This is a genomic window from Micromonospora sp. bgisy143 (assembly GCF_057708145.1).
Window position 1 is genome coordinate 453,344 of record NZ_JBYIRN010000001.1, and the last position, 56,011, is coordinate 509,354.

Annotated in this window: 55 protein-coding genes and 1 tRNA gene (1 of these 56 only partly in view); 22 read left to right on the top strand and 34 right to left on the bottom strand. The window is 71.7% G+C overall.

The window, feature by feature from the left end; all coding sequences use genetic code 11:
• Positions 1-42: 42 nt before the first annotated feature.
• The 4 genes from AC3EN4_RS02150 (at position 43) to AC3EN4_RS02165 (ending at position 3,553) form a co-directional block, all read left to right on the top strand.
• A complete protein-coding gene (locus tag AC3EN4_RS02150; protein WP_435204387.1) occupies positions 43-768 on the top strand; it encodes an FKBP-type peptidyl-prolyl cis-trans isomerase in 726 nt (241 codons plus the stop codon).
• Between the two features lie 190 nt (positions 769-958).
• Entirely contained in the window at positions 959-1,783 is an 825-nt protein-coding gene (locus AC3EN4_RS02155) for an SCO6745 family protein (RefSeq protein WP_435204388.1), read from the top strand.
• A gap of 32 nt (positions 1,784-1,815) precedes the next feature.
• Entirely contained in the window at positions 1,816-2,469 is a 654-nt protein-coding gene (locus AC3EN4_RS02160; RefSeq protein WP_435204268.1) for an HAD family hydrolase, read from the top strand.
• A 73-nt stretch (positions 2,470-2,542) separates the two neighbouring features.
• Positions 2,543-3,553, top strand: coding sequence for an NADPH:quinone reductase (locus tag AC3EN4_RS02165; protein WP_422737927.1), 1,011 nt, complete (start codon positions 2,543-2,545; stop codon positions 3,551-3,553).
• A 186-nt stretch (positions 3,554-3,739) separates the two neighbouring features.
• Here AC3EN4_RS02165 and AC3EN4_RS02170 read toward each other — a convergent pair whose 3' ends face one another.
• Positions 3,740-5,374 (bottom strand): fatty acid--CoA ligase, encoded by a 1,635-nt coding sequence (locus AC3EN4_RS02170; RefSeq protein WP_435204389.1) that lies wholly within the window; start codon positions 5,372-5,374, stop codon positions 3,740-3,742.
• A gap of 71 nt (positions 5,375-5,445) precedes the next feature.
• Here AC3EN4_RS02170 and AC3EN4_RS02175 point away from each other — a divergent pair, with 71 nt between their 5' ends.
• Entirely contained in the window at positions 5,446-5,937 is a 492-nt protein-coding gene (locus AC3EN4_RS02175; RefSeq protein WP_435204269.1) for an NUDIX domain-containing protein, read from the top strand.
• A gap of 3 nt (positions 5,938-5,940) precedes the next feature.
• On the opposite strand, the gene AC3EN4_RS02180 is transcribed toward AC3EN4_RS02175, so the two are convergent.
• The 3 genes from AC3EN4_RS02180 to AC3EN4_RS02190 all read right to left on the bottom strand — a co-directional run bounded on the left by AC3EN4_RS02180 (position 5,941) and on the right by AC3EN4_RS02190 (position 8,972).
• Positions 5,941-6,336 (bottom strand): aldo/keto reductase, encoded by a 396-nt coding sequence (locus AC3EN4_RS02180; protein WP_435204270.1) that lies wholly within the window; start codon positions 6,334-6,336, stop codon positions 5,941-5,943.
• Between the two features lie 279 nt (positions 6,337-6,615).
• Positions 6,616-8,292, bottom strand: a complete 1,677-nt coding sequence (locus AC3EN4_RS02185; RefSeq protein ID WP_435204271.1) for an MDR family MFS transporter — start codon at positions 8,290-8,292, stop codon at positions 6,616-6,618.
• A 137-nt stretch (positions 8,293-8,429) separates the two neighbouring features.
• The gene (locus AC3EN4_RS02190) at positions 8,430-8,972 is read right to left on the bottom strand and encodes a type 1 glutamine amidotransferase domain-containing protein (protein ID WP_435204272.1); all 543 of its coding nucleotides are present in this window, start codon (positions 8,970-8,972) and stop codon (positions 8,430-8,432) included.
• 126 nt (positions 8,973-9,098) lie between these two features.
• On the opposite strand from AC3EN4_RS02190, the gene rfaE2 reads away from it, so the two are divergent.
• Positions 9,099-10,895: a D-glycero-beta-D-manno-heptose 1-phosphate adenylyltransferase gene (rfaE2, locus tag AC3EN4_RS02195; protein ID WP_435204273.1), complete on the top strand. Its 1,797-nt coding sequence runs from the start codon at positions 9,099-9,101 to the stop codon at positions 10,893-10,895.
• Positions 10,892-11,767, top strand: a complete 876-nt coding sequence (locus tag AC3EN4_RS02200) for a glycosyltransferase family 2 protein (protein WP_435204274.1) — start codon at positions 10,892-10,894, stop codon at positions 11,765-11,767. Before rfaE2 ends, AC3EN4_RS02200 begins: the two co-directional genes overlap by 4 nt.
• Here AC3EN4_RS02200 and AC3EN4_RS02205 read toward each other — a convergent pair.
• The 3 genes from AC3EN4_RS02205 to AC3EN4_RS02215 are packed head-to-tail and all read right to left on the bottom strand — an operon-like array spanning position 11,757 to position 13,914.
• Complete coding sequence (locus tag AC3EN4_RS02205) at positions 11,757-12,863, bottom strand: glycosyltransferase family 9 protein (protein ID WP_435204275.1); 1,107 nt, start codon at positions 12,861-12,863, stop codon at positions 11,757-11,759. The genes AC3EN4_RS02200 and AC3EN4_RS02205 overlap by 11 nt on opposite strands.
• A gap of 8 nt (positions 12,864-12,871) precedes the next feature.
• A complete protein-coding gene (locus AC3EN4_RS02210; protein WP_435204276.1) occupies positions 12,872-13,417 on the bottom strand; it encodes an Hsp20/alpha crystallin family protein in 546 nt (181 codons plus the stop codon).
• Positions 13,414-13,914: a DUF2231 domain-containing protein gene (locus tag AC3EN4_RS02215; protein ID WP_435204277.1), complete on the bottom strand. Its 501-nt coding sequence runs from the start codon at positions 13,912-13,914 to the stop codon at positions 13,414-13,416. Before AC3EN4_RS02215 ends, AC3EN4_RS02210 begins: the two co-directional genes overlap by 4 nt.
• A 153-nt stretch (positions 13,915-14,067) precedes the next feature.
• Between AC3EN4_RS02215 and AC3EN4_RS02220 the strand changes: the two genes are divergently transcribed.
• The gene (locus tag AC3EN4_RS02220; protein WP_435204278.1) at positions 14,068-14,685 is read left to right on the top strand and encodes a pyridoxamine 5'-phosphate oxidase family protein; all 618 of its coding nucleotides are present in this window, start codon (positions 14,068-14,070) and stop codon (positions 14,683-14,685) included.
• A gap of 25 nt (positions 14,686-14,710) precedes the next feature.
• Here AC3EN4_RS02220 and AC3EN4_RS02225 read toward each other — a convergent pair whose 3' ends face one another.
• A complete protein-coding gene (locus AC3EN4_RS02225; RefSeq protein WP_435204279.1) occupies positions 14,711-15,424 on the bottom strand; it encodes an SGNH/GDSL hydrolase family protein in 714 nt (237 codons plus the stop codon).
• A gap of 317 nt (positions 15,425-15,741) precedes the next feature.
• Positions 15,742-16,149: a VOC family protein gene (locus tag AC3EN4_RS02230; protein ID WP_435204280.1), complete on the bottom strand. Its 408-nt coding sequence runs from the start codon at positions 16,147-16,149 to the stop codon at positions 15,742-15,744.
• 57 nt (positions 16,150-16,206) lie between these two features.
• Here AC3EN4_RS02230 and AC3EN4_RS02235 point away from each other — a divergent pair, with 57 nt between their 5' ends.
• The 8 genes from AC3EN4_RS02235 to AC3EN4_RS02270 all read left to right on the top strand — a co-directional run bounded on the left by AC3EN4_RS02235 (position 16,207) and on the right by AC3EN4_RS02270 (position 25,713).
• On the top strand, positions 16,207-16,851 hold the full coding sequence (locus AC3EN4_RS02235; RefSeq protein WP_422737913.1) for a class I SAM-dependent methyltransferase: 645 nt from the start codon (positions 16,207-16,209) through the stop codon (positions 16,849-16,851).
• A gap of 79 nt (positions 16,852-16,930) precedes the next feature.
• The gene (locus tag AC3EN4_RS02240; protein ID WP_435204281.1) at positions 16,931-17,788 is read left to right on the top strand and encodes a patatin-like phospholipase family protein; all 858 of its coding nucleotides are present in this window, start codon (positions 16,931-16,933) and stop codon (positions 17,786-17,788) included.
• A 115-nt stretch (positions 17,789-17,903) separates the two neighbouring features.
• Entirely contained in the window at positions 17,904-18,158 is a 255-nt protein-coding gene (locus tag AC3EN4_RS02245) for a hypothetical protein (RefSeq protein WP_435204282.1), read from the top strand.
• Complete coding sequence (gene eccD, locus AC3EN4_RS02250) at positions 18,155-19,483, top strand: type VII secretion integral membrane protein EccD (RefSeq protein ID WP_435204283.1); 1,329 nt, start codon at positions 18,155-18,157, stop codon at positions 19,481-19,483. Before AC3EN4_RS02245 ends, eccD begins: the two co-directional genes overlap by 4 nt.
• Before the next feature lie 13 nt (positions 19,484-19,496).
• Positions 19,497-20,435, top strand: coding sequence for a MinD/ParA family ATP-binding protein (locus AC3EN4_RS02255; RefSeq protein WP_435204284.1), 939 nt, complete (start codon positions 19,497-19,499; stop codon positions 20,433-20,435).
• A gap of 12 nt (positions 20,436-20,447) precedes the next feature.
• The gene (gene eccCa / locus AC3EN4_RS02260) at positions 20,448-24,404 is read left to right on the top strand and encodes a type VII secretion protein EccCa (RefSeq protein WP_435204285.1); all 3,957 of its coding nucleotides are present in this window, start codon (positions 20,448-20,450) and stop codon (positions 24,402-24,404) included.
• Positions 24,404-24,763, top strand: a complete 360-nt coding sequence (locus tag AC3EN4_RS02265; RefSeq protein ID WP_435204286.1) for a hypothetical protein — start codon at positions 24,404-24,406, stop codon at positions 24,761-24,763. The genes eccCa and AC3EN4_RS02265 overlap by 1 nt, the downstream gene beginning before the upstream one ends.
• Entirely contained in the window at positions 24,748-25,713 is a 966-nt protein-coding gene (locus tag AC3EN4_RS02270; protein ID WP_435204287.1) for a DUF6177 family protein, read from the top strand. The genes AC3EN4_RS02265 and AC3EN4_RS02270 overlap by 16 nt, the downstream gene beginning before the upstream one ends.
• Before the next feature lie 8 nt (positions 25,714-25,721).
• Here the strand turns inward: AC3EN4_RS02270 and AC3EN4_RS02275 are convergent, their stop codons facing one another.
• The 9 genes from AC3EN4_RS02275 to AC3EN4_RS02315 form a co-directional block, all read right to left on the bottom strand.
• A complete protein-coding gene (locus AC3EN4_RS02275) occupies positions 25,722-26,072 on the bottom strand; it encodes a hypothetical protein (RefSeq protein WP_435204288.1) in 351 nt (116 codons plus the stop codon).
• A gap of 47 nt (positions 26,073-26,119) precedes the next feature.
• Positions 26,120-26,416 carry a hypothetical protein gene (locus AC3EN4_RS02280; RefSeq protein WP_435204289.1) on the bottom strand — a complete coding sequence of 99 codons (297 nt, stop codon included), beginning with the start codon at positions 26,414-26,416 and terminating at the stop codon, positions 26,120-26,122.
• A 16-nt stretch (positions 26,417-26,432) separates the two neighbouring features.
• A complete protein-coding gene (locus AC3EN4_RS02285) occupies positions 26,433-27,128 on the bottom strand; it encodes a hypothetical protein (RefSeq protein ID WP_435204290.1) in 696 nt (231 codons plus the stop codon).
• 222 nt (positions 27,129-27,350) lie between these two features.
• Positions 27,351-27,959, bottom strand: coding sequence for a hypothetical protein (locus AC3EN4_RS02290; protein ID WP_435204291.1), 609 nt, complete (start codon positions 27,957-27,959; stop codon positions 27,351-27,353).
• 80 nt (positions 27,960-28,039) lie between these two features.
• Complete coding sequence (locus tag AC3EN4_RS02295; RefSeq protein ID WP_435204292.1) at positions 28,040-30,403, bottom strand: hypothetical protein; 2,364 nt, start codon at positions 30,401-30,403, stop codon at positions 28,040-28,042.
• A gap of 35 nt (positions 30,404-30,438) precedes the next feature.
• The gene (locus AC3EN4_RS02300) at positions 30,439-30,798 is read right to left on the bottom strand and encodes a DUF6507 family protein (RefSeq protein ID WP_435204293.1); all 360 of its coding nucleotides are present in this window, start codon (positions 30,796-30,798) and stop codon (positions 30,439-30,441) included.
• 38 nt (positions 30,799-30,836) lie between these two features.
• Positions 30,837-31,139: a pore-forming ESAT-6 family protein gene (locus tag AC3EN4_RS02305; protein ID WP_422737902.1), complete on the bottom strand. Its 303-nt coding sequence runs from the start codon at positions 31,137-31,139 to the stop codon at positions 30,837-30,839.
• 17 nt (positions 31,140-31,156) lie between these two features.
• Entirely contained in the window at positions 31,157-31,492 is a 336-nt protein-coding gene (locus AC3EN4_RS02310; RefSeq protein WP_422737901.1) for a hypothetical protein, read from the bottom strand.
• A gap of 129 nt (positions 31,493-31,621) precedes the next feature.
• Complete coding sequence (locus AC3EN4_RS02315; protein ID WP_435204294.1) at positions 31,622-32,770, bottom strand: MFS transporter; 1,149 nt, start codon at positions 32,768-32,770, stop codon at positions 31,622-31,624.
• A gap of 695 nt (positions 32,771-33,465) precedes the next feature.
• On the opposite strand from AC3EN4_RS02315, the gene AC3EN4_RS02320 reads away from it, so the two are divergent.
• The 3 genes from AC3EN4_RS02320 to AC3EN4_RS02330 all read left to right on the top strand — a co-directional run bounded on the left by AC3EN4_RS02320 (position 33,466) and on the right by AC3EN4_RS02330 (position 34,630).
• Positions 33,466-33,696: a helix-turn-helix domain-containing protein gene (locus AC3EN4_RS02320; RefSeq protein ID WP_435204295.1), complete on the top strand. Its 231-nt coding sequence runs from the start codon at positions 33,466-33,468 to the stop codon at positions 33,694-33,696.
• 164 nt (positions 33,697-33,860) lie between these two features.
• Positions 33,861-34,412, top strand: coding sequence for an HAD domain-containing protein (locus AC3EN4_RS02325; protein WP_435204296.1), 552 nt, complete (start codon positions 33,861-33,863; stop codon positions 34,410-34,412).
• 56 nt (positions 34,413-34,468) lie between these two features.
• A complete protein-coding gene (locus AC3EN4_RS02330; protein ID WP_488179800.1) occupies positions 34,469-34,630 on the top strand; it encodes a hypothetical protein in 162 nt (53 codons plus the stop codon).
• 20 nt (positions 34,631-34,650) lie between these two features.
• Here the strand turns inward: AC3EN4_RS02330 and AC3EN4_RS02335 are convergent.
• Positions 34,651-34,724 (bottom strand) — tRNA-Thr (locus AC3EN4_RS02335).
• 144 nt (positions 34,725-34,868) lie between these two features.
• Between AC3EN4_RS02335 and AC3EN4_RS02340 the strand changes: the two genes are divergently transcribed.
• Positions 34,869-36,605 (top strand): metallophosphoesterase family protein, encoded by a 1,737-nt coding sequence (locus tag AC3EN4_RS02340; protein WP_435204298.1) that lies wholly within the window; start codon positions 34,869-34,871, stop codon positions 36,603-36,605.
• A 129-nt stretch (positions 36,606-36,734) separates the two neighbouring features.
• Here AC3EN4_RS02340 and AC3EN4_RS02345 read toward each other — a convergent pair whose 3' ends face one another.
• From AC3EN4_RS02345 to tmk, 6 genes are all read right to left on the bottom strand, one after another.
• Positions 36,735-37,574 (bottom strand): PSP1 domain-containing protein, encoded by an 840-nt coding sequence (locus tag AC3EN4_RS02345; RefSeq protein WP_422737898.1) that lies wholly within the window; start codon positions 37,572-37,574, stop codon positions 36,735-36,737.
• Positions 37,575-37,927: 353 nt separating this feature from the next.
• Positions 37,928-38,608, bottom strand: a complete 681-nt coding sequence (locus AC3EN4_RS02350) for a hypothetical protein (RefSeq protein ID WP_422737897.1) — start codon at positions 38,606-38,608, stop codon at positions 37,928-37,930.
• Positions 38,608-38,913 carry a hypothetical protein gene (locus AC3EN4_RS02355; RefSeq protein ID WP_355049258.1) on the bottom strand — a complete coding sequence of 102 codons (306 nt, stop codon included), beginning with the start codon at positions 38,911-38,913 and terminating at the stop codon, positions 38,608-38,610. The genes AC3EN4_RS02350 and AC3EN4_RS02355 overlap by 1 nt, the downstream gene beginning before the upstream one ends.
• A 1-nt stretch (position 38,914) precedes the next feature.
• A complete protein-coding gene (locus tag AC3EN4_RS02360) occupies positions 38,915-39,244 on the bottom strand; it encodes a YbaB/EbfC family nucleoid-associated protein (RefSeq protein WP_355049259.1) in 330 nt (109 codons plus the stop codon).
• A gap of 122 nt (positions 39,245-39,366) precedes the next feature.
• Positions 39,367-40,608 carry a DNA polymerase III subunit delta' gene (locus AC3EN4_RS02365; protein ID WP_435204299.1) on the bottom strand — a complete coding sequence of 414 codons (1,242 nt, stop codon included), beginning with the start codon at positions 40,606-40,608 and terminating at the stop codon, positions 39,367-39,369.
• Positions 40,608-42,698: a dTMP kinase gene (tmk, locus tag AC3EN4_RS02370; protein ID WP_435204390.1), complete on the bottom strand. Its 2,091-nt coding sequence runs from the start codon at positions 42,696-42,698 to the stop codon at positions 40,608-40,610. Before tmk ends, AC3EN4_RS02365 begins: the two co-directional genes overlap by 1 nt.
• Before the next feature lie 317 nt (positions 42,699-43,015).
• Between tmk and AC3EN4_RS02375 the strand changes: the two genes are divergently transcribed.
• The gene (locus tag AC3EN4_RS02375; RefSeq protein WP_435204300.1) at positions 43,016-44,221 is read left to right on the top strand and encodes an amino acid deaminase/aldolase; all 1,206 of its coding nucleotides are present in this window, start codon (positions 43,016-43,018) and stop codon (positions 44,219-44,221) included.
• 18 nt (positions 44,222-44,239) lie between these two features.
• On the opposite strand, the gene AC3EN4_RS02380 is transcribed toward AC3EN4_RS02375, so the two are convergent.
• On the bottom strand, positions 44,240-44,830 hold the full coding sequence (locus AC3EN4_RS02380; protein ID WP_422740896.1) for a TetR/AcrR family transcriptional regulator: 591 nt from the start codon (positions 44,828-44,830) through the stop codon (positions 44,240-44,242).
• 226 nt (positions 44,831-45,056) lie between these two features.
• Between AC3EN4_RS02380 and AC3EN4_RS02385 the strand changes: the two genes are divergently transcribed.
• Positions 45,057-46,373 (top strand): D-arabinono-1,4-lactone oxidase, encoded by a 1,317-nt coding sequence (locus tag AC3EN4_RS02385; protein ID WP_435204301.1) that lies wholly within the window; start codon positions 45,057-45,059, stop codon positions 46,371-46,373.
• 4 nt (positions 46,374-46,377) lie between these two features.
• Here the strand turns inward: AC3EN4_RS02385 and AC3EN4_RS02390 are convergent, their stop codons facing one another.
• From AC3EN4_RS02390 to AC3EN4_RS02425, 8 genes are all read right to left on the bottom strand, one after another.
• A complete protein-coding gene (locus AC3EN4_RS02390) occupies positions 46,378-47,355 on the bottom strand; it encodes an NADPH:quinone reductase (protein WP_435204302.1) in 978 nt (325 codons plus the stop codon).
• Entirely contained in the window at positions 47,355-47,654 is a 300-nt protein-coding gene (locus AC3EN4_RS02395) for an antibiotic biosynthesis monooxygenase family protein (RefSeq protein WP_435204303.1), read from the bottom strand. The genes AC3EN4_RS02390 and AC3EN4_RS02395 overlap by 1 nt, the downstream gene beginning before the upstream one ends.
• A 5-nt stretch (positions 47,655-47,659) precedes the next feature.
• Complete coding sequence (locus tag AC3EN4_RS02400; RefSeq protein ID WP_435204304.1) at positions 47,660-48,286, bottom strand: TetR/AcrR family transcriptional regulator; 627 nt, start codon at positions 48,284-48,286, stop codon at positions 47,660-47,662.
• 102 nt (positions 48,287-48,388) lie between these two features.
• Positions 48,389-49,615: a CapA family protein gene (locus AC3EN4_RS02405; RefSeq protein WP_435204305.1), complete on the bottom strand. Its 1,227-nt coding sequence runs from the start codon at positions 49,613-49,615 to the stop codon at positions 48,389-48,391.
• A gap of 75 nt (positions 49,616-49,690) precedes the next feature.
• A complete protein-coding gene (topA, locus tag AC3EN4_RS02410) occupies positions 49,691-52,546 on the bottom strand; it encodes a type I DNA topoisomerase (protein WP_435204306.1) in 2,856 nt (951 codons plus the stop codon).
• 404 nt (positions 52,547-52,950) lie between these two features.
• Positions 52,951-53,724: a hypothetical protein gene (locus tag AC3EN4_RS02415; protein WP_435204307.1), complete on the bottom strand. Its 774-nt coding sequence runs from the start codon at positions 53,722-53,724 to the stop codon at positions 52,951-52,953.
• Positions 53,715-54,254 carry a hypothetical protein gene (locus AC3EN4_RS02420; protein WP_435204308.1) on the bottom strand — a complete coding sequence of 180 codons (540 nt, stop codon included), beginning with the start codon at positions 54,252-54,254 and terminating at the stop codon, positions 53,715-53,717. The genes AC3EN4_RS02415 and AC3EN4_RS02420 overlap by 10 nt, the downstream gene beginning before the upstream one ends.
• 101 nt (positions 54,255-54,355) lie before the next feature.
• Positions 54,356-56,011 carry the 3' portion of a sodium-translocating pyrophosphatase gene (locus tag AC3EN4_RS02425; RefSeq protein WP_421474154.1) on the bottom strand. Its footprint extends 693 nt past the window's final position, so the window shows 1,656 of its 2,349 coding nt (coding positions 694-2,349); the start codon falls outside the window, past its right edge — the gene reads right to left on this strand; it ends in the stop codon at positions 54,356-54,358.

Below are 56,011 nucleotides of genomic sequence, written 5' to 3' on the forward strand. Positions count from 1 at the left end.
CTGGGCGGGTACCGTGTGCGTCGGCTTTCCCCCCGGCACCGGGTGCCGGCCACACCTTCGCAGCAGGGAGTCGACGACGTGAGCGAGCGCACGCAGGAGAACCGGTCGGAGGGCCAGAGCCCCGCGACGAAGGCGGGGCGGCGGCTGGCCGCCCAGTTGGCGGCGCAGAAGGCGGCCGAGGCGAAGCGCCGCCGCCAGGCGTGGGCCGGCGGGCTTGCCGGTGTCGCCGTGATGGCGCTGCTGATCGGCGGTTTCGTCTGGATCGACAGCAACCGGGACGACAAGCCCAGCAACGCCTCCGGCGCCAACCCGTCCGCGTCCGCCCCGGCGGACGCCCCGGCTCAGGACGCCCCCACCGCCCCGCCCGCGCCGCAGCTTCCCGAGGGCGCCGACCCGGCGTTGGGCACCAAGCCGACGGTGAAGGCGGGCACCGGTGAGCTGAAGAAGCTCACGGTCACCCCGATGATCAAGGGCACCGGCCCGGCGGTCAAGAAGGGGCAGAACATCACCACCAACTACGTGGGCGTCTTCTACAAGGACGGCAAGGAGTTCGACTCGTCCTGGAACGCCGGCCAGCCGGCCACCTTCCCGATCGGCGTGGGCCAGGTCATCCCCGGCTGGGACCAGGGCCTGGTGGGCGTGACCGTGGGCAGCCGGGTGCAGCTCGACATCCCGGGCGAGCTGGCGTACGGCAACGACGAGGCCAAGGCCGGCGGCCGGCCGACCGGTCCGCTGCGCTTCGTGGTGGACGTGCTCGCCGCCCAGTGACCCGTCCGGATCGTCCCGGTTGTCGCCTTCGTGCGATGGCCTTGTTCACATGGGGCTTCCTGACCGTCACCCTCCGGCAGTAGGTTCGGCGTCACCCCGGGCGGCCCGCCGTCCGGGGTGACGACGTGAACGCGGGACGGTGGAGGTGCGTGTGACGGCGCTGGACGTGGCCGGGCGGACCGCTCGGGTGATGTGGACGTACTTCGAGCCGGTGCACGCGGTCACCTACTTCCACCCTCGGGCCCGCGCAGCGTACGAGGCGGTCGGGCTGCGCGGCTACTGGCGCGGCTACTTCGCCGGTCGGGCCGCGCCGCTGGGCGCCGCCGACGCCCCACCGGTGGTCGCGGCCTTCTTCAGCTTCGCGCCGCCGATGGTGAGCCGGGCCCTGCCGGCGGTGTGGCGGCTGGCCACCCCGCCGGAGGCGCTGCGCGCCCGGCTGACCGGGGCGGTGCAGGCACTGGCCGAGCTGACCTACGAGCTGCCCGAGGGGCATCTGGCCGAGGCCGCCGACCTGTTGGAGCGGGCCGCCTCGACGGCACAGACCGCCGGTCGGGTGCTCGGCGCCGCCAACGCGGCGCTACCGGTCGGCGAGTACCCCCTCGCCCGGCTCTGGCAGGCCGCCACCACGCTGCGCGAGCTACGCGGCGACGGACACATCGCCGCCCTGGTGGCCGCCGGCTTGGAGCCGGTGGAGGCGCTGGCCTGGCGCGTCGCGGTGGACATGTCGGCACAGAGCCTGCTCGGCCGGGGCTGGTCCGAGGAGCAGTGGCAGGCCGCCCGCGAGCGGCTCACCCGGCGCGGCTGGCTGGCCGACGACGGCACCCCCACCGACGCCGGTCACGCCGATTTCCAGGCGATCGAGGACGCCACCGACCGGGCCGCCGGGCATCCGTGGCAGGCGCTCGGCCCGGGCGACACCGACCGCCTTCGTGAGCTGCTGGAACCGATGGCCCGGTCCTGCCACACGGTGATCCCGCCGGACAGCCCGATCGGGCTGCCCGCGCTGCCCGCCTGACCGTGGGTCCCTCCGTCGGGCAGGATGGGCCCGTGGTGGATGCGGTGGTCTTCGACCTGGACGGCGTGATCGTGGATTCCGAACCGGTGTGGGAGGAGGTCCGGCGGGCGTACGTGGCGGCACACGGTGGCGTCTGGCAGCCGGACACCCAGCGCCGGCTGATGGGCATGAGCACCGGCGAGTGGGCCCACTACCTCAGCGGCGAGCTGGGCGTGCGGCGCACCGCCGCGCAGGTCGCCGACGAGGTGGTCGGGGAGATGGCGCAGCGCTACCGGGAGCACGTTCCGTTGATCGACGGCGCGGACGACGTGGTGCGCCGGTTGGCCGCGCGGTGGCCGCTCGGGCTGGCGAGTTCGTCGCCGACCCGGCTGATCGCGGCGGCGCTGGCCGCCACCGGCCTGACCGACGCGTTCGGCGCGACCCTGTCCACCGAGGAGACCGAACGGGGCAAGCCGGCCCCGGACGTGTACCTGAGCGTCGCGCAGCGCCTGGGCGTCGACCCGGCCCGCTGCGCGGCCGTGGAGGATTCGTCGAACGGCGTACGGTCGGCCGCGGCGGCGGGGATGCGGGTGGTGGCGGTGCCGCACGGGTCGTACCCCCTCGATCCGGACGCCGCCGGGCTCGCGGCCGTGACGCTCGGGTCGATCGGTGAGTTGACTCCCGAGCTGGTGGACGGCTTGGCATGACGGGATCGGTGCGGGGTACCGCAGCGGGCGGCACGCCGCCCGCGTGCCCCGCCGGGCAGCGAGGAGACCACGGATGAAGGCCATCGTGTACGAGCGCACCGGCGACCCGTCGGTGCTGGAGTTGGTGGACCGGCCGGTGCCCGAGCCGGGCCGGGGCGAGGTGCTGGTCCGGATGGCGGTCTCCGGGGTGAACCCGACGGACTGGAAGTCGCGGCGGGCGTTCGCACCGGACGGCTGGCAGATCCCCGGGCAGGACGGCGCGGGCGTCGTCGAGGCGGTCGGCGAGGGCGTCGACCGGGAGCTGATCGGCGAGCGGGTCTGGATCTGGGAGGCGGCCTGGCAGCGGCCGTGGGGCACCAGCGCGGAGTACACGCTGGTGCCGGTCCGGCAGGCGGTGCCGCTGGGCGACGCGTCGTTCGAGCTGGGGGCGAGCCTCGGCATTCCGTTTCTCACCGCGCACCGGTGTCTGACGGCCGGCGAGTTCATGCCGGACGCGCTGCGCGCCGGCGCGCTGGCCGACCACGTCGTGCTGGTGCAGGGCGGTGCGGGAGCGGTGGGCAACGCGGCCATCCAGCTCGCCCGCTGGGCCGACGCCACGGTGATCGCCACGGTGAGCAGTGCGGAGAAGGCGCAGCTCGCGGCGGCGGCCGGCGCCTCCTACGTGATCAACTATCGCGAGGAGGACGTGGTCAAGGAGGTCGCCCGGATCGCCCCCGACGGGGTCCACACGATCGTCGAGGTCGCGCCCGCCCAGAACGCGGCGATGGACGCGCAGATGATCCACAACGGCGGTGCGGTCTGCGTGTACGCCGACAACGGCGGGACCGAGGTGACGCTCCCGATCCGACCGCTCTACGTGGTGAACGCCCGCTGGCAGTTCGTGCTGGTCTACACGGAGCCGAAGGCGGCGAAGGCGCAGGGTGTCGTCGACGTGGCGGCGGCCGCCAACCAGGGCGGTATCCGGGTGGGCGCGGACGCCGGTCTGCCGCTGCACCACTACCCGCTCGCCGACACCGCCGCCGCGCACCAGGCGGTCGAGGACTCGACGATCGGCAAGGTGCTGATCACCACCAGCGACGCCTGAACAGGTCGTCGGGCGACCGATTTCCCCGTCACCGGGACAGAGGCGAACAATTTTCGCAAGAATGACGGTGCGGGGTCACCCGCGTGGAGCGGGCGGCCCCGGCGCGGTGCGAACGCCGGGGCCGCCCTCTGGGGAGGAATGTCAGGAGTACTCCTCTGCCCATAGGCGACGGTGCACGGTCAAACGTTACGGTGCTGTCAGCTCCCGGACAGTCAGCTCGCCTTCGGCGTACCGCGAACGGACGACTTTCTTGTCGAACTTGCCCACGCTCGTCTTCGGCACCGCGTCGATGAACGCCCACCGCTCGGGCAACTGCCAGCGGGCCACCGAGCCGGCCAGGAAGTCCCGCAGCTCCTCGGCGGTCACCGAGGCGCCTTCGCGGACCACGACGGTCGCCAGTGGCCGCTCGTCCCACCGTTCGTCCGGCACGCCCACCACGCACGCCTCCAGCACCGCCGGGTGGGCCATCAGCGCGTTCTCCAACTCCACCGACGAGATCCACTCGCCGCCGGACTTGATCACGTCCTTCGCCCGGTCGGTGAGCGTGATGTACCCGTCCGGCGAGAGCGAGCCGACGTCACCCGTACGCAGCCAGCCGGCACGGAACTTCTCCGGATCGGGGGCGTCGTCACCGACGTACCGGGCGGTCACCCACGGCCCACGGACCTCCAGCTCCCCCACGGCCGTGCCGTCGGCGGGCAGCGGCTCGCCCGCCGGGCCGACGATCCGCGCCTGCACGCCCGCCGGCACCCGGCCCTGCGTGTAGCGGTAGCGCCACGCCTCTTCGCCCGACACTCCGGCGGGCGGACGCGAGACCGACCCCAGCGGCGACATCTCGGTCATCCCCCAGGCGTGGATGACGTCGATCCCGTGCCGCTCGTCGAACGCGTGCATCAGCGCCGGTGGGCAGGCCGAACCACCGACGATCACCTCGGTGAGCGAGGAGGTGTCCACCTCGTGGCCGTCCAGGTAGGCCAGCAGGTCGGTCCAGATGGTCGGCACCGCGCCGGCCAGGGTGGGCCGCTCGGCGGCGATCATCTCGGCGATCGGCGCGGCCTGGAGGAACCGGTCCGGCATGATCAGCGAGGCGCCGGAGAGGAACGCCGCGTACGGCAGGCCCCACGACATGGCGTGGAACATCGGCACGATGGCCAACTCCCGGTCGGTCGGCCCCAGACCGAAGCCCTCGGGCATGCAGACCTGCAACGAGTGCAGGTAGATGGACCGGTGCGAGTAGGCGACGCCCTTCGGGTTGCCGGTCGTGCCGGACGTGTAGCAGAGCGCTGCGGCGTCCCGCTCGTCCACCTCCGGCCACTCGTACACGTCCGGACGGTCGGCGAGCAGCGCGTCCCAGTGGTGCACGGTGATCCGGTCGCCGGCCGCCGCCGTGATGGGGGTCGGGTCGCCGCCGCCGACCACCACGACGTGCCGCACCGTCTCCAGCTCGCCGATCACCCGGGCCAGCAACGGGATGAGCGTGGTGTCGACCAGCACCACCCGGTCCTGGGCGTGGTTCGCGATGTAGGCGACCTGGTCGGGAAAGAGCCGGATGTTGAGCGTGTGCAGCACCGCGCCCATGCTGGGCACCGCGAAGTAGGCCACCAGGTGTTCGTTGTTGTTCCACATGAAGGTGGCGACGCGCTCGTCGCCGGTCACCCCGCACTCGTCGCGCAGCGCGTGGGCCAGCCGGGCCGCCGAGCGGCCCACCTCGGCGTACGTCATCCGACGGGGTTCGGCACCCGTCCAGGTGACCACCTCGGCGGTGCCGTGCACCCCTGCGCCGTGGTCGAGGATCCGGGAGACCTGCAGGGGAGCGTCCATCATCGTGCTACGCATGGGTAACAAGCTAGTGTCGGCGGTCACACGTTGGGAACCCCCGTAAATTGTCGCAGGTGAGCATCTCCTGGGCCGACTCGTATGTGGGGCAGTTGCGCGCGCTCGCCGGGGACCGGACGCTGATGTTCGTCGGCGCCCGTGCCGTGGTCAGCGACAACGCCGGACGCATCCTGCTGATCCAACGCTCCGACAACGGCCAGTGGGCCATGCCCGCCGGGGCCATGGAGCTGGGCGAGTCCATCGCCGACTGCGCGGTCCGTGAGGTACGCGAGGAGACCGGGCTGCGGGCGCTGCGCGTCTGCGCGTTCGCCCTCTACACCGGCCCGGACCGGACCAGCACCAACATGTACGGGCACACGTACCAGGTCTTCACCACCGCGTTCAAGGTGGAGGAGTGGGACGGTCAACTGGAACGGGTCACCGACGAGACCACCGACGCCGGCTTCTTCCCCCGCGACCGCTTTCCCGCCCCACTCTCCGCCTCGGTCATGGAGACCCTGGCCGACCTGGACGTCTTCGAGCAGACGAACCGGCTGATCCTCAAGTAGCTCCTACTGCGGGTGGCGGATACCCGCGAAGAACCCCTCCTGGATCCAGTTCGGGTACGCGACCGGCAGCTTGGTGGCTTCGTCCAGCTCTGTGAGATCCTGCTCGGTCAGGGTGAGATCCGAGGCGGCGATGTTGTCCACCAACTGCTCGCGCTTGCGCGCACCCACGATCACGCTGGTGACGGCCGGCCGGGACAGCAGCCAGGCGATCGCCACCCGGGCCGGGCTGACCTCGTGCCGCTCGGCGACGCCCTTGAGCACGTCGACCACCGCGAAGGCGTGCTCCGGGTCGAACGGTGTGAAGCTGGTGTAGCCGGGCTGGGCGCCGCCGCCGACCTGGACGTGCCGGCCGCCAGCCGGCTGATCGTGGTCGGCGGCGACCGCTTCCTCGCCGACCACGTCAGCACCACCACCGCGGACCCCGAGACGGACGCGGCGGCCGCGCGGGAACTGGCGGCGACCTGGTGGTACGGCGCGTACCGCCGCCCCGCCTGAGCCTGCCGCACTACTTGCCGCCGGCCACGAATACGCCCGCCCCAGCAGCGCGGCCGGCCCCGATCGCGCCAATGAGCGTGATGCCTGTGCGGCATCTTGATGACTCACAGGCATCACGCTCATTCGGATGCCGCAGGGGGCGCGACCGCAGGCGCGGAGGTCCGGCCGACGGGCCGACGGTCGTCAGATCATCGTCTGGGACTTGGCCTCCATGTCGGCGGCGGCCTCTTCCTTGGACTCACGCGTCAGCGGCTTGCCGCCCGGTGCCGGCGCCTCGCCACCCAACGGGTCGGCCCCACCCTTGGCACCCTGCGGGCCGGTGCCCCGCAGCTCCTTGTTCGGCATCGCCAGGGTCACCAGAACGGCCAGGATGGCCACCAGCCCGGCGGTCAGGAAGACCATGTCCAGCGCGTCGACGAAGGCGTTCTGGATCGCCGTCCGCACCGGTCCGGGCAACGCCATGATCGTCGCCGGGTCGTTGATCGAGATGTTGGTGCCACCGCTCGCCGCGACCGCCGCCCGCTGCTCCGGCGGGAGCTGGGCGATCGCGCCCGGCAGCCGGTCGGAGAGACCCCCGGCGAGCCGGGTGGAGAGCACCGCGCCGAGGATCGCCACCCCGAAGGAACCGCCGAGCGACCGGAAGAAGGTCGCCGACGAGGTACCCGCGCCCAGGTCGCGCACGGAGACCGCGTTCTGCACCGCGAGGACCAGCGACTGCATGCACAGGCCCAGGCCCACGCCGATCACGATCATGAAGGCGAACGCGAGCCAGAGCGAGGTACCCACCCTGAGCTGGGTGAACAGCAACATGCCGACCAGCAGCGTCACCGACCCGGCGACCGGGAACCACTTGTAGCGGCCGATCCGGCTCATCGCACGGCCGGTGATGATGGAGGTGACGATGATGCCCGTCATCATCGGCAGCATCAGCAGACCGCTGCGGGTCGGCGAGGCGCCCTTGACGATCTGCAGGTACAGCGGGATGAAGATGATCGACCCGAACATCACCAGACCGAGGACGAAGCCCGCCGAGTTGGCCAGTGCGAATGTGGCGCTGCGGAACAACCGCAGGGGAAGGATCGGCTCGGCGACCCGCGCCTCCTGAAGCACGAACAACGCGGCGAGCACGGCGCCGGCGACGAAGAGACCGATGATCACGCCGGAGCCCCACGCGTACTCGTTGCCGCCCCAGCTCAGCGCGAGCAGCAGGCAGCTCACCCCGGCGACCAGCAGGCCGGCGCCGAGCCAGTCGATCGCGTGGTTCCGCCGCTCGAACGGGATCAGCCGCATCACGTGGTAGCAGACCACGATGGCCAGGATCGCCAGCGGCACGTTGATGTAGAAGATCCACCGCCAGTCGGTCTCGGCGAAGTACCCACCGACAAGCGGTCCGGCCACCGACGCGATGCCGAACACCGCGCCGAAGAGACCCTGGTAGCGGCCTCTCTCGCGGGGTGACACCACGTCCGAGATGATGGTGAACGCGAGCGTCAGCAGACCACCGGCGCCGAGACCCTGGATACCCCGCGTGATGATCAGCTGGGTCATGTTCTGGGACAGCCCGGCCAGCAGCGACCCGAGCAGGAACGTACCGATCGAGAAGAGGAAGACCGGACGACGCCCGTACAGGTCGGCCATCTTGCCGTACAGGGGCGTCGACGCGGTCGAGGCGAGCAGGTACGCCGTGACCACCCACGAGTAGTGGTTGATCCCGCCCAGTTCACCGACGATCGTCGGCAGGGCCGTACCGACGATGGTCTGGTCGAGGGCGGCCAGCAGCATGCCGGTCATCAGACCCAGCATGAGGAGCCTGATCTGCTGGCGGTTCAACACCGGAGTAGCGGACGCGTCGGCAGTCATACGCCCTTCTATCCGCCCCACCCCAGAACATGCACCCATCCCCCGCCCATATCGGCGTTGATCATGAAGTTATTACCCGGACACGCCGAAACCGGTGGCAATAACTTCATGATCAACGGGGCGAGTCGGGTCGGGGGTCAGGAGGTGGCGAAGGATTTGGTGATCTGGGCGCAGAAGGCGGGGAGGTCGTCGGGGTTTCTGCTGCTCGTTAGGTTGCCGTCGGTTACGCACTCCTCGTCGACCCACGTTGCGCCGGCGTTGGTCAGGTCGGTGCGCAGGCTGGGCCAGGAGGTGATCTTGCGGCCGCGGACCACGTCCGCCTCGATCAGCGTCCACGGGCCGTGGCAGATCACCCCGACCGGCTTGCCGGCCTCGAAGAACGCCTTCACGAACCGCACCGCGTCCGGGTCCGACCGCAGGAAGTCCGGGTTCGCCACCCCGCCGGGCAGCACCAGCGCGTCGTACCCGGCGGCGTCCGCCTTGTCCGCGGTGACATCCACGTCGTACGTCTTGGACTGGTCGAGGTGGTTGAAGGACTGGATGGAACCGGGCTTGAGCGAGACCAGCTCCACGGTCGCGCCGGCGTTCTCCACCGCCTCGCGCGGCTGGACGTACTCGACCTCCTCGACGCCGTCGGCGGCCAGGAAGGCGATCCTCTTACCCTGCAATGTCGCTGCCATCTCGGTACATCTCCTCTCCGGGGTACCTCAACGTCCTTCCCGTGCGCGAAAAGCCGAAACACCTGACGAAGGGGCACCACCTCGGGCCCAGGTTTGGCCCGGGGGCCGCTGGGGACCCGGGGAGGCATGGCAGGAGCAGCAGCGGAACAGCGCCGGCTCGCCACCGTCGTGGAGAGCTGGCTCGGGCGTCCGGTCCTGATCGTCGGTGACGCCATGCTGGACGAGTGGCGGTTCGCCGAGTCCGATCGGCTCTGCCGGGAGGCGCCCGCCCCGGTCCTGACCCTGCGCCGGCGGATCTCCGCCGCCGGCGGGGCCGCGAACACCGCCGTCAACGTCGCCACCCTCGGCGGCCGGGCCGTGCTGGTGGCACCGGTCGGCGCCGACGTCGCGGGCGACGAACTGCACGACTGTCTGGACCGGGCCGGCGTCTGGGACCGTACCGTCAACCAACCCGGCCGCCCGACCCCGGTGAAGCGGCGGATGCTGGCCGGGAACCAGATCCTGCTCCGGGAGGACTCCGGCGACCCGGACGACGCGCTCGACCCGGACGGGGTGACCCGGCTGCTCACGGCGCTGGACTGCGCCACCGAGGAGCTGCGCGCCGCCGCCGGTGGCGAGGCGCCGACCCTGGTGGTCTGCGACTACGGCCTGGGCGCGCTGCCCGCGCCGGTCCGCGCGTGGCTGGTCGAGCAGCGCGAGCGGTACGCCACGGTCGCGCTGGACGCCCACGACCTCGCCGACTGGCGAGGGCTCGCGCCGACCGTGGTCACCCCGAGCTTCGCCGAGGCGACCCGGCTGCTGGCCCGTGCCGGCGGGGCGACCCGTTCGACGGCCGGCGCCGACCTGCACCTGGAACACCCCGACAACGATCCGGCCGACGGGCCGTCCGAGCTGAGCGTCGGCGCCGCCCCGGGTGGGGCGCGCGCCGACGACCGTCCCGGCCCGGTCGGCGAGCCCACGCCGGGCGAGGGTCGGGTTGCTCTCACCGGCGACGGCCTCAGCGTCACCGGGACGGGCGTCACGGTGAACACCGAGGCCGGAGCGGGCGTGGACCGGGCCGTACTGGCCGAGTCGCGCCTCCCCGAGCTGCACGCTCACACCGGGGCGGACGTGGTCGCGGTGACCCTGGACACCGACGGCGCGGTGGTCGGCGGCGCGGACGGCGAGCGGCGGCGCAGCCACAGCACCCCGGTCCCGGCGAGCCACGCCGTGGGCGCGGGAGACGCCTACCTGGCCGCCATGACGCTGGCCCTGGCCGCCGCCGCGCCACTGCCCACCGCCGCGCAGCTCGCCCAGCTCGCGGCCACCATCACCGTCTCCGACACTGGCACCTGCGTGTGCCTGCGCGACGACCTGCTCGCCGCCCTCGACATGCCGCCGGAGGTCACCGGACACCCGGCGGTGGTCGGCACCGACGAGTTGGACGCGATCGTCGCCGAACACCGCGAGGCGGGCCGGTCGGTGGTGTTCACCAACGGCTGCTTCGACGTACTGCACCCCGGGCACGTGCGCTACCTCGAGCAGGCCCGCGCCCTGGGCGACCTGCTCATCGTGGCGGTCAACTCGGACGGCAGCGTACGCCGGCTCAAGGGGCCGGACCGGCCGGTCAACCCGGTCGAGGACCGGGGTGCCCTGCTGGCCGCGCTGTCCTGCGTGGACCACGTCGTGGTCTTCGAGGAGGACTCGCCCGCCGCGCTGATCGAGGCGGTCCGGCCGGACGTCTACGTCAAGGGCGGCGACTACCCGCCCGAGCTGGTGCCGGAGGCGCCGCTGGTACGGCGGCTGGGCGGGCAGGTGCGCACCCTCGGGTACGTGCCGGACCGGTCCACCTCCGCGATCATCGAGCGGATCCGGTCGCACGGTCAGGACCCCTCGTCGTACGCCTCCGATCCGTCGTTGAGCACCCGTACCCAGTCGTCGTGAACCGGCCCCTCGCTCTCGGCGTCCCGGCGGAGTTCCGTGCCGATCGGCTGGTCGACGTGCTGATCCCGACCCGTAACCGGCCCACCGAGCTGGCGGTCACCCTGGCCGGTCTCGCCGCGCAGGAGGGAGTGCCCGGCTTCGGGGTGGTGGTCAGCGACCAGTCCGACGCCGAGCCCACGTACGCCCACCCGGCCGCGGCCACCATGGTCCGAGCGCTGCGGCACGCCGGCCACCCGGTGCTGCTGACCCGCCGGCTGCCGCGCCGGGGACTGGCCGAGCACCGCGCGTACCTGCTCGACGCGTCGGCCGCCCGGTACGTGCTCAACCTCGACGACGACGTGTGGCTGGAACCCGGGGCGCTGCGCCGGCTGGTCACCGCGATCGAGGAGTTGGGCTGCGGGTTCGTCGGCAACGGCGTGCACGGCCTGTCGTACGTCGACGACCTCCGGCCGGACACGCACCGGCACTACGAGGAGTGGGCGGGACCGCCCGTCCCGGAACGGATCCGTCCGGGCACCGTCGAGTGGGACCGCGCCCGGATCCACTCGGCGGCGAACCTGCTGCACGTCACCGCCACGGTGGGGCTGCCGCCGGACGCGTGGCGGGCGTACAAGGTGTCGTGGATCGGCGGGTGCGTGCTGTACGACCGGGCCAAGCTCCTCGACTCCGGTGGGTTCGACTTCTGGCGTCGGGTGCAGGAGCGGCACCAGGGTGAGGACGTGGCCGCCCAGCTCGCGGTGCTGGCCCGGCACGGCGGGGCGGGCATCCTGCCCAGCGGCGCGTACCACCTGGAGACGCCCACCACGGTCACCGAGCGGGACGTGGAGGCCTGGGAGGTCGTCCTCGCCGACGAGAGCGCCGCTACGGGTTGAGCAGTTCGCGGGCCGACTCGCGCACCTCGGCCACCGGCACGTCGGTGACGAACGAGTCGCGGTGCGGGCACTCGCCGTCGCCCGGCCGGTGCGGGTAGATGCCGGGCGTGCAGTCCACCCCGCAGACCGGGCAGTGCACCATCCACGAGGTGATCGGACGGTGCCGCCCGCGCAGCGGGGTCGCCGTGTTGATCAGGTTGCCGACCCAGAAGATGCCCACCGTCGGCGTACCCACCGCGGCGGCCAGGTGCAGCGGACCGGTGTCGTTCGAGACGACCAGCGCGCACCCGGCGTAGCAGCCGACCAGCCCGCCGAGGCTGAGCGTGCCGACCTGCGGCCGGACCGGCGCCCCGGCAGCCGCGACCACCCGGTCCACCACCTCCCGCTCGGCCGGCGTACCGGTGACCAGCACCTCGTAGCCGTCGGCGTGCAGGGCGTCCGCCACCTCGGCGAACCGCTCGGCCGGCCAGCGCCGCCGGGTGTCGCTGGCACCGGGATGCAACGCCACCCGGGGTCGGTCGGCCGGGCCGAGCACCCGCTCGGACTCGCTCCGGTCCGCGTCGGTGACCGCCAGCGTCGGCACGATCGTGGTGGCCGGGGCGCCCACCAGCGCCACCGTCTCCAGGTAGCGGATCACCTCGTGCTGGTAGTACACGTAGCGGACCCAGCGGTCCAGCGGCGGCGCGTCCTCGGCGCGCAACCCGACCGTCACCCGGGCGCCCAGGCGACTCACGAACGGGTTGGAGTTGGCGCCGCCGCCGTGTACCTGCACCGCCAGGTCGAAGCCCTCGTCCCGGGCCGCCGCCACGAAGTCGTCGATCGTCGACGCCGACTCGTCGGCCGTCGGTTCGCGGATGCCCGGGCCCGGCGGCACCACCAGCACCCGGTCCACCGGGCCGGGCCGGTCGCGCCAGAGCTGCGCGTGCCACGGCGCGCCGAGCAACACGATCTCCGCCGAGGGGTACGCGGCGCGCAGCGCCTCCAACGCCGGTAGCACGAAGATGAAGTCGCCGAGGGCGTTGGCGCGCAGCACGGCGATCTTCCGCACGTCTTCGACTCGCCCGGCCGTCGGGCCGAGCAGGGACGGGGTGACCACCTGTCCCGCTACGGCCGGTCGATCTCGCCGGTGTCCGGGTGGTGCAGCTCCCGGTCGGCGGCGGGATCGGCCGGTAACGGCGTACCCCTGGACGGGCCGGCGGAGCGCGGCCCGGTGCGGCCGACGGTGATCGTGCGCGGCGTGGGCCGCGCCGCCCGGGGCAGGTGGACCCGCAGCAGCCCGTGGTCCATCACCGCGTCGATGCCCTCCGGGTCGACCCGCGACGGCAGGTCGACGCGGTACTCGAAACCCCGCGTCTCGAAGCCACCGGGGATGCCCTGGTCGGCGTTGACCTCCGCCTCGGAGCGGGCCCGCACGCACAACTCGCGGTCGTCCAGCTCGACCGCCACCTCCTCCGGCGCGACGCCGGGCAGCCGCACGACGACCTGCCAGCCGTCCGCGGTCTCGGTCAGCTCGACGTCCGACGTCCCGGCCCGACCACCGACCAGCCGGCTCAGCTCGGCGCGCAGCGACTGCAACTCGCCCATCGGGTCCCAGCCCTGCTGCCGGCCACGCCATCCGCGGCCGAAACCACCGGCCTGCTGCTCGCTCATCGCGCGTCTCCGATCCGCTGAGTGGTGGGTCGCAGGGAGCTGGGTGCGTTCAGGTCGGCGTCGCGGTCGACGCCCACACCGAGCCGGTCGACCAGCTCGCCACCGAGCCAGGCGCTGATGCCGAGGATCGCCACCGCGACCACCTCGATGGCGATCAGCGCGCCACCGGCGGCCCGCGAGTCCGCGTTGAGCCGGACCACCCACACGGCGGCGAAGAGCAGGACCACCGCGATGTTCGCGCCCGCGTGCAGCAGACCGACCCGCTTCGCGCGGGTCCCGGTCGGGATGGCCAGCAGGTCGAACGAGCCGGCCGCGGCGGCCAGCAGGCCGCCGATCAGGCCGACGGTGATGTTCCAGTACGCGACCTCACCGAGGAAGTCGGGCCCGCCGACCGTGTCGATGATGTCGAACAACACCGCGGTGACCAGCAACGCGACCGGGAACATGACCAGCATCGGATGGACTGGGTGACCCAGCACCTTGAGTCGGCTCTCCATCTCCCGGCCTCCACTTGTCGGCTTTCCTGCGCGACTGTCTCGTCTGGCGGGCCGTACCCCCGGCGCCCGCGCGCAAACCTCGCGCTGGCCACGGCGGCCTAGGCTGACGATCGGTGGTACCCGCCACCAGCTCAACGGCTGAGGGAGGATCACGTGACGGTGGAGATCACCACGCACGAGGAGCTACGCGAACTGCTCGGGACGCCCCACCCCCGAGCCGCCAACAAGGACCGCCCCCGCCTGCACCAACGCGACCGCGACTGGCTCGCCGCCGCGCCGTTCTGCCTGGTGGCGACCGCCGGCGCGGACGGCACCTGCGACGTCTCGCCCAAGGGCGACCCGGCCGGGTTCGCGCTGGTGCTCGACGACACCACCATCGCGCTGCCGGAACGGCCGGGCAACAAGCGTGCGGACGGTTACCGCAACATCCTGGACAACCCGCACGTCGGGCTGCTCTTCCTGATCCCGGGCCGCACCGACACGCTGCGGATCAACGGGCGGGCCCGCCTGGTGCGCGACGCACCCTGGTTCGACGAGATGGTGGTCAAGGGGCACCGACCGGTGCTGGCCGTGGTCGTAGAGATCGAGCAGATCTTCTACCACTGCGCGAAGGCGTTCCTGCGGTCCGCGCTCTGGCAGCCGGAGACCTGGCAGCCGGACGTGCTGCCGTCCCGGGCTCGCCTGATCAAGGAGGTCGAGGCGCCCGCCGAGAGCCTGGCCGAGCTGGAGCGGCACTACGGCCCGGAGTACGCCAAGAAGATCTACGTCTGAATCGGCGGCAACGGGCGGACACGCCTCACGAGTTGAGGTTCATCGTCGCGCAGGGGGTCCAGTCACCGACCGGACGGTCCGGCCGACGGCCCACCAACCCACACGGCAGTGGCGCGAGCGGTACGCCCAGCCGTGGGGCGATGGTGTTGTAGGCCAGCCTGCCCATCACGTCGTAACCGCCCGGCGTGGGGTGCACCCCGCACTCGTCCAGATAGCCTTCGGGGATGGACTGGTAGTCGATCCACGTTGGTACGCGATCGCCGAACTCGTCAATGACCTTGATGCTCCGGTAGATCGCGTCGTTGACGATGGCTTCGCTCGAGGGGAGCCAGGCCGGGCTCGGCCCCGGTGGGGTCGTGCAGCCAGTCGTGCCATGACCGGCGCTGTACTGCACCCAGGCCGGGTACATGACGACGTCCGGGTCCATGTCCAGCGCGATGTCGAAGAGTGTCCGGTAGGTGCGCTCGAAAGCGGTGATCTGTGTCGAGGTGGCGGTCGACAGATTGTTGTTGGTCCCGCAGTTCAACAGGATCAGGTCGGGCTGGTGCGTGCTGACGAGGTCCGCCATCCGTGACGTCCAGTAGCCGCAGGTCGTACCCCCCACCGCCGCGACGGCGAAGGTGTGCGGGACACAGTTCTCGGTGAGCAGCCGCCCCAACTCCGCACGGTAGGCAGCGCTCACCGAGCCGGTCATCGTCGCGCCCTCGGTGATCGAGTCGCCAACGGTCAGGATCTTCATCGTCGGTCGCGCTGGCGTGGGACACGCGACCGCCGCGGCTTGAGCGGTCACGGGTGCCGCCCCGGGAGCGGACAGAACGGCCGCCACGAGAGCAAGCGCGATGGCGCCCAACAGCACCTGGCGGCGGCTCATCGACGCTCGCCCGACGCCGAACCCGCAGCGCGTCGCTCGCCGACCGCGGGGCAGGCGGGCAGGTCGGGGAATCGGCGGAAAACAGGCTTGGAACTGCGGCTGTCGTTCATGGCGCTGACCGTACGCTTCAGCAACCGCCGGCGTTGGTGGAGCCCTCAGGAACCGGTCACGGTCACCGCCGTTCGTCAGAGCCCCGGGTCGGTCGACACCATCCACAGGTGACCGTCCGGGTCGGCGAAGACACCCGAGTACCCCCAGGGTTGGCTGGTCGGTTCGGTGACCACCTCGCCGCCGGCGGCGCGCGCCCGCTCGACGATCGCGTCCGCCTCCTCCGTGCTGTCCGCGCTGAGGCCGAGCAGGCACTCGCTCCGCCCCGCCGGGGCGACCTCGCGCGGACCGATCACCCAGCCGAAGCCGCCGGTCGGGACGAGCATCAGGCGTAGCCCGTCGTTCACCACGAACTGCAACGGCTCCGGCAGGCCGTCGTCGGCCGGCTCGCCCACCGCGTCGAGGCCGAGGCCGTCCCGGTAGAAGCGGTACGACACCGAGCGGTCGGCGATCGGCAGGCTGAGGATCACTGGCGCGGCGGGCATGGGCAGAAGCCTCCGTGGGGTGTGGTGACGACAACGACGTACGTCTAGCCTTCCCTGGTGGACGCGGACGACTGGCTGGCCGACACACGCACCTCGTACGACACGGTAGCGGTCAGTTACGCGGACCTCGTCCGTGACTTCCTGGCGAGCGCGCCGTACGAGCGGGCGGCGCTGGCGCTCTTCGCCGAACTCGTCCGCGCCGGCGGCGGCGGTCCGGTCGCGGACGTGGGCTGCGGAACCGGCCGTATCACCGCTCACCTGCACGAACTGGGTCTTGACGTGTTCGGGATCGACCTGTCCCCCGGAATGCTGGCGGTGGCCCGCCGCGACCACCCCGGCCTGCGGTTCCAGGTCGGCTCCATGACCGACCTCGACCTGGCCGACGGCTCGGTGGCCGGCCTGCTCGCCTGGTACTCGCTCATCCACGTCCCGGACCGGCAGCTCGGGCAGGTCCTCGCGCACTTCCACCGGGTGGTCCGCCCGGGCGGCCCGCTGCTGGTCGGCTTCCACGTCGGCGACGAGACGACCCTCAAGACCGAGGGGTACGGCGGCCATCCGATGCGGGTCCACGTGCACCGACGCCGGCCGGCGCGGATGTCGGCCTGGCTCCGCGACCACGGCTTCGCGGTCGAGGCCGAGATGACGGTCACCTCACCGGAGAGCAAGCTCGGCGCGATCATCTTCGGCCGACGGGAGCCCTGAGCCGACGCGTTGTCAGCCCGCCACGGCTCCTGCTACCGTCGAACTGCGAACGGCGTTAGCAGTATAGGGCGGAGGGGCGATGGCGGACGACACGCGGCCGGTTTGGGTGCTCGGTGGCGGTGGCGTCGCGGGCATCGCCTGGGAGGTGGGCGTCCTCGCCGGCCTCGCCGACGAAGGGGTGACCGTGGCCCCGGACACGGTGCTGCTCGGCACGAGCGCCGGTGCCGTGGTGGGCGCCCAGATCGCCAGCGGCACACCCCTGCCCGAGCTGTACGAGCGCCAGCGTCAGGGCGTACCCCACGAGACGGCGCCCGCGCTGGGCCTGCTCAGCCTCCTGCGGCTCGCCCGGGCACAGCTGTTCGCCCGCAGTCCCGAGCAGGCCGCCCGCCGCCTCGGTCGGCTTGCGCTCGCGGCCCGCATCGACGACCCGTCGCGACAGCGTCGGATCGCCGAGGCCCGTCTTCCGGACCACGACTGGCCGGACACCGACCTCCGCATCGCCGCCGTCGACGTCGAGTCCGGCGCCCTGCGCCTCTTCACGCGACACGACGGCGTACCCCTCGTGGATGCCGTCGCCGCGAGCTGCGCCATGCCGCTGTCCGCCGCTCCGGTGCCGGTCGGCGGACGCCGCTACATGGACGGCGGCATGCGGTCCAGCCTCAACCTGGACCTCGCGCCCGGGACCGGTCCGGTGGTCGCCCTCGCGCCCAGCACCGCCGCGATCGGGCCGTGGGCCCGGATCGAGAAGCAGCGGGCCGCCCTGGGCACCGGCCGCCCGGTCGAGCTGCTGCTCCGCGACCCGGCAGCCAGGCGCGCGCAGGGGACCAGCGTGATGGACCGGTCCGTGGTGCCCGCGCTCGTGGCCGCCGGACGCGACCAGGGCCGGCGCGAGGCGGCCCGGGTGACCGCCGCCCTCGGGACGATCAACCGCCCGTAGGTCGCCCACCCGCCGCAGGATTTGATCATCGTCGACATCTCCTCGTGGCGGCCGCACCGGTCAGCGCGTGATCGCCGACCCCGATCGGATTAGCGCCCATGGATAGAATCGAGCCGTGGGGCGGGAATTCGACACGCAGCTCATCGAGTCGGTCGCGGTTCGCCGCGCCCGGATGCGTGAGCTGCTGCTGTGGGGCCGGCAGCGTCGGGTCCGCGCCACCGGCGACGGCTTCCGCTGGCTCCGGACCGGCCTGGTGCTCGCGGCGGTGGCCTGCGCGGTCTGCGTGGGCTGGTCCTTCCTGCAGAACGTCGTCGCCGAGCAGCAGAAGGCCCGTAACCCGGCCGCGGTCCAGCCGACGGGCCAGCGATGACCGGCCCGCAGACCCTCGCGTCCGCCGGTCACCTCAGTCGGGTGACCCTGGCCGGGCCACACCGCCGCATCGACCTCGTACTGCCCGCCGACGAGCCACTCGGCCTGCTGCTGCCCGAGGTCGTCGCCCTCGTGGGCCATCCACCGACGGACGATTCGCGGGGCTACCAGATCAGCACCCTCGACGGCACGGTGCTCGACCCCGCCGGCAGCCTGCGGCAGGCCGCGGTTCCCGACGGCGCCCTGCTACGGGTCGACCCGATCGCCGAGGCGCCGCCGGCGGCGATCGTCCACGACGTCTCCGACGAGGTCGGCGACGATCTCACCCGACGCGGCGGCCGGTGGGACGACACCGCACGCAGGTGGACCGCCACCATCGCCTGCGTGGTCGCCGCCACGATGGCGGCCCTGCTCTCCGGCCCACGGCTCGACCCCACGGTGGTCGGCATCGTCGGCGGCCTGGTCGCCCTGTCCGGGCTGCTCGTCGCGCTGGTCCGGCGACGGACCGTCGGGGTGGCGGCGCTGCTGAGCGGCGCGGCGATGGTGACGACCGCCGTTCCCGGTTGGACCGACGCGCGCACCGCACGAGTGGCGCTCTGGGCCGTGCTGATCGGCTGCACCGTCCTGGCCGTGGGCGCGGCGACGGGCAACGGTCGCGCCGGCCTTCTCGGCGGCGGGACGGCACTGTTCCTCGTCGCGGGCTGGAGCATCCCGCTGCTGCTCGGCGTACCCGACGAGCGGGTCGCGGCCGTGCTGGCGATCGCGTCGGTGGGCCTCCTGGGGCTGCTGCCCCGGTTCGCGATGATCACGTCGGGGCTCACCCGTCTCGACGACCGACGCAGCAACGACGAGCCGGTGAGCCGGGTGTCCGTACAGGCCGCCGTCGACTCCGCGCATCGAGGGCTGGCCGTCGCGACGATCGCGGCGGCGACCTCGGCGGCGCTCGCCGGGCTCGTCCTGGCGGCGACACCGGGCCCGTGGCCAGTGGCGCTGGCGGTCCTGGTGGCCGCCGCCCTGCTGCTGCGGATGCGCGCCTTCCCGCTGGCGGCCGAGGTGGTGGCGCTGGTGGCCGGCGCGCTGACCGTCGTGGGTGGACTGCTGCTGTGCTGGATACGTCAGCGACCCGACACGTGGTGGGCCACCGCCGTGGCGGCCCTCGGTGTCTGCGCGGTGGCCCTGGCGATCCTGGCCTACCGGCCGCCGCCACACGTCCTGGCGCGGGGCCGGCAGCTCGCCGACCGGGTCGAGGCCCTGACCGTGCTGGCCCTGGTGCCGGTCGCCGTCGGGGTGTTCGGGCTCTACTCACGACTCCTCGACACCTTCTGACGGAGGCGGTGACATGAGCGCTCCACCGGTGCCGCGCACCGCGCCGCCGGCCGGTTCCCCGGTGGCGGAGCCGAACGACCTGGGGATCGCGCGCCGTCCACCCTCCGGCGACTCCGCGCTCCGGCGTACCTGGCGCAGCGTCAACCGGATGTTCGCCGGCGGCCACCACACCCGGGAACTCGCCGACCTCGCCGCCGAGGTGCAGGCGCCCGTGCACACCGGGCGGCGCATCGCGGTGGCCTCCGTGCAGGGTGGCGCCGGGAAATCCACGGTCGCCGCGCTGCTGGCGTCGGTCTTCGCGGCCCGCCGTGCCGATCCGGTGCTCGCCGCGGACGCCGACCCGTACGAGGGTTCGCTGACCTGGCGGCTCGGCGTACCGGGCGACCCGTCGCTGCACAAGCTGGCACCCGGCCTGCTCGCGGCGCGCGGCGGCGACCTGCGCGAGCTCGCACCACTTCTGCCCCGCACCGGTACCGGCCTCTGGGTGCTGCCCGGCGGCACCACCAACCCGAACCTGTGCACCGCGGTCACCCGCGCGCTGTCCCGCCTGTTCGCCGTCACCGTCACCGACTGCCCGCCCGGCCTGGAGGCCCGTACCCCCGCGGGGGTGATGGCCGACGCGCACGCCGTGGTGCTCGTCGCGGCGGCGACACCCGACGGGGTCCGGGGCACCTACCAGGCGCTCCGCCGGATCGTCGACGACGGGTACGGGGCTTGGCTGACCCGGGTGGTCGTCGTGCTGAGCGCGGGCAACCCGCACGGCCGCTCGACGCTGATCCACGGCACCGCACGAGAGCTGATCGGGCAGACCGGCGTACCGGTGGTGGCGCTGCCCTACGACCGTCACCTGGCCGCCGCTGCGCTCATCACGCCGTCCCGGATCGGCGAGGCGACGCTCGTGGAGGTGACCCGCGCGGCCGCGTTGGCCCTGACCCGTGCCCGGCAGACGTGACCGGAGGACCGTATGTCGACGCGCATGGTGCACCGCCCCGCCCGGATGGCCCGCCCGATGGCCGCGATGGACCCCCTCGTGCTGGACCCGCCGCCACAACTGCCGGACGGCAAGTCGGCGATGGGGCTCCAGGCGCTGCTGCCGATGGCCGGCGCGGGGGTGGCCATGAGCATGATGATGTTCCTGCGTGGCTCCGGATTCGCGGCGCTCGGCGCGGTGGTCATGGTGGCGGCGCTGGGCGCCGCCGGCGCGATGTACCTCACCCAGTTGGGCAAGGCCGGCCGACAGCGCCGCGCGCAGCGCGAGCGCTACCAGGACTACCTGGAGGAACTGCGGGACCAACTACGCGAGACCGAGCAGCGTCTGCGTGACGAGGCGACGGTCCTCGACCCGCCGGTGAACCGGCTGCTCGACGTGATCCGCAGCCCGGCCCGGCTGTGGGAGCGCCGCCGCGCCGACATCGACTTCCTGCACGTACGCCTCGGTGTGGGCGCGCTGCCGGTACGGCCGATCGAGCTGCGCGAGCAGAGCACGCCCACCAATCCGCTCGATCCGTTCATGCGGCACGAGGCGCGCTCACTGATCCGCCGCTTCGCGTTGACACCGGGGCTGCCCCTGCGGGCGAACCTCGACAGCGCCGGGGACGTCAGCGTGATCGCGCCGAACCACGCCGAGGCGGTCGCCCTGGCCCGGGCGATCCTCGTACAGGTCGCGACGTTCCACGCGCCGGACGACGTGACGCTCGCGATCATCACCACCCCGGAGCGGGCCCGGGACTGGCGGTGGGCGCGGTGGCTGCCACACCTGCTCGACCGGACCTCGATCGGTCCGTCCGGCCCGAACCCGCTGCTGGTCACCACTGCGCAGGCGCTCGTCGAACTGCTCCGCGACGACCTGGAGGAGCGGGCCACCAGCGCGCTCAAGTCGTTCCGCCACGGCGCCGGGCGCGCCGAGGTGAAGGCCCGGCCGCGCCTGCTGGTCATTGACGACGCGCACGGCGAACTGGCCCGCGTGCTGGCCAGCCCCGACCCGACGGTCGGCCTGGCCAGCCTCGGCGTCACCGTGGTGCACCTGCTCGCCGACCGGCTGCACGAGCCCGGCGACGTCTCCCGCCGGATCACCGTCCACGGCGACTCGGTCACCCTGGAAGACCTCAGCGCGTCCCCGGCGGTGACCGTGCGGGGCACCCTCGACGAGGCACCGGGCCCGCTCGTGGAGGGACTGGCCCGCAGCATCGCGCCGCTGCGACTCTCCGCCGACTCCTACGACGACGGCACCGGCACCCCACCGGCCGACTTCCGGGAGCTGCTGGGCCTGTCCGACCCCACCGACCTGGACCTGGCCAGCCTCTGGCGGCCGCGCGGCGAGCGGGACTTCCTCCGCGTCCCGATCGGGGTCGATCCCGCGGGGCGTCCGGTGCTGCTCGACCTGAAGGAGCCCGCACAGCTCGGCATGGGGCCGCACGGACTGTGCGTCGGCGCCACCGGCTCGGGCAAGAGCGAACTGCTGCGTACCCTCGTGCTCGCTTTGGCGGCGAGCCACCCGCCGGCGCGGATGGCGATGGTCCTCGTGGACTACAAGGGCGGTGCCACCTTCGCGCCGTTCGGCGAGCTGCCGCATCTGGCCGGGCTGATCACGAACCTGGCCGCCGACGCGGCGCTCGTGGAGCGGATGTACACGAGCCTCGACGGCGAGGTGCAGCGTCGCCAACAGGTACTCGCCGACGCGGGCAAACTCACCGACATCACCGAATACCACCTGCTCCGCGCCCAGGGCGAGCACGCCCACCTGCCCCCACTGCCACACCTCCTCGTGCTCATCGACGAGTTCGGTGAACTGCTCGCCGCCAAGGCGGAGTTCATCGACCTGTTCCTGCGGATCGGTCGGATCGGCCGATCCATCGGCGTGCACCTGCTGCTGTCCAGCCAGCGCGTCGAGCAGGGCAAGATGCGCGGCCTGGAGAACTACCTCGCCTACCGGATCGCCCTGCGTACGCTCACCGAGATCGAGTCGCGCACCGTCCTCGACGAAGTCGACGCGTTCCACCTGCCGCCGCTGCCCGGAAACGGCTACCTCAAGGTCGACGTGTCGATCTACCAGCAGTTCAAGGCCGCCTACGTGTCCGGCCCGCTCGATGACGGCGCGGATGACGAACTCGCCCCGATCGTCGGGCCGCTAGCGAAGCCGATGCCGGTGTTCGCCACCGCGCCCGCCGACGCCGCCGGGAGCGCGCCCGACGAGCCGACGGCGACCCGGCGCACCACCGGGCCGACGCTGCTGTCCACGGTGGTCGGTCAATTGGCGGCGGGCGGCGAGCGCGTCCCGGCGATCTGGCTCCCACCGCTGCCCTCTCTACTCACCCTCGACGAGGTGGCCGGCGGGGTGGTCACCACACCCGACGGCGTACGCCTGCGGACCGACTGGCGCTCCGACGGCGGATTGCCGGTGCCACTGGGACGACTCGACGACCCGGCCCGCCAGTGGCAGGGCCCCTGGGTGGTGAACCTCGCCGGGAGCGGCGGCAACCTGCTCGTCCTGGGCGGGCCCGGCAGCGGCAAAACGACGGCGCTGCGGACCCTCGCGCTCGGCCTGGCCACCACCCACCGCCCCACCGACGTCGGGATCTACGGCATCGACCTGCTGGGCAACGGCCTGTCCGGGCTCGCCGAACTGCCCCACGTCGGCGGCGTCGCCGGCCGCGAGGACCGGGAACGGGTACGCCGTGTCGTCGACGAGGTCCACGCCATGCTCACCCGGCGGCAACGCCTCTTCACCCGGCACCAGTTCGACTCGGTCGAGGACCTGCGCAACGCCGACGAAAGCGTACGCAGCGAGATCGGCTGCGTCGACGTGGTGCTGCTGATCGACGGGTACGGGCAGCTCAACGCGGAGTTCGAAAGCCTGGAGGCCAAGGTGCACAGCCTGCTCGCCCGGGGCGGTCGCTACGGCATCCACGTCATCGGCACGGCCCGACGATGGAACGAGGTGCGCGCCGCGCAGCAGGTCGCCTTCGCCAATCGCGTCGAGCTACGGCTCACCGAACCCGCCGAGTCCAGCATCGACGGCCGGCAGGCCCGCGCCGTACCACCGGATCAGCCCGGTCGCGCGCTGACCGGCGCGAAGCTCTTCGCGCAGGTGGCGCTACCCCGCCTGGACGGGGTTCCGGACCCGGCGGTCGCCGGTCTGGTCGCGGCCGCCCGCTCGGTACGGGACGCCTGGACGGGACCACTGCCGCCACCGGTACGGGTCCTGCCCGCCGTGCTTCCCGTAGCCGACCTCGCCGGCACCCCCTCCGGTCACGGGGTGATCCCCTTCGGCCGCTACGAACACGACTTCTCCCCCGCCGTACTCGACCTCTTCGGCCGCGACCAACACCTCCTCGTGCTCGGTGACCCCCGGACGGGAAAGACGAACCTGCTGCGCCTGGTCGCCGAGGAGCTGATGGGGCAGTACGACTCCGAGGAACTGGTCTTCGCCGTGTTCGACCCGCGCCGCGCCCTCGCCGGCGTGGTGCCCGACGCCTACTGCGGCGGGTACGCCCCGAACCCGGCCCTCGCCCAGCAACTGTCCCGGGCAGTCACCGACGAGCTGGCGAAACGGCAGTCGCCCGAGGCGGCGCGTACCCGGATCGTGCTGCTCATCGACGACTACGACATCCTGGCCGCGTCGGCCACGCAGCCGCTCGGCGCGCTGGTGCCGCACGTGGCGGCCGGGCGCGATACCGGGCTGCACGTCGTGCTGGCCCGCCGGGTGGCCGGTGCCTCCCGCGGCCTGTTCGAGCCGTTCCCACTGGCCGTACGGGAAGCCGGCTGCCTCAGCCTGCTCATGTCCGGCGACCGGACGGAGGGCCAACTCTTCTCCGGCGTACGGCCGATGGTCCTGCCGACCGGGCGCGCGCAGCTGATCCGCCCCGGCGACGGTCCCCGGATGGTGCAGACCGCGTTCACCGGTGAGACGAAGGAGCACTGATGACGTTCGACACGGTGGCGTTGTGTCGCGCCGAACCCGATCCGGCCGCGATGCTCGGCGCCCTGCTCGCGGCCGGCGCCGAACTGAAGATGGACACCGTCGAGGCGGCCGGGCTGGTGCAACTGTTCGACCCCGTCGACGGGCGACTGCTGCTGAGCGTCGAGGCCGCACGCCTGGTCCGGGTGCCCGGCGAGGCACGGCGGCTGCTCGACCTCGCCGACGCCGACGACGTACCCGAGCCGGTGTGGTGGGTGGAGAGCCGCGCGCCGGGCGCGGACCCGCAGGCCGCAGACGTCGCCCGCCGCTTCACCGCCGCGCTGGTCGAGATCACGGGAGGGCTGACATGGACGGGCCGATGACCGGCGCGACCGACACGATCACCGACCGGGCGGTCGTCCTGCACCAGGACCGCGCGGTGGTCGGTCTGGCACCGTGGCTCGCGCAGGCCGCCGTCGACGCGGTACGCGACAAACTGCTGCTCCAGGTCGTCACGCCGGCCGACGGCGTCATCACGTACCCGTTCGAGACGATGCTCGCCCAGGCGCAGGGCCAGTGGGTGGTGCGGGCGGGCGAGGAGTACCGCGACGGGCTCACCGGGCTGCCGCTGCGCTGGGACGGTCACCGCTTCACCCGGTCGGACGCCACGCCGCCCGAAGGATCCCTGCCCACCGGCACGCCGTGGACGGGCGGCCTGGAGATCCAGATCGTCACCGTGCACCCCGCCACCGAGGCACTGCGACTGGGCGCCGGTGCCGAAGCCGCCGTCCGCGCCCTCACCGGCAGCGATCCGATCGGGTGGGGTGTCGCGGAGCCGGCCACCGAACCGTGGTCACGCCACGAACTCACCGCGTTCTGTCGAACGCGCGCGCCATCGCCCACCAGCCTGACCATCGTCGGCGGCGAGGGCGAGTCGGCGACGCTCGGCGTCCTGACGGTCCAGCGGGTCGAGGTCGGCGTCCGCGAACAGCTCCGGCTGGCCGGCCCGCCCCTGTCGGTCGTCGACGCGGCGACGCTCGAAGGGCTCGCCGAGAAGTTGGCGGGTACCGCCCGCAGCATGATCGTGACCGTGCATCCGGGCCGGTCCGGCGGGCTGCGGTCGAGCACGCCGAGCATGCCGGCGTTGCCGTGGGGGATCCTGGTCGGCCATCACGAGCGTCCCGTCGAGTCCGAGCCGGAGGTGGTCGTGGGTCGCGCCTTCGGGCGGGGCGCCCGACGGGCGTGGTGGTACCGACTGGACGGCGGTCCGGGTGCGCCGTACGAGACGCTGGGGGCGGTGCTGCGCCGCTACGGCCTGAACGTCCCCCGCTGATCGGCGGCTCAGTCGACTGACTCGAGGATCTCCTGAAGGCCCCTGACCAGGTAGATGGGTCGGTGGCCCAGCCTCTCCAACGCAACGAACATCTTCCGCCCGGCCGGTTCGTCCAACTGGCCGCGGTGGAAGTCCCGGACGGTCAACACGTGCGGCATGTCCTCGAACGGGATTCCCGCGTCGTCCTCCAACTCGTGGCCCACTGTGAAGTCGAGCGCCAGATCCTCCGTCCGGCCGAGGTAATCGGCGTAGGGCTTGTCGGACGGCTGGAACGGGACACCCAAGGCTGAGCTCACCTGATCGGCCACCCGGTCGCGGTCGTCGGTGGACCCAAAATAGACCTGCACGTAGTTCGGCATCGGTGCCCTGCCCGCCAATCTGGCCTGCTCCGCGAGCGGTGCCGGCTCTAGGCTCCTCCGCGCGCGTAGTCCTCGATCGTAATGTCGCCGTACTCGTCCCCGCCGATCTCGCGATAGCCCGCGATCTCCTCGAAGTCCTCGTCGTCGCTGAACTTGACGACCAGTTCGGAGCCGGCGGTGTCGGCGAGGAACGTCCAGATCGCCTGCGTGAGCTGCGGATCTTCGGAGGCCAGGTGGTCGCCGATGGAGAATCCGACGACTGTCCCACTCGGCTCCCTCAGCCGCTTACCAGGCCCGATCATCAACTGGCGCGACGGACACACCAGATAGCTCGAAACACTCACGAGCCCTCCAAGGTAATCAGATCGGCTCGGGTTGGCGGTCGATGAACGAGCTCGCGCTCTCCGCCTCGGCGCGGGTCTTCTCGTGGAGGCCCGGATCGTTCACCAGGCGGTCGAAGTAGCCCTTCTCCTCCGAAGCGCTGAGATCCAAAATCGCCGGGATGGTGATGGTCGTCAGGCGCCACTGGAGACGAGGCGTGGCCTCCTTGAGCAGATCAACCACCCTGGCTCGTTCCGCATCGTCTAGGTGATCGGGCCTCACCCGACGAAACCAACGGACCAGGCTCTCCGCCGCTCCCTGCAGGATGAAGAAGACCCATGACCGGCCAACGCTGTCGACCACCTCGCCCGGTGGCGTCGTCCAGGTGACGTCGAAGACGCCCTCCGGGTCCAGGTATGCCTCGGCCCAGTCGCGCACCCGTTCGGGCGTGACGTCGGCGAGGGTCGGCATCGACTGCTTGAGCCGTGCGTACAGGATGAACCAGTAGTCGTCGAAGAACGCCTTCGGAAGCCCCCAGTCGGTTTCGTCGCCGTATCGGTCCCGGACGTCCACCAGGTAGGCGAGGCAGGTTTCCAACGCCGACAGGGCCTCGACCCGGTGCACCGGGTCGGGCGGCAGCTCGCGCGCCGCCTTGCCACGTTCGACGGGATCTGCCAGCCGCCACGGAGCTGGCACGGCGGCCAGCATTTCGGCGGCAACCCAGGGACCGGTCACAGGAAATCAACTCCGTAGAGCACCAAGCTGTCTCGCTCAACTATCCGCGACGTAGCTTTCGATTGGGGCCCCATCCTCAGCCCAACGATGATGGCTGAGCAGTTTGCCCTGGTCGTCGAACTCGAGGCGGGCGGCGAGGTTGCCATTACGTGCCACTCCTGGTGGACGCCGACAGCGTCAACGGTTGACGATGCTGTCTGTCTTGAGAGAGCAGCGATGGATCTAGGTTCGCGTGCGCTCGCTGTCGATGAGCCACCGCTTGCTTGCCGCCTCGGAACGCGTCTTCTCGTGCAGGTCCGGATCATTCGCCAACTGGTCGAAATAGCCACGCTCGTCCGGCCCACCGAGACTCAGAATCACCGGAATGGTCTCAATCGTGTGACGCCACGGCAGCCGCCGAGTGGCCGCCTTGAGGAGGTCGAGTGCCCTGGCCCGCTCCACGACATCCAAATGATCCCGTGCAACCCACCCGAGCCAACGGAGCAGATCCTCGGTCAAATCATTGACGATGAAGGTCGTCCACATCTGCCCGACCGCCTCGATGAGCTCATCCGGCGGCTCGGTCCACGTGGCTTCGAGAATCTCCGCCACGTCGCCCTCCTGCAGCCAGTCACGCACGTTCGTACGCGTCACGTCGGCGAGGGTCGGCAGCCGCCGCTTGAGCCGGGGCTGCAGCAGGAACCAGTCGTCGTTCAAGAACGCCTCAGGCAGCCCCCAGGTCGGCTCCTCACCGTAACGAGCGGCGGAGTTCACCTGGAAAGCCAGACACGCTTCCAGGGCCGTGAGCGCCAGCGCCCGCCACTCAGGATCGGGCGGCAGGTTCCTAATCATGAGGTCACCTGGACCTGGATCCGCCACCTGCCACGAGGGCGGCAGGCTGGCCATCAGTTCGGGCGGTACCAAAGAATCGCTCACAGGAATTCAACTCCATAGGGCCTGAGGAGGTCGCGTGCCGCCGCGAGGTTCGGTAGATGTTCGTCGAACCAAGCCCCCGCCTGGCCCCGCTTCATCGGGTGCGCTGGATCCGCCGCCGCCTGCTGCGCCGCATCACGCAGTTGGCGCAGCTGATCCGGAGTCAACGTGCGCCCGCCGATGTGGAGCGGCACCCCTGCACGCGCAAGCCGGTCGATCGCGTACCGCTTTGGCTCAGGGTTGGTCATGCTGAACAGGCCCTTCAACCCCTCGTCGGTCCCGACCCGGTAACCCACTGCCCGCCCTGCGGGATCTGCCGCCTGCCAGTCAAGCATCCGGCGCAACTGATCGGGGTTCTCACTGATCTTATTGGCCACCGTCTGCGCGGTGGCCTTGACCTCGTCCAAATGCACCTTGCCGTCCCTGGTCTGGTACACCAGATCCGACTCGGGGACGTCACCGGTACGAACCACCGTACCGGTGCCGAAGTCGACAGTCTCATTCTTGACGCTGATACCGATCTTCGAGCCAGGCATCAGGTCGGGGCTGTTGAGAACGTCGTTCGCGGCACGTAGCTCAGCGGCCGCTCCCACCGCGGCGGAACGGTCGCCACCCAACTGATCCATCATGTCGCGCAGGACCTGGGCCTGCCGATCCGCACTGCCTGCCAGTCGCCCGGAATCCTGCAGGTCGACGAAGTCCCGTACGGCGCGGTTGGCCACACCGTCCGGCAGATCGGTACGGGCGAGCAACTCCAACGCCCGGGCCCGCGCTGCCGGATTGAGCCGTTCGGCCTGATCAACGAAGCGCTGCTGCTCATCCGGCGTGAGATCCCGCCCGCGATCGGGGTTCCCCCCACCCGGCGGGTTGCCGTCAGGCACATTGCCATCCGGCGCGTTACCGCCGGGCCCGTTGCCGTCCGGCACGTTGCCACCAGGTCCGTTGCCGTCCGGCAGATTGCCACCAGGCCCGTTGCCATCGGGGAGGTTGCCGCCGGGCGTGTTGCCGTCCGGGAGGTTGCCGCCCGGAGTGTTGCCGTCCGGGATGTGCCCACCGGGCGTGTTCCCGTCCGGGATGTGCCCACCGGGCGTCAGGTCACCCGGGACGTGGCCGCCCGGTGTGTTCCCGCCAGGCAGGTGGCCGCCCGGGCCGTTGCCGCCGTCCATGTGCATCGCGTCGCCACCGCGAACGGTGGGCATCTCGACATCGAAGCCACGCCCGATCGGCACATCGCCGGCGATCGCCGGAACCAACCCGAGCTGCGGAATCTTGATGTCGAACTTCCTGGCGAAGTTGATCGCCACCTCGCTGACGGTGGGCAGCTTGTCGAGCCAGTTACCGGTACGCACCAGCGCGGCGCTGACCCGCGCGGCGGTGGCGCTGCCTCGGATGGTGTTGACCGCCGCGCCCGCTCCGCGCAACCCGGAGGCCGCACCCTTGGTGCCCACGACCGCCGAGACGATGTTGAAGGTGGCCATTCCGGCCGCCTTCGACTTGTCCTCGCCCCAGGTGTCGTACGCGATGATGGTCTTGCCCGCGTTGAGCAGGAGGTTTCCGGCCTCGCGCTGCTCCATGAACGGCATGCCGACCGTCTGGTCGATCACGATCGTCACCGGGTTGATGTAGATCGAGACCGCCCACACGAACTTGCCGAGCCCCAGCCATGACTGGCCGGCGGTGCCCCAGCTCCACTCACCGGTGGTGGGATCCCGGCCGATCAGCGAGCCCAGGTCCCCGAGCATGGTCATGAAGCTTTCGCCGACGCCGACGAAGAACGCCCCCACGTCACCGAGGAAGCCACGGTCGTGCTCCTCGTTGCTGCCCCAGGGCAGGGCGCCGTCCTCGCCGGCAGCGGCGTTGAGCGTGTCGGCGGTGAAGCCGTACTCGCCATCTTCGGCCTGGCCGTCGGCGTTGTCGGCCCGGTACTGGCGGCCGCCGTACAGTGCGTTGATGGTGTTGGCGCACTTGCGCTGCGCCTCGAAGAACGCGGCCACCTGCGTGTTCACGGCGGTGATCAGGCCGTTGTGCTTGTCGACCTTGCCCTGGTCCTCGCGCCAGTCCTCGTCGTCCTTGATGGAGCCGACGAACTGCTCCGCCTGGACCTTGAGCGCGGCGAGCTGCGCCTTGATGTCCCTGACCTCGGTGGCGTACGTGGTCAGCGCGGCTCCGACGGCCTGGATGTCCTCGCCTACCGAGGCCGACACCGTACGCACCGGACCGGTGGCGGCGAAGAGCTGCGTCGCCTCCGGCGCCTTGTACACCGCCGCCAGCCCCTGCCAGGTGCTGTCGACCGCCTGGCCGGTGTTGGCGAAGTCCACGCCGGCGGTCTTGACCGTCTGGGCGTGAGTGGCGAGCGCGTCCATGTTGCCGGGGATCTGCGGGATCTCCCCCGGGTTGATCATCGCGGCACCGCCTGTCGACCCGGCCCCGGCATCGTGGCCGACGGGTCGGGCGCCGCCGCCGCGCTTCGCTGCGCGTTCGCGGCCATTTCCAGGTCACCCTCGACGTAGGCGTTCGTCGCCTGCGCCGCCGCTTGCATGCACGCCCCCGTGCGAGTGAACACGAACTCGAGATCCGTCCGAATCGACTCCACGAAGCCCTGAAGCGCCTGGCCCACGATCTCCGAACTGGACTCGGCGGCAGATCCCTCCAACGCCGAGTTCAAGCTCTTCATCTGCCCCTCGAAAGGGGTGGCGGCGGCATGGGTACGAGTCAGGACGTCGCGCACTCCACCGGGGGAGATATCCCACGCGCTCACGCTCGTGCTCCCTCGTCAACAACTCGTCGGATACCGACTCAACCGATCGACTGCACCGCCGAGCGGGCACGGGACAACGTGGTGTTCGCCGTCTCGTCGTTCTTCGTCATGGTGGTCTTGACCAGGTCGATGATCGTGCGGACCTCGCCCGCCGCCCGGTTCCACCTGTCCTCGACGGTGCGGTACTCCTCGGACACCCCGTCGGCCTGGAAGTCGGCCATCGCCGCCGCGACGTCGGAGCTGCGCTGCGAGATCACTGCCTCGAGGCGGGCGATGATGCCGGCGAGGTCACCCTGCACCTGCTGCGACGTGCCGGTGTCGAAGCTGCGTCGGTCTGTCATGACTGTCACTCCCCGTGTCAGCGGCTGCTGGAGAACCTGGCGGCGTCGAAGTTCGCGGTGCCCTCGGACGACCGGGCATTGTCCGACATCTCGGTATCGCCCTGACCGAAGGCGGAGTCCATTCCACTCTGGCCGCCCAGAATCGCGCCCAGGGCAGAGTTGAGTTCGGCGGTGATCGAATCGGCGTTGGCCTTGAACGAATCGAAGGCCACCCGTCCGGCACCGTTGAAGTTGCCCTGCAACGGCTCGGCCGCAGCGATCAACTGCTTGATCAGAGAACCGAGATCATCGGAGGAACTCTGCGTCTGCTTGGTCAAGCTGCCGAGCGTCTGCGCCCCCATGTCGAACTTCATGCCAGTCCTCCCGTGCACCCCGATCCAACGTCCAGCATCTATGCTACGAGACCCGCGCTACATCGCTACAGGTGAATTTCGTGCAGACCGATAGCTGCGGGCCTGTCGCCACCGGATCGGAGTGCCACGTCACTGCTGCGGCTCGGTGAGGAACGCGCCGAGGGCCAACGCCACCAGAGGAATCAGACAGAGGATCGTGAACACGCCCTGGGGTCCCCAGGCTTCCGCCGCCACACCGAGGACGGGCGCGAGGAGGCCGCCGATGCTCACGGCGAGCCCGAGGGTCACGCCCGCGGCAGTGCCGGGCCGCGTGGGCAGATAGTCCTGGCCCAGCTTGACCAGCACGGCGAACGGGATGTTCAGGGCGATGCCGGCCAGCACGGCGAAGAGGAGCGGCAGGTACTCCCCGGGCGTGAGACGCAGGCCGATGAGGGCCGGGATGGTGAGGATCGCGCCCAACTGCACCGTGCGGACCATCCCGACGCGGTCGGCGATCCGACCCCCCAGCAGCGTCCCGGCCACCCCGCCGACCAGGAAGCACGCCAGCGCCGCGCCGGCGAGGCTCTTGCCCGCGCCCAGATGGCGTATCCAGAACAACTCGATGAAGGTGATCGCGCCGAAGAAGGCGACCGACCTGACGGTCTCGATGCAGGTCAGCACCAGGAAGGGGACCCAGCGGTCCCGGCCGTCGTGCGGGACGCTGTGTGCCGCCGTCCGCCGCAGCCGATTCCGGTACAGCAGGAAACCCATGAGCACGGCCGGCGGGATGAAGAGCGCGGTCGCTCCGACGCCCATCGCGATCAGTGCGGGGGTGGCCAGGACCGGTGCCAGGAAGAATCCGACGCTGCCCCCAGCGGCGAAGATGCTCATCGCGGTGGCGCTGTCGCCCGCCGCCACCCGAGCCGACTTTCCCGCGGCCGGATGGAACATCGCCACGCCGATCCCCGACACGCAGAGCAGAAGCCAGACCGCCACATAACTGTGTGCCAGACCGGACAGACCGAGCCCGACTCCGGCGAGCGTCACTCCCGCCCCAGCCATCCACTCGAGCCGATAACGGTCGACGGCGACGCCGATGAATGGCTGCGGAATGGAGCTGCCCAGCGTCGCGGCGAGCGTGAGGCCGCCAGCGGCGACGTAGCTGTAATGGCGGTCCAGTACGAAATACGGAACGCAGGCCGGCACCAGCCCCTGGTAAAGGTCGTCGACCGCGTGGGCCGCGCCCCACAGGCGCATTCGCCGCCACGACGACGGCTGCCCATCCGCCTTCTCGACCAACGCCGGCGCTGGACCAGAGTTCGCCGAATCAGCTCGACCGCTCGTCCCCTGCACCATCAACTCTCCCGTCCCGAGGGCTGAAGGAAGAATCGCGCATCGTTCCAGTTGCCTGCTATCGATATCCTGCCGACTTATGTCGCCAAGCAGCCAAGATGTCGACGGCCCCGCGCGGGTGCCCCTGGCCGACCGCGACCGGATCGACTGGCACGACCACGAGCGCCACCAGCTCGTCTGCCCCCGCAATGGCGTGCTGGGAGTGTCGACTCCGACGGCAATGTGGACAGTGCCACCGGACCGGGCGGTGTGGGTTCCGGCGGGCGTCGCCCACGCGCATAGGGCGTACGGGCCCACCGACATGCGCGCCATCATGTTCGACCGCCCACTGAACCCGCTGGGCGTGGATCAACCCACCGCCCTGGCCGTCTCACCGCTCCTACGCGAGGTGATCGTCAGCCTCACCGAGGGCGAGGAGCTGACCGACGACGAACGGGACAACCTCGAACGCGTGGCTCTTGACCAGCTACGACGGGCGACCACGTTGCGCCTGCGGCTGCCGTACCCCGCCGACTCCCGGCTGCGGGACCTTGCCGAGATCCTGCTCGACGATCCCACCGACCGCCACCCTCGGCGAACTGGGCACGGCCGTGGGAGCCGGTGCGCGTACCCTCAGCAGGCTTTTCCGGGAACAGACCGGGATGTCGTTCCCGCACTGGCGGACGCAGCTGCGGTTGCACCACTCACTCAGGTTGATCGCCGAGGGCAAGTCGGTGACCACGACCGCCACGGCCAGCGGTTACAGCGGCCCCAGCGCATTCATCCAGGCTTTCCGGGCCTACTTCGGGATGACGCCGGGCGAGAATTGCCGCAGCCGACAGGGACTGGACACAAGGTCCTCCGTCGACCTACGCATTACGAGATCAAGATGAGCGATCGACCCGCCTGGGCACATGGCGGTCTAGCAGCCGAAACACCTCTCGACATCGCACACCACTCCCCGCGATCCGCCGACCTCTTGTGGACTGGATGAGGACTGCGCGCAGGCGCGTCAAATCCGGTTCGGCCCCTGCCGCCGTTCCTCTATCGTGCGGGCGTGGCCGGATTGAACGGTGAGGAAGCAGAGTCGGACCTGCCTCCCGGACGCCCTGTGTGGTTGCTGGACGTGGATGGCGTCATCAACGCGAACCGGCCAGGCTGGGGCGGGCCACCCAGGAAGAGCCAGGTCTGGTCGGACACCGACCAAGTGTCATACGTCGTCCGCTGGGCGCCCGCGCTGATCGACCGGATCCGGTCCCTCCGTGCTTCCGGCATCATGGACATCCGTTGGTGCACCACATGGTGCCTCGATGCGCGCCGGCTTGAGTACCTGTGGCACCTGCCCCCGCTGCCTCGGGCGATCACCGCTGATCCGATGCCACGGGGTCCTGCTTGTTGGCCATTGAAGCTTGCTGCGGCTCGCGCCGTGCTGGCTCAGGGTCGCAAACTTGTCTGGACTGACGATGAGGCACTGCCCCCGCCAGGCCCTCCACGTGATCAGTTGACCGCCGGTGGCCAAGCACTTCTGATCGCGCCCAACTCGAACCACGGCCTGCAACCCGACGACCTGGACCGGATCGAATCGTTCGTCGCAGCCTTGCGACCGTGACGTCCTCCGGTAGAGCGGATCTCCTCGTCGGGCAGTCGTGGACCGTCCAGCCTTCGATGACGCTGGACGTGTACGCCGGCCTCTTCGGTGACGACCTGGACGCGGTCGCCAACCGGCTGGATGAAGCGGTCGCCGCGCGGGATGCGGACTATTTGCGGACTGGCACGGCCGGCGGCGCTCTTGTCGACCATGGGAAACGCAGAAGCCCAGGCCGATGATGACCTGGGCTTCCGTACCGAGCCGCCTGACGGAATCGAACCGTCGACCTACGCATTACGAGTGCGTCGCTCTAGCCGACTGAGCTAAGGCGGCAACGATCAGCAAGTGTACGGCACCCCGCAGCCCCGGGCCGAGCGGGATACCCCCGACGCTCCCGACACCGCCAAACGGACAACCTCCGCCATCCGGCTAATTACCGGACAGCGCTGCACGGAGACCGGTACTACGCTGCGGCGGGTGACTGACGAACGCGACGATCACCAGGCACCGGCGGACGAACAACCCGACGGCGAGCCGGCTCCTCGCCGCCCACGCTCCACCGACCCGTTGGAACTGGGCTTCACCCCCCGCAAGCCGGTGCCCTGGCTGGCGCCGTTCCTGCTGATCAGCACCGGCATCCGGACGCTGCTGGCGATCCTCTTCGGCGCGTACCTCGACAAGCGCGAATTGCAGAACGCCTTCGGCGACGGCGTCTTCCGCCAGGCCGGGCCGGACGGTGGGCTCTGGCTCGACTACGTGGCCGACCTCGGCGACGGCTTCCACGCCACCTACTCCGTCGCGTACCTGCTCGCGCAGCCGGAGCTGACCGTGGACGGGCACCGGCTGCCCCGCGCGCAGACCCTGGTGATGGGTGGCGACCAGGTCTACCCGTCGGCGGCCTACGCGGAGTACGAGAACCGCTGCAAGGGCCCGTACCAGGCCGCACTGCCGGCGACGCCGCCCGACCGTCCCACGCTGTTCGCGGTGCCGGGAAACCATGACTGGTACGACGGCCTGACCGCTTTCCTGCGCCTGTTCGTCCGCTCCCGGGACCGTAACTTCGCCGGCTGGCGTACCGGACAGTCACGGTCGTACTTCGCCGTCGAGTTGCCGGCCGGCTGGTGGCTGCTGGGCGTGGACGACCAGTCCGGCTCGTACCTGGACGATCCGCAGTTGGCCTACTTCGACGAGGTGGCCCGGCGGCTCACCCCCGAGTCGAAGGTGATCATCGCTACGCCGTCGCCGACCTGGGTCAAGGCCGCCGACGAGCCGACGGCGTACGACTCGATCGACTACTTCGTGCGGACGATCATCGGCCCGACCGGGGCCCGGGTGCGGCTGCTGCTCTCCGGGGACCTGCACCATTACGCCCGTTACGCGGGTCCGGACCGGGAGTTGATCACCTGCGGCGGCGGCGGGGCGTACCTGTACCCCACCCACAAGCTGCCCGAGCGCATCGAGGTGCCGCCGCGCGACACGCTGGCCCGGCGGGCCAGCCGCACCCAGCCGTACGACCTGGTGGCGCGCTATCCGGACGCGGCCCGCTCACGCCGCTACGGCTGGGGCATCTTCGGTCGACTGCCGTTCCGCAACCCGGGCTTCGCCACCCTGCTCGGCACCCTGCATACCCTGCTGATGCTGGCCATGGCGGGCGCGACGGCGAACTGGGCGGACAGCACCAATCAGCGGCTGTTCAGCGTACCGCTGGTGTTGATGGTGCTCGTGACGGTGATCGCGGCGGTCCTGTTCGCCAAGCCGCCCAGCGCCAGCGGCAAGCGGCACGCGCGGCACTGGCTGCTCGGCGTCGGCCACGGTGTGGCCCATGTGGCCCTCGCTGCCGGCGGCACCTGGGTCTGGTTGGCGCTGCCGTTCTACTTCTGGCCGTGGCCGCTGCCGGCGGTCGCCGCGGTGGTGCTGTACGGCCCGGTCATCGGCCTGCTGGCCAGCCAACTGGTCGCGGCGTACCTGCTGGTGGCGGGTGCCTTCGGGGTGAACGTCAACGAACTCTTCGCCGGTCAGGGCATCGAGGATTCCAAGTCTTTCCTGCGGATCCGCATCGACCCGGACGGCACGCTGACCGTCTATCCGATCGGCGTCGACCGGGTCTCCCGCGACTGGCAGGTCAACCCCGACCAGTCCCCCACGGCAAGCTGGCTGACCCCCAAAACCCCCCTGACACCCCACCTAACGGAACCCCCGGTAGTCCTCACCTGACAGACCCACACCCCCGTCGATCATGAAGTTATTGCTCCGACACGCCGACAGCGATGGCAATAACTTCATGATCAACGGGGTCAGGCGGGGGGACCGGGGGGGACCGGGGGCCGGGGGGGGGACCGGGGGTTAGGGGGTGTAGTGCTGGTCGTGGGCTTGTCTCGGAGCACACACGGAGGCGCGGGAGCAGGAGCAGCGGGAGCCGTCCGCGTCGAGGCGTACGGTCACCGCGTCGCGGGGCACGCTGTGGCCGACCACCCGACCGCTGCCCTCGGGCGTCGTCACCCGGCTGCCGACGGCCGGCGCGGTCTCCTGGAAGCGCTGGTACAGCGGGTGTTCGTACTTGAGGCAGCACATCAGCCGACCGCAGGCTCCCGAGATGCGCAGCGGGTTGAGCGGCAGGTCCTGGTCCTTGGCCATCCGGATGGTCACCGGCTCGAAGTCGGTGAGGAACGTGGCGCAGCACAGGTCCCGACCGCACGAGCCGATACCGCCCTGGACCCGTGCCGAGTCGCGCGCGGAGAGCTGGCGCAGCTCGACCCGGCAGTGCAGGGTGGCGCCCAGGTCGCGGACCAGTGACCGGAAGTCCACCCGGTGCGGGGCGGTGAAGTAGACCGTGCTGCGCTCGCCGCCGCCGTCGGCGGAGCCGAGCACGTGGTCGACGGCCACCACCTTCATCGGCAGGCCGTGCGCGCGGATCAGCCGCTTCGCCGCCACCTTCGCCTCGGCCTTGCGGCGGCGCAGCGCCTCGTCACGGCGCAGGTCGTCGTCGCCGGCCAACCCCACCAGCCGGGGGAAGCCGTCGGTCTCCTCGCTCACCCACTGGGCGGCCCAGACGCACTCGGCCACCTCGGGGCCGTCGTCGGTCGGCACCAGCACCCGGTCGCCCACCTGCGGACGCAGGTCGCCCGGGTCGAGGTAGTAGAGGCGCCCGTACCGGTTGAAGCTGACCGCGCAGAGCATGCCCATCCCCCCACCCTACGACGGATCACCGCAAAGGACGTCGGGGCGATACCTCCAATGCCATTCATGACCGTCGACTCGACCGATTGCCGGGCCACCCGTCGTGCCGATGGTCCTCGCCCGGACGGTTGAATCCGCGCCCGGAGAGGGGACAAACGCCGCCGGGCGGCGTTGAGTGGAGGCAGACCTGCGGGGGGTGCAGGGGGAAGACCACGGCGTCGCCGTGGACGCCGAATCTGCTCTGGCGCCCACGAGCGACGCCGTGGCCGGTCCGCCGACGACACCAGGGCCGGCGGGCGAGCCGAGACCGCGACAACGCCGCGAACCAGCCTGGGGCCCTGGCCGCGAGCGGTCCGGAACTACCAGCCGACCCGGGTGTGCTGGTCGTAGCGGGGACGGCCCTGGATCGGCTGCCGCCAGGAGGACTCGGCCAGGCTCGGTGCCCACTGGCGCAGCAGGGTCTCGGCGCCGTCGTACGCGACGCAGAGCACCGCCAGCACCCGCGCGGCGATCTCGGCCGCGTCGGCGACGCCCGGCCCGACCGGGGTCAGGCGGTTCGGTGGACCGGCGGCGGTGGCGGCGACCACTGCCACCGCCTCGGCCGAGCGCAGCACGTCGGCGAGCGTCCGGGCGAGGGCGAGACGGCTGCCCTCCACCCAGTCGGCGAGCGCGTCCGCGTAACCGGCGGTGGACTCCATCCGCCCGACCAGGCTCTCCGGGCCTTCGTCCAGGTGGCGCAGCAACGCGGCACGCTCCTGCCCGTACGCCGAGGCGGCCGGCCCGGACCAGAGCACCGGGTCGGTGAGCGCGGCGCCCACGTCGTCGTACCCCCGGACCAGCCGGCGCACGGCGTGCCCGGCGCTGGCGAGCGGCGCCGGGTGCAGGTCGAGGAAGCCCCGGACGGCGTCCCCCGGCAGCACCTGCATCCGGCGGAGCAGGGGCCACACCCGATGGCCTTCGGGAACACCGGCCGCGAGCAACGCGTCCACCCGGCGCAGCAGGTCGAGGCCGGGTTCGGCGAGCCGGTCCAGTGGGTCCATCACGGCTCTCCGGTGATCCGGCGGCGGGCGGCGCGGTCAACCTCGGCGTACCGGTCGGCGGCCTCGCGGACCGCCGAGGCGGCGGCGGCGAGGCGGCCGGCGGCGGCTCGCGCCTCGCGGGCCCGGTCGTCGGTGGCGGCGGCCCACTGCCGGTGCAGGGCACGACCGATCTCGCCGGGGCGGCCCGGCGCGTCCGCGCCGAACGCGGCCTGGGCCGGATCGCTGGCGGTGACGGTGTGGGACAGGGTGGTGAGCGTGGCGCTCGCCTCGTCGAGCCGGGCGGAGAGCGCGCGCAGCGTGTCCATGTCAGGCCCCCGCGAGCGGTCGGTAGGCGGCGAACGTCTCGTTGTGCAGCTTCTCCCGGGCCCACTCGGCGGCGTCCGCCGCCGCGGTGACCGCAGCCTGCACCGAGCCGGCCACGTCGCGCGGGCTGCGGGCGTGCAACGGCCCCAGGAACCGCACGTCGGTGATACGCCCGGCTGCGGTGACCACCACCTCGACCAGGCCGTCCGGCGAGCGGACGGTGACCTCGACGGTCGACACGGCCTGGTCGAACTCGGCCTGCAACGACTCGATACGGCGGTAGCGCCGCACCGCCTCCTCGATCCAGGCCTCGTCGATCTCCCCCCGCGGCATCGGCGACTCCTCCCGGATGGGTCCTCACTGAGCGTGCCGTCACCGTCACCACGGCACACCGGACCGTACCGCACAGCAATCGCACGTGTCGATGGCTGTGGACAACCGGTGGGAGCTGCGGGTCAGCCCTTCCAGAGGGCGAGCATCATCGCCTCCACGGCAATGCGCGGCTTGACGTTCGCGTCGATCGCCGCCCGGCAGGCGAGCACGGCCTCCAGCCGGCGCAGCGACCCCTCGGCGTCCCACTTCTGGGCCCCGGCGCCGGCGAGCGCGGCGGTGTCGGTGTGCACCGGGTCGACCGGTGCGCGCAGCGCCATGGTGAGCGCGTCCCGGTAGAAGCCGGCCAGGTCGACGAGCGCCCGGTCCAGCGCGTCGCGCTGGGCGCGGGTGGCTCGCGACTTCTGCCGCTTCTCCAGCTCCTTGAGCTGACCGGCCGCACCCCGGATCGCGCCGGCCGCGCCCCGGCCGGTGCCGCCCGCGCCGAGCGCCGTCTCCAGCGCCGCCCGTTCGGCCGCGTCGGCCTCGGCGACCGACGCCTCGGCCTCCGCCTCGGCCGCCTCGATCAGCGCGGACGCCGCGTCGAACGCCGCGCCCACGCCGGTCAGCCGGCGCGGCACGGCGAGCACCGCCTCACGCCGCTTGCGGGCCTCCGGGTCGCGGGCCAGCCGGCGGGCCCGACCGACGTGCCCCTGCGCGGCCGCCGCCGCCCACTGCGCCACGTCGGGCGCGATGCCGTCCCGACGGACCAGCACCTCGGCCACCGCGGTGGCCGGCGGCTGCCGCAGGGGTACGACCCGACAGCGCGACCGGATGGTCACCGAGATGTCGTCCGGGTGGGTGGACGGGGCGCAGAGCAGGAAGACCGTCCGCGGTGGCGGCTCCTCGACGGCCTTGAGCAGCGCGTTGCCGGCCGCCTCGGTGAGCCGGTCGGCGTCCTCGATGACCACCACCTGCCAGCGCCCGCCGGACGGGGTGCTGGCCGCGCGCAGCACCAGCGCGCGCATCTCGCCGACGCCGATGGAGAGCCCTTCCGGCACCACCATCCGGACGTCGGCGTTGGTCCCGCCCATGGTGGTGTGGCAGCCGGGGCACTCGCCGCAACCGGTGCCGTACGCACACTGCAGGGCGGCGGCGAAGGCCCGCGCGGCGACCGAGCGACCGGAGCCGGGTGGCCCGGTGAAGATCCAGGCGTGGGTCATCCCGCCGGTCGGGTCGGGGGCGGGATCGGCCTCGCCGGCGGCGACGAGCGCGGGCGTCCGGTCGGACGCGGCGGCGCGCAGCACGGCCGCCGCCGCGGCGGCGGCCCGGCGCAGTTCGGTGACCGCCTCGTCCTGACCGACCAGGTCGGCGAAGACGTCCGGCATCAGGTCTTGTGCTCCATCGTCACCAGCTCCGCGTCGGATAACTCGGGCTGTACCGAGGTGTCCGGGCCCTGCGCCGGTCGGGGGTGCACGATGCCGCCGGGCTTGCCGAGCATCTCCTCGACGCGCCGGACCACCAGACCGGTGATCTCGTCGGCCGGCCGGGACGCGTCCAGCACCAGGTAACGCTTCGGGTCGGCGGCGGCGAGGTCGAGGAAGGCGTAGCGGACGCGCTCGTGGAAGGCGATCGACTCGGCCTCGAGCCGGTCGGCCTCCCCGCTGCGCGCGGCGACCCGGGACAGGCCGGTCCGCGGCTCGACGTCGAGCAGCACCACGAGGTCGGGCTTGAGGCCGCCGGTGGCCCAGGAGGAGAGCCAGGAGACCTCGTCGACCGGGAGCGTGCGCCCGGCACCCTGGTACGCGAGCGACGAGTCGACGTACCGGTCGCTGATCACCACGTCACCGCGGACCAGCGCGGGCCGGACCACGGAGGCCACGTGGTGCGCCCGGTCGGCGGCGTAGAGCAGCGCCTCGGCGCGGGGGGACGGCGCCTCGTCGCCGGACGTGTCCAGCACCAGCGACCGGATCCGCCGGCCGACGGCCGTCGCCCCCGGCTCACGGGTGACCAGCACATCGCGCCCGTCGGTGCGCAGCCGCTCGGCGAGCGCGGCGAGTTGGGTGGACTTGCCGGCGCCCTCGCCGCCCTCGAAGACCACGAACAGCCCGGCGGAGACGAACGGCTCGGCCGGCGTCAGCGGACGGCCCCGGATCGAACCCCAGAGGTCGGCGAGGACCGGGACGCCCTTCTTGTCGTCCATCTGGCCGAAGGCGCTGATCCCGGCGAAGATGCCGGCGGCGCCGGCCGCGAGCAGCAGCAGCCGCGTGGAGGACACGGAGATGCCGAGGTCGGCGATCTCCAGCTTGCGCGAGCCACCGACGCCGACCAACACGCTGCTCAGCCCGATGGCCAGGATCAGCACCAGTCGGGTGCCGATCTGCACCACCGCGAACACCCGGCCGCGTACCTCGTCGGCCACCTCCCCGCCCAGCAGCGTGGTGCCGGCCAGGAAGGCCATCCCTGCGCCGGCGCCGACCAGCACCGCGCCGACGATCGCCATGGACAGGTGGATGGCGAAGGCGAGGGTCATCACGGCGGCGCTGGCCAGCACGATGCTCATGCCGAACCAGCGACGCCGGGACATCTCCTTGACGACCATCGGGCCGAGCCCGATGCCGAGCGCCAGACCGACGAAGATCGCGCCGAACAGCAGCGAGAACGCGGCATCGCCGGCGCCCAGTGAGTTGGCGAAGAACTTGGCCGTGCCGACCACGATGCCGCCGCCGGCGAACGCGCCGAAGATGCCCAGCACCAGGCCGCGGACGAGCGGGGTCTGGCCGATGAACTTCCAGCCCTCGGAGAACTGCCGGAACATGCTCTGCTCGGAACGCCCCGCCTCGCCGCGCTGCGCGTCGCTGATCTCCTTGATCCCGAACGCCACCACCAACGCGGTGGCGAGCCGGGAGAAGGCGTTGAACCAGAGTGCGAGTTGAGCCGGTTCGGCCCAGTCGGGTAGGTCGCCGCCCACAGCGCCTCTGACACCACGGTCGAGCACGGCGAGGCCGATGGCCGCAGCCACCGGGGTGAGGCCGTACGTGGTGATCAACGTGAGCTGGTTGGCCGCCTCCAGGCGGGCCCGTGGGATCAGGTTGGGGACCGCGGCCTCCTTGGCCGGGATCCAGAGCAGGGTGAGCGACTCGATCAGGAAGGTGGCGATCAGCGCCCAGCCGACCACCAGGCCACCGGCGGCGCCGCTGAGGGCGTAGAGCGGGATGGAGGCGAAGAGCACGAAGCGCAGCAGGTCGCAGATGACCATCGTCCAGCGCCTGTCGAACCGGTCGGCGAAGACGCCGGCGACCGGGCCGAGCACCAGCGCGGGCAGCAGTCGGATCGCGGTGACCCCGCCGAACGCGGCACCCTGGGCGGTGCTGCCCTGCACCTGCGAGGCGGCGAACAGGGCGGTGGCCAGCAAGCCGAGCCAGTCGCCGAAGGAGGCCGCGCCGAGCACGATCCAGAGCCGGCGGAAGGGCCTGATCCGCAGTACCGAGCGGATCGCGGCGTAGCCGGACGCGTCGACCTGACCACCGCTGGACTGGTTGGCGGCGTTGCCCGACTGGTCACCCGCGCGCGACACGCCGGGCGACTCGCCGCTGTTCTGGCTTTCGATGGCCGTACCTCCACGTGCCGGCCCATCGCTGGGCACCCCCGGTGGAACACTCTAGACCCGGTGGGGGCCGCCCCACCGGCGACATTCTCCTGCTCGCTGAGCCTAGGCCGCCGAAGCCATCGACCGCAGCCCGGGACGTATGCGAGGGTATTTCGCATTCATCGTCGGACAGTTAGCGTGCACACGTGGCCATCGAAAGCGACAAACTGCGCGAGCGCCTGGACCGGGCGACCGCCCATCTCGACCCCCCGTACGCCGTGGTGGATCTCACCGCCTTCGACGCCAACGCGGCCGCCCTGGCCGACCGCGCCGCGGGCAAGCCGATCCGGCTGGCCAGCAAGTCGGTACGCAGCCGGGACCTGATCAGCCGGGCGCTCCGCCGAACCGGCTGGCAGGGCGTCATGGCGTTCACCCTGCCCGAGGCGATCTGGCTGGTCCGGGCCGGACTGAGCGACGACGTGCTGGTGGCGTACCCGAGCGCCGACCGGGCGGCGCTCGCCGAACTGGCGGGCGACCCGACGCTCGCCGCCGCGATCACCCTGATGATCGACGGCACCGGCCAGCTCGACTTCGTCGACGCCGTCCGCGCCCCGGGGCAGCGCGCTGAGCTACGGCTCTGTCTGGACCTGGACGCCTCCTGGCGACCGCTGCGTGGGGTGCACGTCGGCGTCCGCCGCTCGCCGGTGCACAGCGCCCGGGCGGCCGGCGCGCTCGCCGCCACCGTCGCCGGGCGCGCCGGCTTCCGGCTGGTGGGGCTCATGTCGTACGAGGCGCAGATCGCCGGCCTGGGCGACGCGCCGCCCGGGCGGGCGCTGCTGGCCGGCGCGATCAGGCTGGCCCAGCGCGGCTCCTACCGCGAGCTGCTGGCCCGCCGGGGCGCGGCGGTGGCGGCGGTACGGGAGCACGCCGACCTGGAGTTTGTCAACGGCGGCGGCACCGGCAGCGTGGCCGCGACCAGCGCCGATCCCGCGGTCACCGAGGTCACCGCGGGATCGGGCCTGTACGGGCCGACGCTGTTCGACGCGTACCGCGCCTGGCGGCCCACCCCGGCGGCGTTCTTCGCCTGCGCGGTGGTCCGCCGGCCGACGCCGGAGTTGGCGACCGTGCTCGGCGGCGGCTGGATCGCCTCCGGCCAGGCCGCCGACAGCCGACTGCCCCGACCGTGGCTGCCGGCCGGCCTGAAGCTGGTCGGCACCGAGGGCGCCGGCGAGGTGCAGACCCCGCTCTCCGGCGCGGCGGCGGCCACCCTGCGCGTCGGCGACCGGGTGTGGTTCCGGCACGCCAAGGCGGGCGAGCTGTGCGAACGGGTCAACGAACTGCACCTGGTCGAGGGGGACACGGTCGTCGCGACCGTGCCCACCTACCGCGGCGAGGGCCACGCGTTCCTGTAGCTCACGCGCACCGCCAGGTCAGGCGGACTGGGTGGCCTCGGCGCGCTGCTCGCTCTGGCACCCGTCGACCTGGCGGTGCAGGTACTCCCGGATCAGCGCCTTCGCCTCGAGCAGGACCCGCTCGTCGCCGTCCGACTTGCGCCGGAACGCGAGCTTGATCAACGCGTCGGCGGCCTCCACGGCAATCTCCAGGACGAAGCGCAGTTTCGGCACGTCGGTCAGCCCGAAACGCTCGGTGAGCACCCGGGCCAACTGGTCGGCGATGACGCCGTTGTTGTCCCGCTGCTCGTCAAGCAGGTGCAGGTCGACCACGTCGCCGAAGTGCAGGGTACGGAAACCGGGGACGGTGCGGTGCATCGTGATGTACTCGTCGATCCCCGCGTCGACGCCGTCCCACCAGTGGGTCATCTCGTCGGAGGCGAAGCGCTCGTCGAGCCGTTGCAGGTAGGACTCCATCGTGCGCAGGGTCAACGCCTGCACGATCGCCCGCTTGTCCGGGAAGAACTGGTAGACCGACCCGATCGCCACTTCGGCGCGCTCGGCGAGCAGGGTCGTGGTCAGCCCCTCGTACCCCACCTCGTCGACGAGTTCGGCGCAGGCGTCCAACATGCGCTGTACCCGCGCGACACTTCGACCCTGCACCGGTACGCGGCGCAGCGGCCCGGTCGTGGCGGCTGGTGTGGACACTCGGCGCCACCCCCCTTCGACGGATGAACATATCTCCACGTCACGAGTCCGTGACTACCGGTACAACGAGCGGACCGCAATTGCGGTATTTACCAGGGACAACGTTCCTGATATGAAGTCAGTTCATATTCATGAATGAGGAGCGCGCATGGTCGGCACCGCACCGCTCACCGCACCCTGGTCCAACTGGGCCGGCAACCAGCGTGGCAGCGCCACCGCCATCCTGCGGCCCGGCTCGCCGGACGAGGTAGCGGAAGCCGTCCGGGACGCCGCCGCCGTCGGCGGCCGCATCCGCGTCGCGGGCAGCGGCCACTCATTCACCGCCGTCGCCCTCGCCGACGACCGGCGGATGGAGTTGTCCGAGCTGGAGACCGGCGTGAGCGTGGACGTCGCACGCCGACTGGTCACCGTACCGGCGGGGATGCCCCTGCACACGCTCAACGGACTGCTCGCCCGGCACGGCCTCGCGCTGCCCAACCTGGGCGACATCGACGCACAGACCATCGCCGGCGCCATCTCCACCGGCACCCACGGCACCGGTGCCGGCTACGGCTGCCTCTCCACCTTCGTCGAAGCCCTCACCCTGGTCACCGGCACGGGCGAGGTGCTGCACTGCTCCGCGGACGAGCACCCCGACGTCTTCGCCGCCGCCCGGGTCTCGCTCGGCGCGCTCGGCGTCCTGGTCGAGGTGACCCTGCGCTGCGTGGACGCCTTCGTGCTGCACGCCCACGAACGCCCCGCCGCCCTCGACGACGTGCTCGGTGACCTGCCCGCCCTGATCGGCCGGCACGACCACGTCGAGTTCTACTGGTTCCCCTACACGTCCCGGGTCCAGGTCAAGGCCAACGACCGGGTACCCGCCAACGACCGGCCGCTGTCCCGCTGGCGCGGCTGGCTGGACGACGACTTCCTGTCCAACCGGGTCTTCGCGGGCGCCTGCCGCCTCGGTCGGGCCGTGCCGGCCCTGGCACCAGGCATCAGCGCCGTCTCCGCCCGGGCGCTCACCGAACGGCGGTACACCGGACGCTCCGACCGGGTGTTCTGCACCCCGCGCCGGGTCCGCTTCGTGGAGATGGAGTACGGCCTCCCCCGCGCGGCGCTGCCCGAGGCGCTCGCCGCGCTGCGCCGGATCGTGGACGAACTCCCGTTCAAGATCCTCTTCCCGGTCGAGGTGCGCTTCACCGCCGCCGACGACATCTGGCTGTCGCACGGCTACGGCCGGGACAACGCGTACATCGCCGTGCACCAGTACGTCGGCATGCCGTACGAGCCGTACTTCCAGGCGTTCGAGCAGGTGACCGCCGCGCTGGGCGGTCGCCCGCACTGGGGCAAGCTGCACTACCGCGACGCGGCGTCACTCGCCGAGGCGTACCCCCGCTTCGCCGACTTCCGGGCGATCCGCGACCGCCTGGACCCGCACCGCGTCTTCGCCAGCCCGCACCTGACCCACGTCCTCGGCGCCTGAGGCGTCAGACGTCCAGGACGACCCGCCCCCGGGCACCGCGCTCGACCAACTCGTGCGCCTCGGCGATCTGCGCCAACGGCAGCCGGGCGGTGATCGGATAGCGCAGGTCACCGGCGACCAGCGCCGCCGTCAGGTCGGTCGCGGCGGCCTCGTTCGCCGACTCGGGGAAGTCGTCGTTGCTGAGGAACCGGACCGTGATGTTCTGGAAGCCCAGCGGCCAGTACGGGATGGTGGGCTCGGCGGCCCCGGTCGCGTAGGTCGCGATGACGCCACCGATGCGCAGGATCTCCAGGTTGGTCGCCAGGTTGGCGTCGAAGGCCAACTCGGCGACCCGGTCGACCGGCTCCCCAGCGGTGCGGTCGAGGATCCGGGCGGCGATGTCACCACCGGCGGTGTCGACCGCGTGGTGCGCGCCCGCCTCCAACGCCTCGTTGACCTGCTCCGGCGTACGGACCGTCGCGATCACGGTGGCGCCGCCCCGGCGGGCCACCGCCACCGCCGCCCGTCCGACCGCGCCGAGGGCCCCGGTGACGAGGACCCGCTGCCCCCGCACGGGACCGTCGGCGAAGATCGCCCGGTGGGCGGTGATGCCCGGGATGCCGAGCCCGGCGGCCTGCTCGTACGGCACCTCGGCGGGCAGCGGTACGGCGTGCCGGGCCGGCACCACCGTGTACTCGGCGGCGGTGCCGAACGGCCGGTACGACTGGGCGAGGTAGACCCAGACCCGCTCACCGATGCGGGACACGTCGACACCCGGGCCGACCGCGTCGATCACTCCGGCCCCGTCGCCGTGTGGGACGACCCGGGGAAACGCCATGCTGGACCCCCACCAGCCCTGCCGTTTTCCCAGGTCACCGACGTGGATCCCGGACACCGACACGCGGACCCGGACCTCACCCGCACCCGGCGAGGGGTCGGGCAGCTCGCCGACCTGGAGTACGTCGCGCGCCGGACCCTGCCGGTCGTACCACGCGGCGCGCATCACGCACCCACCGGATCGGTCGTGGTGCCCTCCTCGGAGCTGATCACCTCGTCGATCAGGGAGAAGAACGCCTGGATGCCGGGCTGGTTCGCGCCCTTGCGCCGGGACTCGGCGAAGTCTTCGGGCGAGGCCCAGAAGACGATGTCCAGCCACTCCCCGGCATCGAGTCGGATCAGCCGTGCGCCGAGGAAGCCGGCACGGTCGGCCTGGAAGTCGTCGAGCATCGCGGGCCGGGCGGCCAGCAGGGCATCGGCGCGCTCCGCGGCCACACGAAAGCGGGTGATCTCAACGGTGGTCATCGTCCTCAATCCGTTCGGGTACGGGAATCCGGGTTCTGGACACCCAGCATCAGGCTGAGCTGGGTGAGCAGGACGTCGCGGAAGTTCGCGGGTGACGGCGTGGCATGGTGCTGGACGCGCGAGACGATCAGACCGGCCAGAGCCGCGAGCAGGAAGTCCGTCACCGCGTCGGCGTCGTGGGTCAGCGTGAACGCCCCCCGCTCGGCGCCCTCGCGCACGGCGGCCAGGAAGGGTGCCCGGTACCGTGCCAGCACCTCGGCGCTGTGATCGCGGAGTTCGTCGTCACGCATCGCGGATCGCCAGAACTCGACCAGGATCCGTCGTTCGCTCGCCGAGTTGTGCAGGCTCCGGTCGGTCAGGGCGACCAGTCGTCGCCACGGGTCGGCCTCGGCGACCGAAACCGCCTGCAGGGCGGCGACCTCCCGGTCGGTGAACACCCGCATGGCCTCGATGATCATGTCCTCCCGCGACCCGAAGTAGGTCTGGAGGGTGCTGATCGCGACGCCGCCGGCCGCCGACACGTCCGCGAACCGCGTGTTCTCGTATCCGCGCGATGCGAGCACGTCCATCACGGCGGTGAGAACGGCACCCCGCTTCTCCCCGCCCGCACGCCTCGTTCGACCAACCGGCATGACAATACGGTACGGCGGTACCGATTCAACGGGTAGGCGCGCGATCTCGGGTGTGGTGCAGAGCACCCCCTGCGCGGGCCGGCGCCGTAGCGGCGGTGGCGCTCAGCCGCCCGACGCCACCACCTGGTCCGCGCCGGCACCGAGGGCCCGGACGTAGCCGAGCACCCGCTGGTACGCCGCCCGGTAGTCGTCCCGCCGACCCGGTGGGGTGCCCGGGTCGGCAAGCGCTGCGGTCAGATCGACCAGCCGAAGGGCCGGAGTCAGGTCGGTCCAGGTCGGCAGGGCCTCCATCCGGGTCACCGTCCAGTGCCCCGGGCGGGTCTCGGTGAAGGTCGCCCGGGCCATCACACCCTCGCGGTTGTCGTCGATCGGCTCCTCGTGCCGGGCCAACTCGTTGCCCATGCCGAAGACCACCCACTTGTCGCCGAAGCGCTGGAACGGCTGCACCGCGTGGGCGTGATGGCCCAGGATGAGGTCCACGTCGGGCGAGGAGATCAACTGCTGGGCCCAGGCCCGCTGGTCGGCGTCCGGCAGGTGCTCATACTCCGTACCCCAGTGCAGGCTGAGCACGACGATGTCGGCGCCGGCGGCCCGCGCCCTGTGGGCGGCGGCCAGGATCTTGGGGGGATCGATCAGGTTGGCCAGCCACGGCTTGCCCGGAGGACGACTCAGCCCGTTGAAGTTCAGGCTGTACGCCAGGTGCGCGACGCGAACGTCGCCGACCTGATAGATCCGGGGCCGAGCCGCTTCGGCGGCGCTGCGGGCGCTGCCGGTGTGCCCCAGCCCGGCGGCGTCGAGTGCGCGGATTGTCCGGGCCACCCCGTCGGCGCCCTGGTCGAGGGTGTGGTTGGAAGCGGTTGAGCAGCCGTCGAACCCGGTGGCGCGCAGCCCTTCGAGCACCTGTGGGGGCGCGTTGAACGACGGATAGCCGGCGAACGGGCCGGCGGGATCGGCCAGTGGCGTCTCGAGGTGGCACAGCGCCAGGTCGGCGTCGCGGACCACCGGGGCGACCCCGGCGAACATCGGGGCGAAGTCCATGCTTCCGGCACGGGCAGCGTCCCGGCGCGCCTGGTCGGTCACCGCTGGATGGATCAGAACGTCGCCCGCGGCGACGAGTCGTACGGTCCGCCGGTCGGCGGGACTGCGGGTCGGCCCGGCGGACGACCCCGGGGCGACGGCCTGCGGTGACGAGCGCCACGCGGTGGCGGCGGCCGGCGAGGGGTCGTCCGCGTCCATCGTCCGGATGCCGATCGCGGCCACGGCGAGCAGCAGCGCACCCGCCGCAGCACCGACGAGAACACGGCGGCGCGGGACAGGGACTGCGAACATCCCCTCACGTTAGGCAGTCCACGCCAGACCGCCGCCACCAAATTGGACATTTAACCCATTTGGGGCGTCGAGCTGTCACTCCTCGGCAGGACCGGTGGTGGCCTTCTTCGGAGCCGCCTTCTTCGCCGGGGCCGCCTTCCTGGCCGCCGTCGCCTTGGCAGTGGTGGTCTTCTTCGCGGCGGTGGACTTCGCGGCGGCAGCCGTCTTCTTGGTGGCCGTCGCCTTCTTCGCCGGGGCGGCCTTCTTCGCCGGGGCCTTCTTCGCCGCCGCCTTCTTGCGCGGGGCCGGGCCCTTGGCCCGCTTGTCGGCCAGCATCTCGGACGCTTCCTCGATGCTCAGCGCCTCCGGGGTCTGCCCGCGCCGCAGGGACGCGTTGACCTCGCCGTCGGTGACGTACGGACCGAACCGCCCGTCCTTGATCACCAGCGGCTTCTCGGTCAGTGGGTCGACGCCCATCTCCCGCAGGGGCGGCGCGGCAGCCCGTCGGCCCCGGGTCTTCGGGGCGGCCAGCAGGGCCAGCGCCTCGTCCAGGGTGACCGTGAACATCTGCTCTTCGGACTCGAGTGAGCGGAACTCCTCGCCCCGCTTCACGTACGGCCCGTAGCGGCCGTTGTTGGCGAACACCTCGACGCCGTCGGGCGCGACGCCCACCAGCCGGGGCAGGCTGAGCAGCCGCAGCGCCTCGTCCAGCGAGAGCGACTCCGGCGTCTGCGAGCGCAGCAGCGACGACTTGCGCTCGCCGCTGGAGACGTACGGGCCGAAACGGCCGGACTTGAGCACGATGGGCTCGCCGGTCGCCGGGTCGTCGCCGAGCTTGCGCTCACCGCTGCCGCCGAGGAACAGCTCGTGCACCTTCTCCGGGGTCAGCTCGTCCGGGGCCAGTCCCTCGGGGATGGGCGCCCGGTCGCCCTGGGGAGCGGCCTCCTCGCCCTCGGCCGGGGCGGCCGGCGGCTCGCCGGGGACCGCCCGCTGGAGGTACGGCCCGTAACGACCGACTCGGACGACGACCTCGCGGCCCTCATCGTCGGTGAAGAGCGGGATCGAGTTGACGCTGCGCGCGTCGATCTCGCTCAGGTTCTCGGTGACCAGCTTCTTCAGGCCACCTGCGTGCGCGATGGCCTGGTCACCGGTGCCGTTGGTGCTGCCGAAGTAGAAGGAGGTGAGGAAGTCGACCGCGGCGTGGTCACCGCCGGCGATCTCGTCCAGCTCGTTTTCCATGCTGGCGGTGAAGTCGTAGTCGATCAGGCGGGGGTAGTGCCGCTCCATCAGACCGATCACCGCGAAGGCCAGGAACGTGGGGATCATCGCCTGGCCGCGCTTGGTGACGTACCCCCGGTCCTGGATCGTCTGCATGATCGACGCGTAGGTGGACGGGCGGCCGATGCCCAACTCCTCCAGGGCCTTGACCAGCGACGCCTCGGTGTAGCGCGACGGCGGCTGGGTGTGGTGACCCTGCGCGGCCAGCTCGTCGGCGGTCAGCGGCTGGTCCTTGACCAGGGTGGGCAGCCGGCGCTCGGCGTCCTCGGCCTCGGCGTTCTCGTCGTCGCTGGACTCGACGTACGCGCGCAGGAAGCCCGGGTCGGTGATGGTCTTGCCGGTAGCGCCGAAGTCGGCCTCCTCCTGGGAGGTGGAGACCGCGCGGATGCGCACCGAGACGCTGGAGCCGACGGCGTCGGTCATCTGCGAGGCGATGGTGCGCCGCCAGATCAGCTCGTAGAGCTTGAACTCCTCGGCGGACAGCTCCTTGGCCACCTCGCCCGGGGTACGGAAGTTGTCCCCCGCCGGGCGGATCGCCTCGTGCGCCTCCTGGGCGTTCTTGACCTTGCCGGTGTAGCGGCGGGGCTCCGGCGGCACGCTGCGCTCGCCGTACAGCTCGACGATCTGCCGGCGGGCCGCCGCGATGGCGGTCTCCGACAGGTTCACCGAGTCGGTACGCATGTAGGTGATGTAGCCGTTCTCGTACAGGCGCTGCGCGGTGCGCATCGTCTGCTGCGACGACAGGCGCAGCTTGCGGGCCGCCTCCTGCTGGAGCGTCGACGTGATGAACGGCGCGTACGGGCGGCGGCGGTAGGGCTTCTCCTCGACCCGGGTGACCGTGAACGGTCGTCCGTCGAGCCGGGCGGCGAGACCCCGGGCACCGCCCTCGTCGAGGTGCACGACGCCCGCGCCGGCCCGGACCTTGCCAGTGGTGGGCTCGAAGTCCTTACCGGTGGCGATCCGGTCGCCGTTGAGGGCGATCAGGGTGGCGTTGAAGGTGCGCGGCCCCTCGCCGGCGTTCGCCACGGCGAGGGTGGCCAGGATGTCCCAGTACTCGGCGGTGCGGAAGGCCATCCGCTGCCGTTCCCGCTCGACCACGATCCGGGTCGCCACGGACTGCACCCGGCCCGCCGAGAGCTTCGGCATGACCTTCTTCCACAGCACCGGGGAGACCTCGTAGCCGTAGAGACGGTCGAGGATGCGCCGGGCCTCCTGGGCGTCGACCAGGTCCCGGTCGATCTCCCGGGGGTTGGCCACCGCGGCCTGGATCGCCGGCTTGGTGATCTCGTGGAAGACCATCCGCTTGACCGGCACCTTGGGCTTGAGGGTCTCGACCAGGTGCCAGGCGATGGCCTCGCCCTCGCGGTCCTCATCCGTCGCCAGGAAGATCTCGTCGACCTCCTTGGCCAGCTTCACCAGCTTGCTGATCTGCTGCTTGCGGTCGGCGGACACGACGTAGAGAGCGTGGAATCCGTTGTCCACGTCCACCCCGAGGCGGGCCCAGGACTCGCCCTTGTACTTGGCCGGCACGTCGGCGGCGTTGCGCGGCAGGTCGCGGACGTGACCGAAGCTGGCCTCCACGACGTACCCCGGGCCGAGGTAGCCCGAGATCGTCTTGGCCTTCGCCGGTGACTCGACGATGACCAGACGGGTGGTTCCAGCGTTGCTCGGCACGTTTCTCCCCGACCTCACTCCTGCTCGTGGCCTGCCGGCGTTACGACAGCGACCGCTCTCGACCCCGCCGTGGCACCGGCGGTCCGGATGTCCAACGTAACGCGCCGTCCGCGTTTCGGGTTTCGCGGGCGGCAATCCGCTGCGGCGCGGCGGTCGACTCCCGCCCGCCGTGCTCGGCACTGCCGGACGGCGCCACCGTACACCGTGGGTAGGGCTCGAAGCGGGTCACTGTGACGATGAGGGACCCCCAACCAGCTGATCCAAGCCCCGCTGTCCAACACCGGACACCCCACCCCCCGCCACCCCCTGTCCGCCCCCGCTCGCGGCGATCATGGGGTTGTGGTGGGCGTTTACCTCCCGAAGGAGAAGTACGTCCACCACCACAACTCCATGATCGACGGGCGTCAGCGCGGTTCGGGCCAGGCGTCGGGTGGTGTTGCTGGCGGTGGGGCGCCGACCAGTTCGGCGAGGCGGGCCAGGCGGCGGCGGCCGGTGATCCGGTACGCCGGGCCGCCCTCGTCCGGGTCGAGCAGCGTGCCGGCCAGGCCGGCGGCGGCGAGGGCCGCGCCGATCGCGTCCCAGGACCGCTGGTCACCCGCGCCGAGGCCGAGCAGGAATCCGCCCGGTGGCTCCGGGCTTCCGGCGGCGGCGAGCCACAACCGCAGCCGCCGGCCGGTCAGGTGGAAGGCCGCCGGTGGACGCTTCGCCGGGCCGTCCAGCCAGGCGACCGCGAGCGGCTTCAACAACCGGGTGTACGACGTCCGTACGGCGTGTCGCTGGTCCTCGGTCGGCTCCCAGCTCGCAGCCAGCCCCCGCAGCGCCAGTTCGGCGACGAGCACGTGCACCCGCCAGGCGGCGTCCACCCGCACCGCGAGACGGGCGGTACCGCCCATCCGGACCACCTCGCCGGGCCCGGCGAGCAGCCCGGCCAGATCGGCGACCGCCGGTTCCGCGGCGTCCGCGCCGAAGAAGACGAGTTGCCGACCCGCGTCGTCGGTACGGGGTGGCCCGGGATGGGCCGAATCGGACCGGTCAGGACCGCCGCGCCGCCGGCTGGGGCCCGAGGTCGCCGGGCCCGACGTGACCGGGTCGGCGCGCGCCGGATCGGGCTCGGGTACGGGGAACAGCGCCGGCAGCGACTGCGCGGCCGGCGTGTCACCGAGCCCATTCAGCGACACTCCGGCACCTCGTCGAAGGCTTGTTTCAGCTCCTCGGAGTTGAGCTGGCTGGTGTCCAGCGCGCTGGCGTCGTACTCCTTGTTCAGGGTGTCCACGGCGGCCCGGACGCCGTCGTAGAAGGCGGCCGGTTCGTCGGTGCCCAGGCCCTCGATGGTGTCCCGGGCCCGGCCGTAGGCGTCCCGCATCTTCTCCAGCGACCCCCGGAAACCGGCGGAGATGGCCTCGCCGTTGTCGGTCTCCGGGATGCCGGCCTGCTCGACCTTGCGGCGCGCGGTCTCGCTGGCCTGTTCCGCGCCGCCGAAGAGCCGCACCAGGTTCTCCTTGGCCTGCGCCGGAGTGGTCTGCGCCGTCATCTGCTGATCGGTGCTGCTGGTCAACTTGCTGATCTCCGAGCGCCACGGGGTGAGCGCGCCGCAGACCGAGGCCGCCCAGGCCCGTGGGCTGGGCCCGCCACCGCAGCCGGCGAGGACGACGAGCGTGGCCAGGACCACCGTGAGCTTTCCGGCGGCAGACGCCCGGCACGTACGCATGCGTTGCAGCGTACGACCTTTGGCCAGGTGTGGCACCGGTCCGGATGGCCGGGGTCCCCGCCCGACGGGTGCGTCGAACGGGGACCCCGGTGCCGCCGGTGTCAGGCGTTGACGGTCTCCGGACGGTGGTCGGCGCTGCCCGCGCCGGTGTCGGAGTCGTCCATGGCGATGCCCTTGCGCTTGCTGAAGACCACCGACGCCACGATGATCAGCGTGGCGACCAGCGCGATGCCCACCCGCAGGCCGACGTTGCGGTCATCGCCGACGCTGTACGCCACCACGGCGGGCGCGATCAGCAGCGAGACCAGGTTCATCACCTTGATCAGCGGGTTGATGGCCGGGCCGGCGGTGTCCTTGAACGGGTCGCCGACGGTGTCGCCGATGACCGTCGCGGAGTGCGACTCGGAGCCCTTGCCGCCGTACGCGCCGTCCTCGACCAGCTTCTTGGCGTTGTCCCACGCGCCACCGGAGTTGGCCAGGAACACCGCCATCAGGGTGCCGGCCCCGATCGCGCCGGCCAGGTACGAGGCGAGCGCGCCCGGGCCGAGGCCGAAGCCGACCGCGATCGGCGCCAGGATGGCGAGCAGGCCGGGGGTCATCAGCTCGCGCTGCGCGTCCCGGGTGCAGATGTCGACGACCTTGCCGTACTCCGGGCGCTGGGTGCGGTCCATGATGCCGGGCAGCTCACGGAACTGCCGGCGTACCTCCATGACGACCGCGCCGGCCGAGCGGGACACCGCGTTGATGGCCAGCCCGGAGAAGAGGAAGACGACCGCCGCACCGATGATCAACCCGACCAGGTTGCGCGGGTTGGCCACGTTCAGCGAGTTCAGGATCTCGGTCCCGACGTCGCCCACCCCGGCGTCCGCGTACGCGGTGCGCAGGGTGTCCGTGTACGAGCCGAACAGCGCGGTCGCGGCGAGGACCGCCGTGGCGATCGCGATGCCCTTGGTGATCGCCTTGGTGGTGTTGCCGACCGCGTCCAGCTCGGTGAGCGTCCGCGCGCCGTGCTCGTCGATGTCGCCGGACATCTCGGCCACGCCCTGGGCGTTGTCGGAGATCGGCCCGAAGGTGTCCATGGCGACGATGACGCCGACGGTGGTGAGCAGGCCGGTGCCGGCCAGCGCCACCGCGAACAGCGACAGCGTGATGGAGCTGCCGCCGAGCAGGAACGCGCCGAAGACGCCGGCGCCGATCAGTAGCGCCGAGTAGACCGCCGACTCCAGGCCGACGCTGATGCCGGCGAGGATGACGGTGGCGGCGCCGGTCTGCGAGCTCTTGCCGATGTCCTGCACGGGCCGCTTGTTGGTCTCGGTGAAGTAGCCGGTCAGCGCCTGGATGGCGGCGGCCAGCACGATGCCGATCACCACCGCGCCGATGGCCACCAGGCGCGGGTTGCGGTCGACGTCGCCGAGGCCACCCTCCAGCTCGGCGAAGGTCGCCGGCAGGTACGCGTACGCGGCGATCGCCACCAGCACCGCGGAGATCACGGCGGAGATGTAGAAGGCCCGGTTGATCGCGGTCAGGCCGTTGCGGTCGGAGGCGCGCAGCCGGGTGATGAAGACGCCGACGATGGCGACCAGCACGCCGATCGTGGAGATGATCAGCGGGAAGACCAGACCGTCCTCGCCGAACGCGGCCCGGCCGAGGATCAGCGCGGCCACCAGCGTCACCGCGTACGACTCGAACAGGTCGGCGGCCATGCCGGCGCAGTCGCCGACGTTGTCGCCCACGTTGTCGGCGATGGTGGCGGCGTT

Bases quoted from the DNA above. Each gene is read 5' to 3' on its own strand.
- rfaE2 (WP_435204273.1), top strand. From the start codon at position 9,099: ATGGCAGGAGCAGCAGCGGAACAGCGCCGGCTCGCCACCGTCGTGGAG.
- AC3EN4_RS02210 (WP_435204276.1), bottom strand. From the start codon at position 13,417: ATGAGCGAGCAGCAGGCCGGTGGTTTCGGCCGCGGATGGCGTGGCCGG.
- AC3EN4_RS02360 (WP_355049259.1), bottom strand. From the start codon at position 39,244: ATGCCGCGGGGGGAGATCGACGAGGCCTGGATCGAGGAGGCGGTGCGG.
- AC3EN4_RS02310 (WP_422737901.1), bottom strand. From the start codon at position 31,492: ATGAAGTTCGACATGGGGGCGCAGACGCTCGGCAGCTTGACCAAGCAG.
- AC3EN4_RS02265 (WP_435204286.1), top strand. From the start codon at position 24,404: ATGACGTTCGACACGGTGGCGTTGTGTCGCGCCGAACCCGATCCGGCC.
- AC3EN4_RS02385 (WP_435204301.1), top strand. From the start codon at position 45,057: ATGGTCGGCACCGCACCGCTCACCGCACCCTGGTCCAACTGGGCCGGC.
- AC3EN4_RS02230 (WP_435204280.1), bottom strand. From the start codon at position 16,149: ATGCCCGCCGCGCCAGTGATCCTCAGCCTGCCGATCGCCGACCGCTCG.
- AC3EN4_RS02330 (WP_488179800.1), top strand. From the start codon at position 34,469: ATGACGCTGGACGTGTACGCCGGCCTCTTCGGTGACGACCTGGACGCG.
- AC3EN4_RS02390 (WP_435204302.1), bottom strand. From the start codon at position 47,355: ATGCGCGCCGCGTGGTACGACCGGCAGGGTCCGGCGCGCGACGTACTC.
- eccD (WP_435204283.1), top strand. From the start codon at position 18,155: ATGACCGGCCCGCAGACCCTCGCGTCCGCCGGTCACCTCAGTCGGGTG.
- AC3EN4_RS02355 (WP_355049258.1), bottom strand. From the start codon at position 38,913: ATGGACACGCTGCGCGCGCTCTCCGCCCGGCTCGACGAGGCGAGCGCC.
- eccCa (WP_435204285.1), top strand. From the start codon at position 20,448: ATGTCGACGCGCATGGTGCACCGCCCCGCCCGGATGGCCCGCCCGATG.
- AC3EN4_RS02155 (WP_435204388.1), top strand. From the start codon at position 959: ATGTGGACGTACTTCGAGCCGGTGCACGCGGTCACCTACTTCCACCCT.
- AC3EN4_RS02165 (WP_422737927.1), top strand. From the start codon at position 2,543: ATGAAGGCCATCGTGTACGAGCGCACCGGCGACCCGTCGGTGCTGGAG.
- AC3EN4_RS02365 (WP_435204299.1), bottom strand. From the start codon at position 40,608: ATGCCGGACGTCTTCGCCGACCTGGTCGGTCAGGACGAGGCGGTCACC.
- AC3EN4_RS02400 (WP_435204304.1), bottom strand. From the start codon at position 48,286: ATGCCGGTTGGTCGAACGAGGCGTGCGGGCGGGGAGAAGCGGGGTGCC.
- AC3EN4_RS02405 (WP_435204305.1), bottom strand. From the start codon at position 49,615: ATGTTCGCAGTCCCTGTCCCGCGCCGCCGTGTTCTCGTCGGTGCTGCG.
- AC3EN4_RS02345 (WP_422737898.1), bottom strand. From the start codon at position 37,574: ATGGGCATGCTCTGCGCGGTCAGCTTCAACCGGTACGGGCGCCTCTAC.
- AC3EN4_RS02240 (WP_435204281.1), top strand. From the start codon at position 16,931: ATGGCGGACGACACGCGGCCGGTTTGGGTGCTCGGTGGCGGTGGCGTC.
- AC3EN4_RS02350 (WP_422737897.1), bottom strand. From the start codon at position 38,608: ATGGACCCACTGGACCGGCTCGCCGAACCCGGCCTCGACCTGCTGCGC.
- AC3EN4_RS02255 (WP_435204284.1), top strand. From the start codon at position 19,497: ATGAGCGCTCCACCGGTGCCGCGCACCGCGCCGCCGGCCGGTTCCCCG.
- AC3EN4_RS02185 (WP_435204271.1), bottom strand. From the start codon at position 8,292: ATGACTGCCGACGCGTCCGCTACTCCGGTGTTGAACCGCCAGCAGATC.
- AC3EN4_RS02305 (WP_422737902.1), bottom strand. From the start codon at position 31,139: ATGACAGACCGACGCAGCTTCGACACCGGCACGTCGCAGCAGGTGCAG.
- AC3EN4_RS02270 (WP_435204287.1), top strand. From the start codon at position 24,748: ATGGACGGGCCGATGACCGGCGCGACCGACACGATCACCGACCGGGCG.
- AC3EN4_RS02295 (WP_435204292.1), bottom strand. From the start codon at position 30,403: ATGGACGCGCTCGCCACTCACGCCCAGACGGTCAAGACCGCCGGCGTG.
- AC3EN4_RS02420 (WP_435204308.1), bottom strand. From the start codon at position 54,254: ATGCGTACGTGCCGGGCGTCTGCCGCCGGAAAGCTCACGGTGGTCCTG.
- AC3EN4_RS02170 (WP_435204389.1), bottom strand. From the start codon at position 5,374: ATGGACGCTCCCCTGCAGGTCTCCCGGATCCTCGACCACGGCGCAGGG.
- AC3EN4_RS02290 (WP_435204291.1), bottom strand. From the start codon at position 27,959: ATGATTAGGAACCTGCCGCCCGATCCTGAGTGGCGGGCGCTGGCGCTC.
- AC3EN4_RS02215 (WP_435204277.1), bottom strand. From the start codon at position 13,914: ATGGAGAGCCGACTCAAGGTGCTGGGTCACCCAGTCCATCCGATGCTG.
- AC3EN4_RS02190 (WP_435204272.1), bottom strand. From the start codon at position 8,972: ATGGCAGCGACATTGCAGGGTAAGAGGATCGCCTTCCTGGCCGCCGAC.
- AC3EN4_RS02395 (WP_435204303.1), bottom strand. From the start codon at position 47,654: ATGACCACCGTTGAGATCACCCGCTTTCGTGTGGCCGCGGAGCGCGCC.
- AC3EN4_RS02275 (WP_435204288.1), bottom strand. From the start codon at position 26,072: ATGCCGAACTACGTGCAGGTCTATTTTGGGTCCACCGACGACCGCGAC.
- AC3EN4_RS02380 (WP_422740896.1), bottom strand. From the start codon at position 44,830: ATGTTGGACGCCTGCGCCGAACTCGTCGACGAGGTGGGGTACGAGGGG.
- AC3EN4_RS02225 (WP_435204279.1), bottom strand. From the start codon at position 15,424: ATGAAGATCCTGACCGTTGGCGACTCGATCACCGAGGGCGCGACGATG.
- AC3EN4_RS02320 (WP_435204295.1), top strand. From the start codon at position 33,466: ATGTCGTTCCCGCACTGGCGGACGCAGCTGCGGTTGCACCACTCACTC.